Source organism: Cupriavidus sp. 05T42, from assembly GCF_056396345.1.
On sequence record NZ_JBFTLH010000006.1, the window covers coordinates 229,139 to 286,809 of the forward strand.

50 protein-coding genes and 1 tRNA gene (2 of these 51 running past the window's edge) are annotated in these 57,671 nt (G+C 65.0%); 41 read left to right on the top strand and 10 right to left on the bottom strand.

From position 1 onward, the window contains the following. The 3 genes in view from AC1EJR_RS10700 to AC1EJR_RS10710 are tightly spaced (at most 6 nt apart) and all read left to right on the top strand, a layout consistent with a single transcriptional unit that may run on beyond the window. Positions 1-348, top strand: partial view of a peptidoglycan DD-metalloendopeptidase family protein gene (locus AC1EJR_RS10700; RefSeq protein WP_477147040.1) — the end only. The gene continues 534 nt to the left of window position 1, outside the view; the window shows 348 of its 882 coding nt (coding positions 535-882); its start codon lies off the left edge, out of view; the stop codon is at positions 346-348. Between the two features lie 6 nt (positions 349-354). Continuing rightward, on the top strand, positions 355-1,530 hold the full coding sequence (rpoS, locus tag AC1EJR_RS10705) for an RNA polymerase sigma factor RpoS (RefSeq protein WP_092289708.1): 1,176 nt from the start codon (positions 355-357) through the stop codon (positions 1,528-1,530). After that, entirely contained in the window at positions 1,527-2,369 is an 843-nt protein-coding gene (locus tag AC1EJR_RS10710) for a 3'-5' exonuclease (protein ID WP_092289706.1), read from the top strand. The genes rpoS and AC1EJR_RS10710 overlap by 4 nt, the downstream gene beginning before the upstream one ends. Here AC1EJR_RS10710 and AC1EJR_RS10715 read toward each other — a convergent pair. After that, positions 2,366-3,220 carry an endonuclease/exonuclease/phosphatase family protein gene (locus AC1EJR_RS10715; protein ID WP_477147041.1) on the bottom strand — a complete coding sequence of 285 codons (855 nt, stop codon included), beginning with the start codon at positions 3,218-3,220 and terminating at the stop codon, positions 2,366-2,368. The genes AC1EJR_RS10710 and AC1EJR_RS10715 overlap by 4 nt on opposite strands. Positions 3,221-3,388: 168 nt before the next feature. Between AC1EJR_RS10715 and rlmD the strand changes: the two genes are divergently transcribed. Continuing rightward, on the top strand, positions 3,389-4,717 hold the full coding sequence (gene rlmD, locus AC1EJR_RS10720; RefSeq protein ID WP_092290831.1) for a 23S rRNA (uracil(1939)-C(5))-methyltransferase RlmD: 1,329 nt from the start codon (positions 3,389-3,391) through the stop codon (positions 4,715-4,717). Between the two features lie 84 nt (positions 4,718-4,801). On the opposite strand, the gene AC1EJR_RS10725 is transcribed toward rlmD, so the two are convergent. Beyond that, a complete protein-coding gene (locus tag AC1EJR_RS10725) occupies positions 4,802-5,503 on the bottom strand; it encodes a Bax inhibitor-1/YccA family protein (RefSeq protein WP_477113324.1) in 702 nt (233 codons plus the stop codon). Between the two features lie 340 nt (positions 5,504-5,843). Here AC1EJR_RS10725 and ndk point away from each other — a divergent pair, with 340 nt between their 5' ends. The 16 genes from ndk (at position 5,844) to AC1EJR_RS10805 (ending at position 23,438) form a co-directional block, all read left to right on the top strand. Continuing rightward, complete coding sequence (gene ndk, locus AC1EJR_RS10730) at positions 5,844-6,269, top strand: nucleoside-diphosphate kinase (protein ID WP_477147042.1); 426 nt, start codon at positions 5,844-5,846, stop codon at positions 6,267-6,269. 49 nt (positions 6,270-6,318) lie between these two features. Then, entirely contained in the window at positions 6,319-7,473 is a 1,155-nt protein-coding gene (rlmN, locus tag AC1EJR_RS10735) for a dual-specificity RNA methyltransferase RlmN (protein WP_477147043.1), read from the top strand. Further along, entirely contained in the window at positions 7,470-8,249 is a 780-nt protein-coding gene (pilW, locus tag AC1EJR_RS10740) for a type IV pilus biogenesis/stability protein PilW (RefSeq protein WP_477113326.1), read from the top strand. Before rlmN ends, pilW begins: the two co-directional genes overlap by 4 nt. Beyond that, complete coding sequence (locus AC1EJR_RS10745) at positions 8,242-9,348, top strand: helix-turn-helix domain-containing protein (RefSeq protein ID WP_441593548.1); 1,107 nt, start codon at positions 8,242-8,244, stop codon at positions 9,346-9,348. Before pilW ends, AC1EJR_RS10745 begins: the two co-directional genes overlap by 8 nt. A 45-nt stretch (positions 9,349-9,393) precedes the next feature. After that, positions 9,394-10,686, top strand: a complete 1,293-nt coding sequence (gene ispG, locus AC1EJR_RS10750; RefSeq protein WP_092289692.1) for a flavodoxin-dependent (E)-4-hydroxy-3-methylbut-2-enyl-diphosphate synthase — start codon at positions 9,394-9,396, stop codon at positions 10,684-10,686. 51 nt (positions 10,687-10,737) lie between these two features. Continuing rightward, on the top strand, positions 10,738-12,099 hold the full coding sequence (gene hisS, locus AC1EJR_RS10755) for a histidine--tRNA ligase (RefSeq protein ID WP_477147044.1): 1,362 nt from the start codon (positions 10,738-10,740) through the stop codon (positions 12,097-12,099). A 92-nt stretch (positions 12,100-12,191) separates the two neighbouring features. Further along, positions 12,192-12,824: a YfgM family protein gene (locus AC1EJR_RS10760; RefSeq protein ID WP_092289688.1), complete on the top strand. Its 633-nt coding sequence runs from the start codon at positions 12,192-12,194 to the stop codon at positions 12,822-12,824. Between the two features lie 35 nt (positions 12,825-12,859). Continuing rightward, the gene (gene bamB, locus AC1EJR_RS10765; RefSeq protein WP_092289686.1) at positions 12,860-14,047 is read left to right on the top strand and encodes an outer membrane protein assembly factor BamB; all 1,188 of its coding nucleotides are present in this window, start codon (positions 12,860-12,862) and stop codon (positions 14,045-14,047) included. A gap of 244 nt (positions 14,048-14,291) precedes the next feature. Further along, positions 14,292-15,635: a ribosome biogenesis GTPase Der gene (gene der / locus AC1EJR_RS10770; RefSeq protein ID WP_092289684.1), complete on the top strand. Its 1,344-nt coding sequence runs from the start codon at positions 14,292-14,294 to the stop codon at positions 15,633-15,635. A 210-nt stretch (positions 15,636-15,845) separates the two neighbouring features. Further along, positions 15,846-16,085: an RNA chaperone Hfq gene (gene hfq, locus AC1EJR_RS10775; RefSeq protein WP_092289682.1), complete on the top strand. Its 240-nt coding sequence runs from the start codon at positions 15,846-15,848 to the stop codon at positions 16,083-16,085. Between the two features lie 164 nt (positions 16,086-16,249). Beyond that, the gene (gene hflX / locus AC1EJR_RS10780; protein WP_092289680.1) at positions 16,250-17,509 is read left to right on the top strand and encodes a GTPase HflX; all 1,260 of its coding nucleotides are present in this window, start codon (positions 16,250-16,252) and stop codon (positions 17,507-17,509) included. Positions 17,510-17,627: 118 nt separating this feature from the next. Beyond that, the gene (gene hflK / locus AC1EJR_RS10785; protein ID WP_477147045.1) at positions 17,628-18,971 is read left to right on the top strand and encodes an FtsH protease activity modulator HflK; all 1,344 of its coding nucleotides are present in this window, start codon (positions 17,628-17,630) and stop codon (positions 18,969-18,971) included. An 11-nt stretch (positions 18,972-18,982) separates the two neighbouring features. Next, the gene (gene hflC, locus AC1EJR_RS10790; RefSeq protein ID WP_092289677.1) at positions 18,983-19,882 is read left to right on the top strand and encodes a protease modulator HflC; all 900 of its coding nucleotides are present in this window, start codon (positions 18,983-18,985) and stop codon (positions 19,880-19,882) included. A gap of 164 nt (positions 19,883-20,046) precedes the next feature. Continuing rightward, entirely contained in the window at positions 20,047-21,198 is a 1,152-nt protein-coding gene (locus AC1EJR_RS10795; RefSeq protein ID WP_477113328.1) for an ATP phosphoribosyltransferase regulatory subunit, read from the top strand. A 177-nt stretch (positions 21,199-21,375) separates the two neighbouring features. Beyond that, the gene (locus AC1EJR_RS10800) at positions 21,376-22,719 is read left to right on the top strand and encodes an adenylosuccinate synthase (protein ID WP_477147046.1); all 1,344 of its coding nucleotides are present in this window, start codon (positions 21,376-21,378) and stop codon (positions 22,717-22,719) included. Between the two features lie 149 nt (positions 22,720-22,868). Then, a complete protein-coding gene (locus AC1EJR_RS10805; protein WP_092289671.1) occupies positions 22,869-23,438 on the top strand; it encodes a phosphoribosyltransferase in 570 nt (189 codons plus the stop codon). Between the two features lie 59 nt (positions 23,439-23,497). Here AC1EJR_RS10805 and AC1EJR_RS10810 read toward each other — a convergent pair whose 3' ends face one another. From AC1EJR_RS10810 to AC1EJR_RS10820, 3 genes are all read right to left on the bottom strand, one after another. Further along, positions 23,498-24,109: an NAD(P)-dependent oxidoreductase gene (locus tag AC1EJR_RS10810; protein WP_092289669.1), complete on the bottom strand. Its 612-nt coding sequence runs from the start codon at positions 24,107-24,109 to the stop codon at positions 23,498-23,500. Positions 24,110-24,171: 62 nt separating this feature from the next. Then, positions 24,172-24,609: an Rrf2 family transcriptional regulator gene (locus AC1EJR_RS10815; RefSeq protein ID WP_092289667.1), complete on the bottom strand. Its 438-nt coding sequence runs from the start codon at positions 24,607-24,609 to the stop codon at positions 24,172-24,174. 306 nt (positions 24,610-24,915) lie between these two features. Then, positions 24,916-25,002 (bottom strand) — tRNA-Leu (locus AC1EJR_RS10820). Positions 25,003-25,071: 69 nt separating this feature from the next. On the opposite strand from AC1EJR_RS10820, the gene rnr reads away from it, so the two are divergent. From rnr to AC1EJR_RS10835, 3 genes are read left to right on the top strand one after another with little or no spacing between them, the layout of a single operon-like run. After that, the gene (rnr, locus tag AC1EJR_RS10825) at positions 25,072-27,678 is read left to right on the top strand and encodes a ribonuclease R (RefSeq protein ID WP_092289665.1); all 2,607 of its coding nucleotides are present in this window, start codon (positions 25,072-25,074) and stop codon (positions 27,676-27,678) included. Positions 27,679-27,720: 42 nt separating this feature from the next. Further along, the gene (gene rlmB / locus AC1EJR_RS10830) at positions 27,721-28,464 is read left to right on the top strand and encodes a 23S rRNA (guanosine(2251)-2'-O)-methyltransferase RlmB (protein WP_092289663.1); all 744 of its coding nucleotides are present in this window, start codon (positions 27,721-27,723) and stop codon (positions 28,462-28,464) included. Positions 28,465-28,480: 16 nt separating this feature from the next. Then, a complete protein-coding gene (locus AC1EJR_RS10835; RefSeq protein WP_441593551.1) occupies positions 28,481-29,209 on the top strand; it encodes an SIR2 family NAD-dependent protein deacylase in 729 nt (242 codons plus the stop codon). 4 nt (positions 29,210-29,213) lie between these two features. Here AC1EJR_RS10835 and tal read toward each other — a convergent pair whose 3' ends face one another. Then, a complete protein-coding gene (gene tal / locus AC1EJR_RS10840) occupies positions 29,214-30,170 on the bottom strand; it encodes a transaldolase (RefSeq protein ID WP_477113329.1) in 957 nt (318 codons plus the stop codon). Positions 30,171-30,316: 146 nt separating this feature from the next. Here tal and rpiA point away from each other — a divergent pair, with 146 nt between their 5' ends. Next, the gene (rpiA, locus tag AC1EJR_RS10845; RefSeq protein ID WP_092289661.1) at positions 30,317-31,003 is read left to right on the top strand and encodes a ribose-5-phosphate isomerase RpiA; all 687 of its coding nucleotides are present in this window, start codon (positions 30,317-30,319) and stop codon (positions 31,001-31,003) included. Between the two features lie 90 nt (positions 31,004-31,093). Here the strand turns inward: rpiA and AC1EJR_RS10850 are convergent, their stop codons facing one another. Together AC1EJR_RS10850 and argA are read right to left on the bottom strand one after the other, a co-directional pair. Continuing rightward, the gene (locus AC1EJR_RS10850; protein WP_092289659.1) at positions 31,094-31,366 is read right to left on the bottom strand and encodes an oxidative damage protection protein; all 273 of its coding nucleotides are present in this window, start codon (positions 31,364-31,366) and stop codon (positions 31,094-31,096) included. Positions 31,367-31,493: 127 nt separating this feature from the next. Beyond that, the gene (gene argA / locus AC1EJR_RS10855; RefSeq protein WP_092289657.1) at positions 31,494-32,963 is read right to left on the bottom strand and encodes an amino-acid N-acetyltransferase; all 1,470 of its coding nucleotides are present in this window, start codon (positions 32,961-32,963) and stop codon (positions 31,494-31,496) included. Positions 32,964-32,986: 23 nt separating this feature from the next. Between argA and hrpA the strand changes: the two genes are divergently transcribed. The 7 genes from hrpA to AC1EJR_RS10890 all read left to right on the top strand — a co-directional run bounded on the left by hrpA (position 32,987) and on the right by AC1EJR_RS10890 (position 42,646). Continuing rightward, positions 32,987-37,000, top strand: a complete 4,014-nt coding sequence (gene hrpA, locus AC1EJR_RS10860) for an ATP-dependent RNA helicase HrpA (protein WP_477147047.1) — start codon at positions 32,987-32,989, stop codon at positions 36,998-37,000. Positions 37,001-37,127: 127 nt separating this feature from the next. Further along, positions 37,128-38,114: a YVTN family beta-propeller repeat protein gene (locus AC1EJR_RS10865; protein WP_092289653.1), complete on the top strand. Its 987-nt coding sequence runs from the start codon at positions 37,128-37,130 to the stop codon at positions 38,112-38,114. A gap of 13 nt (positions 38,115-38,127) precedes the next feature. Then, positions 38,128-38,943 carry a polysaccharide deacetylase family protein gene (locus tag AC1EJR_RS10870; protein WP_092289651.1) on the top strand — a complete coding sequence of 272 codons (816 nt, stop codon included), beginning with the start codon at positions 38,128-38,130 and terminating at the stop codon, positions 38,941-38,943. Then, on the top strand, positions 38,943-39,935 hold the full coding sequence (locus AC1EJR_RS10875; RefSeq protein WP_092289649.1) for a sterol desaturase family protein: 993 nt from the start codon (positions 38,943-38,945) through the stop codon (positions 39,933-39,935). The genes AC1EJR_RS10870 and AC1EJR_RS10875 overlap by 1 nt, the downstream gene beginning before the upstream one ends. Before the next feature lie 73 nt (positions 39,936-40,008). After that, the gene (locus AC1EJR_RS10880; protein ID WP_477147048.1) at positions 40,009-40,884 is read left to right on the top strand and encodes an EI24 domain-containing protein; all 876 of its coding nucleotides are present in this window, start codon (positions 40,009-40,011) and stop codon (positions 40,882-40,884) included. A gap of 12 nt (positions 40,885-40,896) precedes the next feature. After that, positions 40,897-41,697, top strand: a complete 801-nt coding sequence (locus AC1EJR_RS10885) for a competence/damage-inducible protein A (protein ID WP_477113331.1) — start codon at positions 40,897-40,899, stop codon at positions 41,695-41,697. 121 nt (positions 41,698-41,818) lie between these two features. After that, positions 41,819-42,646: an EI24 domain-containing protein gene (locus AC1EJR_RS10890; RefSeq protein ID WP_477147049.1), complete on the top strand. Its 828-nt coding sequence runs from the start codon at positions 41,819-41,821 to the stop codon at positions 42,644-42,646. A gap of 13 nt (positions 42,647-42,659) precedes the next feature. On the opposite strand, the gene AC1EJR_RS10895 is transcribed toward AC1EJR_RS10890, so the two are convergent. After that, positions 42,660-43,124 (bottom strand): rhodanese-like domain-containing protein, encoded by a 465-nt coding sequence (locus AC1EJR_RS10895; RefSeq protein ID WP_092289641.1) that lies wholly within the window; start codon positions 43,122-43,124, stop codon positions 42,660-42,662. Between the two features lie 513 nt (positions 43,125-43,637). Between AC1EJR_RS10895 and AC1EJR_RS10900 the strand changes: the two genes are divergently transcribed. The 4 genes from AC1EJR_RS10900 (at position 43,638) to ntrC (ending at position 48,619) form a co-directional block, all read left to right on the top strand. Next, the gene (locus AC1EJR_RS10900) at positions 43,638-45,053 is read left to right on the top strand and encodes a 3-hydroxylaminophenol mutase (protein WP_477147050.1); all 1,416 of its coding nucleotides are present in this window, start codon (positions 43,638-43,640) and stop codon (positions 45,051-45,053) included. A 202-nt stretch (positions 45,054-45,255) separates the two neighbouring features. Continuing rightward, positions 45,256-45,783: a DUF4124 domain-containing protein gene (locus tag AC1EJR_RS10905; protein ID WP_092290825.1), complete on the top strand. Its 528-nt coding sequence runs from the start codon at positions 45,256-45,258 to the stop codon at positions 45,781-45,783. A 10-nt stretch (positions 45,784-45,793) separates the two neighbouring features. Then, positions 45,794-46,933 (top strand): nitrogen regulation protein NR(II), encoded by a 1,140-nt coding sequence (glnL, locus tag AC1EJR_RS10910; protein WP_477147051.1) that lies wholly within the window; start codon positions 45,794-45,796, stop codon positions 46,931-46,933. Positions 46,934-47,044: 111 nt separating this feature from the next. Then, positions 47,045-48,619, top strand: a complete 1,575-nt coding sequence (gene ntrC, locus AC1EJR_RS10915) for a nitrogen regulation protein NR(I) (protein ID WP_092289638.1) — start codon at positions 47,045-47,047, stop codon at positions 48,617-48,619. Between the two features lie 63 nt (positions 48,620-48,682). Here ntrC and AC1EJR_RS10920 read toward each other — a convergent pair whose 3' ends face one another. Further along, positions 48,683-49,480: an HAD-IIB family hydrolase gene (locus AC1EJR_RS10920; protein WP_092290821.1), complete on the bottom strand. Its 798-nt coding sequence runs from the start codon at positions 49,478-49,480 to the stop codon at positions 48,683-48,685. Positions 49,481-49,717: 237 nt separating this feature from the next. On the opposite strand from AC1EJR_RS10920, the gene ugpB reads away from it, so the two are divergent. From ugpB to AC1EJR_RS10950, 6 genes are all read left to right on the top strand, one after another. Next, positions 49,718-51,028, top strand: coding sequence for a sn-glycerol-3-phosphate ABC transporter substrate-binding protein UgpB (gene ugpB, locus AC1EJR_RS10925; protein WP_092289636.1), 1,311 nt, complete (start codon positions 49,718-49,720; stop codon positions 51,026-51,028). A gap of 116 nt (positions 51,029-51,144) precedes the next feature. Beyond that, positions 51,145-52,026, top strand: a complete 882-nt coding sequence (ugpA, locus tag AC1EJR_RS10930) for a sn-glycerol-3-phosphate ABC transporter permease UgpA (protein WP_092289634.1) — start codon at positions 51,145-51,147, stop codon at positions 52,024-52,026. A gap of 18 nt (positions 52,027-52,044) precedes the next feature. After that, complete coding sequence (gene ugpE / locus AC1EJR_RS10935) at positions 52,045-52,893, top strand: sn-glycerol-3-phosphate ABC transporter permease UgpE (RefSeq protein ID WP_092289632.1); 849 nt, start codon at positions 52,045-52,047, stop codon at positions 52,891-52,893. 27 nt (positions 52,894-52,920) lie between these two features. Further along, positions 52,921-54,042, top strand: coding sequence for a sn-glycerol-3-phosphate import ATP-binding protein UgpC (locus AC1EJR_RS10940; RefSeq protein WP_092289630.1), 1,122 nt, complete (start codon positions 52,921-52,923; stop codon positions 54,040-54,042). Continuing rightward, positions 54,039-54,812, top strand: a complete 774-nt coding sequence (gene ugpQ / locus AC1EJR_RS10945) for a glycerophosphodiester phosphodiesterase (RefSeq protein WP_092289628.1) — start codon at positions 54,039-54,041, stop codon at positions 54,810-54,812. Before AC1EJR_RS10940 ends, ugpQ begins: the two co-directional genes overlap by 4 nt. A 301-nt stretch (positions 54,813-55,113) precedes the next feature. Further along, positions 55,114-57,671: the 5' portion of a 2-oxoglutarate dehydrogenase E1 component gene (locus tag AC1EJR_RS10950; RefSeq protein ID WP_092289626.1), read on the top strand. 295 nt of this gene lie beyond the right edge of the window; 2,558 of the gene's 2,853 nt are visible here — the first part of the coding sequence; it begins with the start codon at positions 55,114-55,116; its stop codon lies off the right edge, out of view.

Below are 57,671 nucleotides of genomic sequence, written 5' to 3' on the forward strand. Positions count from 1 at the left end.
TGGCCCGCCAGCGGTCAGCTGATCGGAAAATTTGATGACAAAGGTAACAAAGGCATTGATATCGCTGGTAAAAAAGGCGATGCCGTGCTGGCTGCCGACGAGGGTAGGGTGATTCACGTAGGCCCCTTGCGCGGCTACGGGAATCTTGTCATCATCAAACACAACGACACGTATCTCACCGCCTACGGTCATAACGACAAGGTGCTGGTGGCAGAGCAGTCAATGGTCCGCAAGGGCCAGAAGATTGCCGAAATGGGTAACAGTGATACTGACAGGGTCAAGCTGCACTTTGAGGTTCGCAAGAACGGAAAACCGGTCGATCCGATGCGGTATCTGCCGCCACAGTGAGGTTTCATGCCACGCCAGAAAACTGTCTCATCCGGAGTTGTCAGCAGGACCCGTCGTCCCAAGCAGCCGGAAGGAAAGGCTGGTGTGGCGAAATCTGCCGACGTGGTGGACGCCGAGGGCTTCGGCGACGATCCTGCTGCCGAAATGGTCCCGGCTACCGACGAGCCCATCACGCCCGTTTCGCGTGCCGGCCTGCGTGACACCGATCTCGCCACCGACCTGCGCGTAGACGTCGTCGCCGCCGACGACGGCGACGACGATGAAGCCGAGGACGAGGAAGAGGAAGAAGAAGCCGCCGAGGCCGCGCCCGAGCACGACGACTTCAAGACCGTGCTCCACACGGAACTCGCCGCCGACACCGTCCAGCATTACCTGAACCGCATCAGCATCAAGCCGTTGCTGTCCGCGCCGGAGGAACTCCATTTCTCCACGCTGGCCAAGGGCGGGGATTTCTCCGCGCGGCAGGTGATGATCGAGCGAAACCTGCGCCTCGTGGTCAGCATCGCCAAGGGCTACCTGAACCGTGGCGTGCCGCTGCTCGATTTGATCGAGGAAGGCAATCTCGGCTTGATGCACGCCATCGAGAAGTTCGATCCGACCCGTGGTTTCCGCTTTTCCACCTATGCCACGTGGTGGATCCGCCAGAGCATCGAGCGCGCGATCATGAATCAGGCCCGCACGGTGCGGTTGCCGGTGCACGTGATTCGCGAACTCAATCAAGTACTGCGTGCCAAGCGTCATCTTGAAAAAGGTGGCACCGATGGCCGCGACGCCAGCCTCGAGGACATTGCTCATCTCCTCGGAAAGACGCCTGACGAGGTGCAGGACGTGCTGGCACTCAATGAACATACCACCTCGCTCGATACGCCGTTCGATCTCGACCCAGGCTCCAGCCTGCTCGATTTCCTTTCCGACGAGCACAACGCCGCGCCCGACCAGGAAGTGGCCCACCGCGAGTTGGAAAACCTGATGAAGCTTTGGCTGGCCCGCCTGTCGGAGAAGCATCGCTATGTGGTGGAGCGCCGCTTCGGCCTGAACCACATCGAGCCGGCTACGCTCGAGGAGCTGGCCGAGGAAATGGGTCTGACGCGCGAGCGCGTGCGCCAGATCCAGCAGGAAGCGCTGGTCAAGCTCAAGCGGCATTTCGCTTCGCAAGGTGTCAGGAAGGACGCCGTTTTATGACCCCTGTGCTGGTATTCGACATCGAGACGATTCCCGATGTCGCCGGCCTGCGCCGTTTGCATGACCATCCCGCATCKATGAGCGACGCCGAAGTCGCCGAGCATGCGTTTGCCGCCCGCCGGGACAAGACCGGCTCCGACTTCATGCCGCACCACCTGCAGCGCGTGGCTGCCATCTCCTGCGTGCTGCGTCGCACGCAGCGCGATGGGTCCGCCGTGTTCCATGTCGGCTCGCTCGGCACGCTCGAGGATGGTGAGGCCACGCTGATCCAGAAGTTCTACGAACTGATCGCGCGCTACAGCCCGCAACTGGTGTCGTGGAATGGCGGTGGCTTCGACCTGCCCGTGCTCCACTATCGTGGGCTGATCAACGGGGTCGCTGCGCCGCGTTACTGGGAAATGGGTGAGGGCCGCGACGACGACAGCCGCGAGTTCAAGTGGAACAACTACATCAGCCGCTATCACATGCGGCATCTGGACCTGATGGACCTGCTGGCGATGTACCAGCCACGGGCCAGTGCGCCGCTCGACGACCTGGCCAAGCTATGCGGCTTCCCCGGCAAGATGGGGATGGACGGCAGCAAGGTCTGGGAGGCCTACCAGCAAGGCCAGCTCGCCGCAATTCGCGATTATTGCGAGACTGACGTCGTCAACACCTACCTGATGTACTGCCGCTTCCAGTTGATGCGCGGCGGGCTGACGCCGCGCGAGTTCGACATGGAAGTGTCGCTGGTTCAGGAGTCGCTGGCCGAGCTGCCGGGCGAGCAGTGGATGCAGTACCTGCGCGCCTTCCAGCTCAAGCCGATGAGCCCCGAGGACGACGAAGAGCCCGAAATCTAGGCGTCCAGTGTCAGATGGATGGGCTGGTGGTCCGATGCATCGGTCTCGCCGTTGACCTCGCAACGTTGCACTTCGGCGAGCAAATTCTCCGTCACGAACACGAAATCACACGCGAAGGGCGGCTCCGGCCATTGCTTCTTGTCATAGAGGGCGCAGGTCGGCGCGTGGGGCTCGCCCGGGTGGGTGTGGATCCACGCGTCTTGCCAGTTCGGCGTGGCATCGGGGTAGCGCTCGAGCATGGTCCGGTAGGCCACATCCTCCGGCTTGGCGTTGAAGTCGCCGCACAGGATCGCTTCAACGGGCCGTGGCTCCGGCGTGAACGGGCCGGGCCGTGATTCCGATTTGCTGGGCCGCCGCGCGTGATCGCACGCCTCCTTATGCCAGTCGCGCAGGGCGGTAGCCTGGGCCTCGCGTTGGAGCTTCGAATAGAACTCCAGGTGCGTGGAGATCACACGCAGACGCCTGGCGCCAATCTGCACTGTGACCTCCAGCGCCACGCGTGGCATCGACGCCACTTCCGGATCAGCCGGCCAGGGTAATGCATGGCGGAAGACCTCCCGCACCGCGAGCCGAGTCGCGACCACGTTGCCGAACTGGCGATGGCTGCCATCGTTCCCGGTGCGGTCGACGCCCGGCGCGAAGATGACGCGGTAGCCGGGAAGCAGGGCGGTCAGCTCGGCCACCTGATCGCCGCTCGGGTTGCCGGCCATGTCCGTGAAACCCCGCGTGACCTCCTGCAGGCAGATCACGTCGGCGTCGGCCATGCCGCGCATGGTGTCGACGATCCGCGCGAGGTCGACCTTGCCGTCTGCCCCGCGCCCCCATTGGATATTCCACGTAATCAGTTCCATCGCCGTCCTCTATTGCGGCTGCCGTTTGGCGCCGTGACTGGAATACAATCGCGCTTTCGCAAAACAATACGTCAGGTCCCACTGGTGTCTCAAGCCGTGTCTTCACCCGCCCAGCCGGCGACGCAGTCTAGTGTCGCTTCCGCCACAACTCCGGGGTCTCCCGACCCGATCGTCAAGATCGAAAGCCTTGACATGGAGGCGCGCGGCGTCGGCCGCCTGGTCAATGAAGACGGCACGCCGGGCAAGGTGATCTTCGTCGAAGGTGCGCTGCCGGGCGAGACGGTCAGCTATCGCAGTTTCCGCCGCAAGCGGAGCTACGAGCAGGCCCATCTGGTGGAGGTGAAGCAGGCGTCTGTGATGCGCGTGGAGCCGGGGTGCCAGCATTTCGGCGTGTGCGGCGGTTGCTCGATGCAGCACCTGGACGCGCGCGCCCAGTTGGCCATCAAGCAGCGCGTGCTGGAGGACAATCTCTGGCATCTGTCGAAGGTGCGGCCGGACGTCGTATTTCGTCCAATTGCCGGCCCAGACTGGGGCTATCGCTACCGTGCGCGACTGACCGTCCGCTATGTGGCGAAGAGGGGCGGGGCGCTGGTGGGCTTCCACGAGCGCAAGAGCAGTTACGTGGCCGACATGACGCGCTGCGAGATCCTGCCGCCGCATGTGTCCGCCTTGCTGGTGCCGCTGCGCGAGCTGGTCGCGGCGTTGTCGATCCGCGACCGCATGCCCCAGATCGAACTCGCGGTGGGCCAGGAAGTGACGGCGCTGGTGCTGCGCATCCTTGAGCCGCTGACCGATGCCGATAAGGACCTGCTGCGCGCCTTCGCCGACCGCCACAGCGTGCAGTTCTGGCTCCAGCCGAAGGGCCCGGACACGGTCTATCCGTTCTATCCGGCCGATCAGGAACTGGCGTACACGCTGCCCGAGTTCGGCATCCGCATGCCGTTCAAGCCGACCGATTTCACGCAGGTCAATCATCAGATCAACCGTGTGCTGATTGGCCGCGCGCTGCGCCTGCTGGACGCCCAGCCCACGGACCGGCTGCTCGACCTGTTCTGCGGTATCGGCAATTTCACGCTGCCGCTGGCCACGCAGGGCGCATCGGTGATGGGCATCGAGGGCAGCGAGGTGCTAACCACGCGCGCGCTGGCCAATGCCGAGTACAACGGGCTGGCTGGCAAGACGTCGTTCGCCTCCCGCAACCTGTTCGAGGTGACGGCCCAGGATATCGCCGCGCTGGGCCGCTTCGACCGCTGGCTCGTCGATCCGCCCCGCGAGGGTGCGCTGGCGGTCTGCAAGGCGCTGGGTGATCTCAACCAGGCCGGCAGCGACGTGCTGCCGCAGCGCATCGTCTACGTGTCTTGCAACCCGGCCACGCTGGCGCGCGACGCGGGTATGCTGGTGCGCGAAGCCGGCTATCGGCTGGCCGGCGCCGGTGTGGTCAACATGTTCCCGCACACGTCCCACGTGGAGTCGATCGCGGTCTTCGAGCGGGACTGACCGGCGGCGATGCTCATCGCGCAGGCATGAAAAAACCGGCCCGAAGGCCGGTTTTTCGTTTGCAACAACGTTGCGGGTCGTGCGTCAGTCGCGGCTGCCGCCGAAGATGCCGAGCAGCGCCAGCAGGTTCGCGAACACGTTGTAGACGTCGAGGTAGATCGCGAGCGTGGCGGTGATGTAGTTCGTCTCGCCGCCGTTCACGATGCGCTGCACGTCAAACAGGATGTACGCGGAGAAGATGCCKATCGCGATCACGGACACGGTGATCATCAGCGCGGGCATCTGCAGCCAGATGTTGGCCACGCTGGCCAGGATCAGCAAGATCACGCCGACGAACAGGAACTTGCTCATGCCGGAGAAATCGCGCTTGCTGACCGTGGCGACGGACGCCATCGTGGCAAACACGGCCGCCGTGCCGCCGAACGCGTACATGATCAGCGCCGGGCCGTTCGAGAACGACAGCGTCGCGCTGATCAGTCGCGACAGCATCAGGCCCATGAAGAACGTGAACGCCAGCAGCAGGACCACGCCCATGCTGCTGTCCTTGGTCTTCTCGATGCCGTACATGAAGCCGAACGCGACCGCGAAGAAGATCAGGATCGAGAGGCCGGGGCTGCCCGCCATCAGGGTGAAGCCGGAGGCCACGCCGATCCACGCGCCGAGCACGGTCGGGATCATCGAGAGGGCCAGCAGCCAGTAGGTGTTGCGTAGGACCCGATTGCGGACGACGACATCGGTCGCGCCCGCGTTGTTGCCGAAACCGTAGGTGTTCAGCTTGTTGTTCATGGTGACTCCTGTCATCAATGTTCGGTGAGGCGCCGGGTGAGACCCGGGCGGCACAGCGTCAATGTGGCATTGCGTAGGCGGTTTTGCAAGGGCCTTTGTCTTAACAATAACGCATTGGCCTGGTTGTTTTCCGATTTCGCAAACATTGGACGAGACTTTGGGCCTTCCGTTCCCCGGCTGCGCACCCAAAAAGTGTATTTTACGCTACTTATTGCGCCGCAACATCGTGCGCCAGGGCTCACAACGGGGCGAACGGGTCACGCGCTCGAATCCGTCTTGGTCTCGTGCTAGAATTGCACGTTTAATCCATTTGTAACCCCTTCATTTTTCGGAGTTTTTCATGGCGATCGAACGCACCCTGTCGATTATCAAGCCGGATGCCGTGGCCAAGAACGTTATCGGCCAGATCTACGCCCGTTTCGAGGCCGCTGGCCTGAAGATCATTGCTGCCAAGATGGTTCACCTGTCGCGCGGTGAAGCCGAGCAGTTCTACGCCGTGCACAAGGCACGCCCTTTCTTCAAGGACCTGGTGGACTTCATGGTTTCCGGCCCGGTGATGATCCAGGCCCTGGAAGGCGAAGGCGCCATTGCCAAGAATCGCGACCTGATGGGCGCCACGGACCCGAAGAAGGCTGAAAAGGGCACGATCCGCGCCGATTTCGCCGACAGCATCGACGCCAACGCCGTGCACGGCTCGGACKCCGCGGAAACGGCAGCTCAGGAAGTGGCTTTCTTCTTCCCGGGTATGAACGTTTACGGCCGCTGATTGTCCCTGACATCACGACCTGTACTGAAGTAAAGCTGGAATTGCCGTCATGAACCCTCTCGTCAACCTGCTCGATCTCGACGCGGACGCGCTCACCGCCTATTGCGGCGAGCTCGGCGAGAAGCCGTTCCGTGCCCGGCAATTGCAGCGCTGGATCCACCAGTTCGGTGCCAGCCAGTTCGACGCCATGTCGGATCTCGCCAAGTCGCTGCGCGAAAAGCTCGCCACGCGCGCCGAGATCCGCTCGCCGGCCATCATCACCGACAACGTGTCGACCGATGGCACGCGCAAATGGCTGCTCGACGTGGGCGCTGGCAACGCGGTGGAGACGGTGTACATCCCCGAGGACACGCGCGGCACGCTGTGTGTGTCCTCGCAGGCTGGATGCGCCGTCAACTGCCGGTTCTGTTCGACCGGCAAGCAGGGTTTCTCGCGCAATCTGTCGACTGGCGAGATCATCGGCCAGCTGTGGATGGCCGAGTTCGCCATGCGTGCCCAGCTGGGCCGCGGCCCCAAGGACGAGCGCGTCATCTCCAATGTGGTGATGATGGGCATGGGCGAGCCGCTGCTCAACTACGACGCCGTGGTGCCGGCCATGCGCCTGATGCTCGACGACCACGCGTACGGCCTGTMGCGCCGCCGCGTCACGCTGTCCACCTCCGGCGTGGTGCCGATGATGGACCGCCTGTCGAAAGACCTGCCGGTGGCGCTGGCGGTGTCGCTGCATGCGTCGAACGACCCGCTGCGGGACATGCTGGTCCCGCTCAACAAGAAGTACCCGCTGGCCGAACTGATGGCGGCATGCCGCCGCTACCTCGAGTTCGCGCCGCGCGATTTCATCACCTTCGAATACTGCATGCTCGATGGCGTCAACGACGGCGTCGAGCACGCGCGGGAACTGCTGAAGCTTGTGGCCGACGTGCCGTGCAAGTTCAACCTGATCCCGTTCAACCCGTTCCCGGAATCTGGCCTGAAGCGCTCGAACAACGAGCAGATCCGCCGCTTCGCCCAGGTGCTGATGGACGCGGGCATCGTTACCACGATCCGAAAGACCCGCGGCGACGATATCGACGCCGCCTGTGGCCAACTGGCCGGGGAGGTCATGGATCGGACCCGTCTGGCCGAGCGCGGCAAGTTCGGCAAGATCACGCCACTGGTGCCGGTGGTTGCCGCCGGTCAATCTCGGGAGGCCCGTCCTGCATGACCCGTCTGATTGTCGCAGCCCTGTCAGGGCTGATGATGTTGTCCGCCTGCACGTTGCCGCCTCCGCCTTCGCAGGACATCAAGACCGCCTCCGACCAGACCGCAGCGAGCCGCCGCGCCGCCATCCGGCTGCAACTGGCTACGCAATATCTTGACGCGCGCCAGTATCCGGTGGCGTTGGACGAGGTGAAGCAGGCCATCGCGATCGATCCGGCCTCCGTGGACGCCTACCATGTGCGCGCCCTGATCTACATGGGCATGAACGAGAACGCGCTGGCGGAGGATAGCTTCCGCACGGCGCTCTCGATGCGTGCCAACGATCCGGACGTGCTCAACAACTACGGCTGGTTTCTCTGCCTGACCAACCGTTTTTCCGAGGGCAAGGCCACGCTCCAGCGCGCGGTGCAGGCGCCGTCCGCCAACGGCCCGGTCAAGCCGCTGACCAACCTCGGCGCTTGCGAGCTGCGCAACGGCGACATGGTGGCGGCGGAAAAGAACCTCCAGACCGCGTATGGCTATGATCGCAGCGATCCGTCGGTCAATACGAACCTGGCGCTGCTGAACTACAAGCGCGGCGACTTCGCACAAGCACAGGAATATGCCGGCAAGGTCAACAACAGCCGGTTTGTCAGCGCGCAATCCCTCTGGCTGGGAGCGCGTATTGCACGCCGTCAGGGCGACACAGCGACACAGAATTCGCTGCTGTCGCAACTCCGCAACCGGTTTCCCGACTCGCGCGAGCTGACGGCCTACGAGAGAGGAGCTTGGGATGAGTGAACAAGAGCGCGCCTTGGAAGCTGCGACGACGGGTCACGTCGGCAGTGGCGCGACAGACTCCGACCGCGAGGCCGTGGCCCGCGAGATCGGGGCGCAACTGAAAGAAGCACGCCAGACGCAGCGTCTGTCGCTGGAGGACGTGAGCGCGCGGCTCAAGGTGGCGTCGGCCAAGCTGGCGGCCATCGAGTCCGGCAACGTGGCGAGCCTGCCTGACGTAACGTTCGCCAAGGGCGTGATGCGGGCCTACGCGCGCACGCTCCATATCGATATCGACGCGCTGCTGGGCCAGTATCACGCCCAGGCGCAGACCGCGCCGGTGCAGGAAATCACGCGCCGCCGCGAAGGTGCGATCAACCAGACGTTCGACGACCGCAAGCGCTTCGGCTCGAAGAGTTCGAGCGGGGCGGGCGGCCGCTGGGTGTGGCTGTTCTTCGTGCTCGTGGTGCTGGGCGCCGGCGGCTATTTCGGCTTCGACCACGCCCGTGCATGGTGGGAATCGCGTGAGCAAGCCGCCGCGGAAGCGCCGGCCGCCGCCGTTGTCACGGAAGACCCCACCACGGCGCAGAGCCATGGCGACGGTACGGTGACCGCAGCGCTGCCGCCGGTCATGGCGGGTAACGATTCCCCGGCGCCGTCGGAGGCACCGCCCACGACCGTGGCCGGCCTGCCGCTGGCAACGGGTGGCGCATTGGGCACTTCGGATGCCGTTTCGGCGGCACCTGCCGCGCCGTCGGCACCCGCCGCGCCGTCGGCACCCGCTGCAACGAAGCCCGCTCCGGCCGCCACGGCGACGCCCGTGACGGAAACGACCAAGCCTGTCCCGGCGACGCCTGCGGCCACGGCCACCACGGCTGCGGACGGCACGATCCAGATCCGCTTCTCGGCGGACACCTGGTACGAGGTGCGTGACCGCACCGGCAAGATTATCCTGGGCGGCACCGCCAAGGCCGGCGATACCGCTGCCGGCAGCGGCGCGGGTGGCCCGTACAAGATGATCCTGGGTAATGTGAAGGGTGTGGAATCKATCACGCGCAATGGCGCGCCCGTCGATTTCCAGTCAGCCAACCGAAATAATGTGGCGCGCCTGACGCTGCAGTGATGCAGTCGGGTGGCGCATCAAGCGATGCAACAAGGTGGTAACGCTATGAACGAGAAGGCTTCCCAGCCGGTCCTGCCGGGTTCGTTGCCGCGCCGGCAATCGCGCCAGGCGCGTGTAGTGTGGGGCGACAATATCGTCACCGTGGGTGGTGGCGCACCGGTCCGTGTGCAGTCGATGACGAACACGGATACGGTTGATGCCATCGGTACCGCGATCCAGGTCAAGGAACTGGCGCGCGCCGGGTCCGAGATCGTCCGCATCACGGTGAACACGCCCGAGGCCGCCGCCGCCGTGCCGGCCATCCGCGAACAGTTGGACCGCATGGGTGTGGACGTGCCGCTGGTCGGCGACTTCCACTACAACGGCCATACGCTGCTGCACGATTATCCCGAGTGCGCACAGGCGTTGTCGAAGTACCGGATCAACCCCGGCAACGTCGGCAAGGGCGCCAAGCGCGACCGGCAGTTCGCCGAGATGATCGAGCTGGCGTGCCGCTACGAGAAGCCGGTGCGCATCGGCGTGAACTGGGGCAGCCTGGATCAGGACCTGCTCGCCCGCATCATGGACGAGAACGCCGCCCGTGCCGTGCCCTGGGGCGCGCAGAGCGTGATGGTCGAGGCGCTGATCACGTCGGCGATCGAGTCCGCGCAGAAGGCCGAGGAAATCGGCCTGCCGGGTAGCCAGATCATCCTGTCGTGCAAGGTCTCGCAGGTGCAGGAGCTGATCGCGGTGTACCGCGAGCTGGCCCGCCGCTGCGAGTACGCGCTGCACCTGGGCCTGACCGAAGCCGGCATGGGCAGCAAGGGCATCGTGGCCTCGACGGCCGCGCTGTCGGTGCTGATGCAGGAAGGCATTGGTGACACCATCCGCATTTCGCTGACCCCGGAACCGGGCGCGGCGCGCGAGAAGGAAGTCTACGTGGCGCAGGAAATCCTGCAGACCATGGGGCTGCGCAATTTCACGCCGATGGTGATTGCCTGCCCGGGCTGCGGTCGCACCACGAGCACCACGTTCCAGGAACTCGCGTCCAGCATCCAGTCGTATCTGCGCGAGCAGATGCCGACGTGGAAGACCGCGTATCCGGGCGTCGAGGAAATGGATGTGGCCGTGATGGGCTGCATCGTGAACGGCCCCGGCGAGAGCAAGCATGCCAATATCGGCATCTCGCTGCCGGGCTCGGGCGAGTCGCCGGCGGCGCCGGTGTTCGTCGATGGCGTCAAGGTGAAGACGCTGCGCGGCGAACGCATTGCCGAGGAATTCCAGGCGATCGTGGACGAGTACGTGCGCACGCACTACGGTCCCGGCGCCACGCAGCAAGTACAAGAATCGGTGGCCTGAACCCGGCTGCATCGCAGCGAGGCAGGCAACACCGCAGGTAACGAAACGGATATGAGCGAAGAGAAGACGAAGGCCGCCAAGGCACTGCAGGGCGTGAAGGGCATGAACGACATGCTGCCCGCCGACGCCCCGCTGTGGGAAATGTTCGAGAATGCCGCACGCAGCATGCTGCGTGCCTACGGCTACCAGCAGATCCGCACGCCGATCGTCGAGCATACGCAGCTGTTCGTCCGTGGCATTGGCGAGGTGACGGACATCGTCGAGAAGGAGATGTATTCCTTCACCGATGCGCTGAACGGCGAGCACCTGACGCTGCGCCCGGAAGGCACGGCGGCGGCGGTGCGCGCGACCATCGAGCACAACCTGCTCTATGACGGCCCGAAGCGCCTCTGGTACACCGGTCCGATGTTCCGCCATGAGCGTCCGCAGCGCGGCCGCTATCGCCAGTTCCACCAGCTTGGCGCCGAGGCACTTGGCTTTGCCGGCCCCGACGTGGACGCCGAGATCATCCTCATGTGCCAGCGCCTGTGGGACGACCTGGGCCTGGTCAACGTGCGGCTGGAACTCAATTCGCTGGGTCAGGCGCATGAGCGCGCGGCCCACCGTGAGGAACTGATCAAGTACCTCGAGGGCTTCCAGGACATCCTCGACGAGGACAGCAAGCGCCGCCTCTACACGAATCCGCTGCGCGTGCTGGACACGAAGAATCCGGCGCTCCAGGAAATGGCCGCCAACGCGCCCAAGCTGATCGACTTCCTGGGCGAGGAGTCGCTGGCCCACTTCGAGGGCGTGCAGCGCCTGCTGCTGGCCAACAATATTCCGTTCAAGATCAATCCGCGCCTCGTGCGCGGGCTCGATTACTACAACCTGACCGTGTTCGAGTGGATCACGGACAAGCTCGGCGCGCAGGGCACCATTGCCGGCGGCGGTCGCTACGATCCGCTGATCCAGCAGATGGGCGGCAAGCCCGCACCGGCCTGCGGCTGGGCGATGGGCATCGAGCGGATCATCGAACTGATGCGCGAAGAGAAGCTCGCGCCGGAAGCGCCAGGTTGCGATGTCTATCTGGTCCACCAGGGTGAGGCGGCCGGCCAGCAGGCCATGATCGTCGCCGAGCGGTTGCGCGACGCCGGCCTGGACGTGGTGGTGCATGCCACGCCGGATGGCAAGAGCGGCAGCTTCAAGTCGCAGATKAAGCGCGCCGACGCAAGTGGCGCATCCTTTGCCGTTATTATTGGCGACGACGAAGTGGCKGCCGGCGTGATGCAGGTCAAGCAGCTGCGTGGCGGCAGCGCTGGTGACGGCGGCCCGCAGGCAAGCGTTGCGGCCGAAGCGGTGGTGGACCACATCATCGACGCGATGATCAACGCGACAGAGTCTGACACCGCGGACGACGCGGAAGACGAACAATAAGCGAATTCAGCGGTATCCAGCCTGGCCGATCCCGGGGGACGGCCGGACTTATCAACCTTTGCGGGTAACTGCCGCGACATGGCTTGCGAGACATGGCTTACGATCTAGAAGAACAGGAACAGCTTGAGAGCCTGAAGGCCTGGTGGAACCAGTACGGCAACATCATCACGTGGATCGTGATTGCCGCGCTGCTCGGTTTCGCGGCCTGGAGTGGCTGGAACTACTGGCAGCGCGTGCAGGCGCGCGATGCCGCGCTGCTGTACGAGCAGGTCACCAAGGCTGCCGAGGCCCGCGACGCGGACCGCGTGAAGCGCGCCGCCACCGACCTCGAGGACAAGTTCGGCCGTACGGCCTATGGTCCGATGAGCGCGCTCGTGGCGGCCAAGGTGCTGTACGATGCGGGCGATCTGGCCGGCGCCAAGACGCAGCTGCAGTGGGCCGTGGATCATGGTGGCGACGAGTACGCGCCGCTGGCGCGCGTGCGTCTGGCCGGCGTGCTGCTCGACGAGAAGGCGTACGACCAGGGCCTCGCGCTGCTGAAGGACACGCCGCCCGCCCAGTTCGAGGCACTGTTCGCTGACCGCCGGGGCGACCTGCTGGCCGCGCAGGACAAGCGCGACGACGCTCGCACTGCTTACCGCCAAGCGCTGGAGAAGCTGAGCGCCGATGAAGGTGGTATGCGCCAGATCATCCAGTTCAAGCTCGACGCGCTGGGCACGGCCTGAGCGGCACATCGAATAATCCTTAGGATCGTATCCCTATGACGTCATTGCTCCGCGCCGCCGCCATCCGTTCGCTGTCTCCCGTGGTGTCTCGCCGTGTCGCCCGCGTGGTAGTCGCCGGCGCCTGCGTGAGCGCGCTGGCCGGCTGCTCGCTGTTCGGCAAGGAAAACAAGCATCCGCCCACCGAGCTGAAGCCGATTTCGGCCACGCTGTCCGTCAAGCAGGCCTGGAAGGCCGACGTGGGCAAGAGCGGCCCGTACGTGATGGCCCCGGTGGCGGCTGGTAATAATGTATACGTGTCGTCCAAGGGCGGCACCGTGCTGGCGCTGGAAGGCAATTCGGGGCGTACGCTCTGGAAGGCCAAGACCGACCTCGACCTGACCTCGGGCCCCGGCTCGGACGGCTCGGTGACGGCTGTGGCCGGCGAGAAGGGCGCGATCTACGCCTTCGACACCAGCGGGAAGCAGATCTGGAAGAAGCAGGTCAACGGCGAGGTGCTGTCGGCGCCGCTGGTCGGCAACGGCCTCGTGGTCGTGCGCACGACCGATACGCGTGTGATCGGCCTCGACGCCCAGACCGGCGACCGCCGCTGGATCTACCAGCGCTCGCAGACCCCGCTGAACCTGCGCGCCGCCATGGGCATGGTCTATGCTGGCGACGGCATCGTCATGGGCTTCCCGGGTGGCAAGCTCGGCGTGCTGGCACCCGGCAACGGCGTGCTGCGCTGGGAAAGCACGGTGTCGTATCCGAAGGGCGTGTCCGAGATCGAACGGCTCAACGACGTGACCGGCGTACCGGCCGTCAATGGCCGCCAGGTGTGCGCCACGACCTTCCAGGGCCGTGTGTCGTGCCTGGAACTGGCCAACGGCCAGCCGCAGTGGGGCAAGGATTTCTCCTCGCCGACCGGGCTGGCCCAGGATGAAACGTCACTGTTCGCCAGCGACGAAACCTCGACCCTCTTCGCGTTCGACCGTTCCAACGGCAACGAGCGCTGGAAGAACGACCAGCTCCGCTATCGCAGCCTGGGTGCGCCGATCGCGCTCGGCCGCTCGGTGGTGGTGGGCGATTTCGAGGGCTTTGTCCACTTCCTGTCCCGTGAAGACGGGCAGATCGTGGCCCGCATGAAGACCGACGGCAGCGCCGTCAGCGCAGCGCCGGTCGTGGCCGGCCAGACGCTGGTCGTACAGACCCGCGACGGTGATATCTTCGGTTTCGTACCGAACTGATCGCCAGCGCACGCAAGCCTGGCCGTGCCCCTGTCGCACGACCGGCGCCAATCCGGTAGCATGATCCCTGGTCGTGCCAGCAACTGCGGAAGGTGGCGATTCGCCCCGGTTCCGCGCCCGACAGGAAGCCCCATTTCAGGGAATACGGCCAGCCGCGCGGTAATCCGTGCGATGGTTGTCGGATCAACATGACTCCGGAGTTGCCGGGGGACGGCATATGCCGCCCCCMGTTTCCGTTTATTGCATGAAACCAGTTATCGCACTCGTCGGACGCCCGAATGTGGGCAAGTCGACGCTATTCAATCGCATGACCCGCTCCCGGGACGCCCTTGTGGCCGACCTGCCGGGTCTCACGCGGGACCGCCACTACGGCGAAGGCCGCATCGGCGAGCGTCCGTTCATCGTTATCGACACGGGTGGTTTCGAACCCGTGGCCAAGGACGGCATCGTGGCCGAGATGGCCAAGCAGACGCGCCAGGCCGTGGTCGAGGCCGACGTGGTCATCTTCCTGGTCGACGGCCGCCTGGGCCTGGCGCCGCAGGACCGTGTGATCGCCGACTACCTGCGCAAGACCGGTCGTCGCATCATGCTGGCCGTGAACAAGGCCGAGGGCATGAAGTACACCTCGGTAGCCGCGGACTTCTACGAACTCGGCATGGGCGACCCCTATGCGATTTCGTCCACGCACGGCGACGGCGTGAGCGAACTCGTGGACGAGGCGCTGGAGATGGCCGTGCAGGAGCGTCCGGAGCTCGCCGAGCAGACGGATGAGAGCCATCGCGGCGTGAAGATCGCGATCGTGGGGCGCCCGAACGTGGGCAAGTCCACGATGGTCAACACGCTGATCGGCGAGGAGCGCGTGATCGCGTTCGACATGCCGGGCACCACGCGTGACGCGATCTATGTGGAATTCGAGCGGGGCGGCAAGCCGTACACGCTGATCGACACGGCTGGCCTGCGCAAGCGCGGCAAGGTGTTCGAGGCGATCGAGAAGTTCTCGGTGGTCAAGACGCTGCAGTCGATTGCCGACGCCAACGTGGTCGTCCTGCTACTCGACGCCCAGCAGGACATTTCCGAGCAGGACGCGCACATCGCCGGCTTCATCGTCGAATCCGGCCGGGCGCTGGTGGTGGGCGTGAACAAGTGGGACGGACTGGACGGCCACGCGCGTGACCGCATCAAGCACGACCTGGAGCGCAAGCTGCAATTCCTGAGCTTCGCGAATTTCCACTTCGTATCCGCGCGCGAACGCACCGGCATCGGCGCGCTGCTGCGCTCCGTGGATGAGGCGTACGCCGCCGCGATGGTCAAGCTGCCCACGCCGCAGCTGACCCGTGTGCTGGCCGAAGCGGTGGAGTTCCAGCAGCCCAGGCGGGTGGGCGCGTCGCGCCCCAAGCTGCGCTACGCGCACCAGGGCGGCTCGAATCCGCCGATCATCGTGGTGCACGGCAACGCGCTGCAAGGTGTGGCCGAGACCTATCGTCGCTATCTGGAAAACCGMTTCCGGACAGCGTTCAAACTCAAGGGCACACCGCTGCGCATCGAATTTCGTACGAACAAAAACCCGTACGCCGACTCGAAGGAATGAGGCGCAATGGTGCCTTTCTTCGCGGCCAAGTTTCGTTTGCGTTCGTTTGGAACTGAGGCTAAATTCACGGTAGCAGGGGAAGCCCTGCACGTTGATGCCAGCCTGGTACCGTTTTGATCTTTTTTCTGGCGCGGTTTTGCGCCAACTGACTTGAACCGGGGACTTTTGTCCCCATCATCCATCACTAAATCTATAATTTTGGAGTGTGCCATGAGCAACAAAGGGCAATTGCTACAAGACCCGTTCCTGAACGCGCTGCGCAAAGAGCACGTGCCGGTTTCCATCTACCTCGTCAATGGCATCAAGCTGCAAGGCAACATCGAATCGTTCGACCAGTACGTCGTCCTGCTGCGTAACACCGTGACGCAGATGGTCTATAAGCATGCGATTTCCACCGTCGTGCCTGCGCGCGCGGTCAACTTCCGCGTGGATGACTCCCCCGAGGGCTGATACTTCCTCTCTCGCTGCCGGCCGCATTGCGATGCGGCCGCAGCACCGTGCCTTCCCTCTTCAGTACCGTCCCACGCGGATGGTGCCATCCGCCGCGGCACGTTGCCGCAGCCGGCCATTGTATTAACAACCGTTTCTCCTTCAGGCGCTTCGCGTCCTCCCGCTTGCAACCCAGAGCTACCTCCAATACCGATCCGTCTCGCGCCATCCTGGTGGGCGTGGATTTCGGCAAGCATGATTTCCAGGAAAGCCTGTCCGAACTGGCGCTGCTGACCTCCACGGCCGGCTCGCTGCCGGTGCATACGCTGACGGGCAAGCGCTCGCGTCCCGACCCCGCGCTGTTCATCGGCTCCGGCAAGGCGGAGGAACTCAAGGAAGCGGCCGACGCGCTCGACGCCGACATCGTCGTGTTCAACCACGCGCTCAGTCCCGCCCAGCAGCGGAATCTGGAGCGATTCCTGAACCGGCATGTCATCGACCGTACTGGCCTGATCCTCGACATCTTCGGCCAGCGTGCGCAAAGCCACGTCGGCAAGGTGCAGGTGGAGCTCGCCCAGGTCCAGTACCAGGCGTCGCGCCTGGTTCGCGCATGGAGCCACCTGGAGCGGCAGAAGGGCGGTATCGGCATGCGCGGCGGCCCCGGCGAGCGCCAGATCGAACTGGACCGCCGGATGCTCGATGAGCGCGCCAAGCGGCTCAAAGCCGACCTGTCGCGGCTCCAGCGCCAGCACCATACGCAGCGCCGTGCCCGCGCGCGTAACGACACACTCAGCATCTCGCTGGTGGGTTATACCAACGCGGGCAAGTCCACGCTGTTCAACGCGCTGACCAAGGCGCGCGCCTATGCCGCCGACCAGCTGTTCGCCACGCTCGATACGACGTCGCGCCGTCTGTTCCTGGAGGGCCTGGGTAATGTCGTGCTGTCGGATACGGTCGGGTTCATCCGCGACCTGCCGACGCAGTTGGTGGCGGCGTTCCGCGCCACGCTGGACGAGACCGTGCACGCCGACCTGCTGCTCCACGTGGTGGATGCMTCCAGCCCGGTGCGGCATGAGCAGATCGAGCAGGTCAACCGCGTGCTGGCCGAGATCAACGCGTCGGATATCCCGCAGATCGTCGTGATGAACAAGATCGACGCCGCGCCCGAACTGCTTGAGCAGGGCCCGCGCGTGGAGCGCGACGAGGATGGCGTGCCGAAGCGCGTGTTCCTGTCCGCCCGCGAGGGCGTGGGGCTCGACGTGCTGCGCGAGGCCATCGTCGATGTGGCGCGCTGGCTGGCGGAGCAACCCGATGCGCCGGCGCCGTACGACCCGCGCCTGGCCGAGGTGCCGGGGCTGGCCGACGACGCCATGTTCGAACCGGACGGCCGGGAGGGCCCAGATGCCCCAGATGACCCCGATTCGGACCCTCCGCGCGCGAATTAAGCAGGCAATCTCATTGTTGTTCAGCGAGATTCGCCACCCGATTGGGGATTTTGAGCAAAAGTGATCAAGATGACTGCTAGAATCCCCCTGTTCCAAACTTCCCGGACCCGTGCACTTCATGCCCCTGTTCCAACGGAATCCTGACTCGCGCTCTGTGCCAGGCAGCCAAGCCCTGCATCCTGCAGGCTGGTCGCGCCTGCGCGCCATCTTCTCGCTGAACGATCCCCGCTGGGGCCGTAACGGTCAGGACGATGAAGACAAGGACAAGGATAAGAATCGCCAGCAGAACCAGCGGCCGCAGGACGGCCCGCCCGACCTCGACGAACTGTGGCGCGACTTCAACCGCCGCCTGAACGGCCTGCTGGGCCGCAAGGACAACGGCGGGGGTGGCCCGAACTTCGGCAACGGCCCCCGTACGCCGGGCAAGGGTTCGAACATCGGCATGGGCATCATCGTGGCGGCCGTGGTCGGTATCTGGCTGGCCAGCGGCTTCTTCATGGTGCAGGAAGGCCAGACCGCCGTGATCCTGCAGTTCGGCAAGTTCAAGTACACGACCGGCCCCGGTATCAACTGGCGCATGCCCTGGCCGGTTCAGTCGGCCGAGGTGGTCAACCTGTCGAACGTGCGCTCGGTGGAAGTGGGCCGTGCCACGTCGATCAAGGACAGCAACCTCAAGGACTCGTCGATGCTMACGCAGGACGAGAACATCATCGACGTCCGTTTCACGGTGCAGTACGACATCCAGGACGCCGGCGAATTCCTGTTTTTCAACAAGACCGACCGCGGTGGCGATGAGGAACTGGTGACGCAGGCCGCCGAGACGTCGGTGCGCGAGATCGTGGGCCGCAACAAGATGGATGCGGTGCTGTACGAGAACCGCGAGGAGATTGCGCAGTCGTTGGCCAAGTCGATCCAGACGATCCTGTCCGCGTACAAGACCGGCATCCGCGTGATCTCGGTCAACGTCCAGAGCGTGCAGCCGCCCGAGCAGGTGCAGGCTGCGTTCGATGACGTGAACAAGGCCAGCCAGGATCGCGAGCGTGCGATCAGCGAAGGCCAGTCGTACGCCAACGACATCCTGCCGCGTGCCAAGGGTACTGCCGCCCGCCTCAAGGAAGAGGCCGAGGGCTACCGCTCCCGCGTGGTGGCGCAGGCCGAGGGTGATGCGGCCCGTTTCCGCTCGGTGCAGACGGAATACGCGAAGGCGCCGCAGGTGACGCGTGATCGCATCTATCTGGAAACCATGCAGCAGATCTACGCCAACACGAACAAGATCCTCATCGACGCCAAGGGCGGCAACAACCTGCTGTACCTGCCGCTGGACAAGCTGATGTCGCAGGTGCAAGGCACCGCCGCCACGCCCRCGCCGACGCCGGGCACGAGCGCACCGCCCGTGCCCGAGGCAGGCACCGACATCCGGTCGCGCGAAGGCATGCGCAACCGCGACCGCGATTCGCGCTGAGGAGACCCGTCATGAACCGACTGATTTCCTTCGCGATTGGACTTTTCATCCTGCTGGCCGTGGTGTCGTCGATGCTGTTCGTGGTCGACCAGCGCCAGTACGCCGTGGTGTTCGCGTTCGGCGAGATCAAGCAGGTGGTGCGCGAGCCCGGCCTGCACTTCAAGCTGCCGCCGCCGCTGCAGAACGTGGTCTTCATGGACCGCCGCCTGCAGACGATCGACGTGGCCGCCAGCGAGCGTTTCCTGACCGCCGAGAAGAAGAGCATGGTGGTGGACTGGTTCGTCAAATGGCGCATCACCGATCCGCGCAAGTTCTTCGTGGCGTTCAACGGCAACGTGCGCGGCGCCCAGGATCGCATGACGCAGCGGATCGACTCCGTGGCGCGCGAGGAGTTTGGCAAGCGCACCGTGGCTGACGTAGTCGCTGGCGAGCGCGAGAAGGTGATGCAGAACATTCGTGCCGGCATGTCCGAGTACGCGCAGTCGGTGGGCGTCGAGATCCTCGATGTGCGCCTGAAGCGCGTGGACCTGCTGCCCGCCATCAGCGAATCGGTCTACCGCCGCATGGAAGCCGAGCGCAAGCGCGTGGCGAACGAGCTGCGTTCCACCGGTGCCGCAGAGGGCGAGAAGATCCGCGCCGATGCCGACCGCCAGCGCGAGGTGCTGCTGGCCGAGGCCTATCGCGACGCCCAGGTGGTCAAGGGTGAGGGCGATGCCAAGGCATCGCAGGTCTATGCCGATGCCTTCGGCAAGGATCCGAGCTTCGCGCAGTTCTGGCGCAGCATGGAGGCCTATCGCAACACGTTCCGCGACAAGCGTGACGTGATGGTGCTGGAGCCCAATTCCGACTTCTTCCGCTATATGCGCTCGTCCGGCGGAAGTCCGGCTGCCGCACCCGCAGGCAAGAAGTAGGGCGGCACGCGCAGACTCGCGTGCGTTCGACAAAACCCCGGCCCGCCCGGGGTTTTGTCCGGCTGGAGGGGCCGCGCCGAAGTGCGCCGCCGTCCGCGCCGGATAGCCAGGCCGGCCGGTCAGACCAGCCGGCCTGAAACCGTTTTTGAGAGAAGAGATTCACCATGTCCGACCACTGGCTCCTGCCCGAAAACATTGCCGACGTCCTGCCGTCGGAAGCGCGCAAGATCGAAGAACTGCGCCGCCGCATGCTGGACCTGTTCCGCACCTATGGCTACGAGCTGGTCATGCCCCCGATGCTCGAGTACCTGGAGTCGCTGCTGACCGGTACCGGGCATGACCTGGACCTGCGCACGCTGAAGCTGGTGGATCAACTGTCGGGCCGCACCATGGGCCTGCGCGCGGACATCACGCCGCAGGTGGCGCGCATCGACGCCCATCTGCTGAATCGTCCCGGCGTGACGCGCCTGTGCTACGCCGGCAACGTGCTGCACGCGCGCCCGGCCGGCTTCCATGCCACGCGCGAGCCGCTGCAGATCGGCGCCGAGATCTACGGCCATGCCGGCCTGGAAGCGGACGTCGAGATCCAGGAACTGATGCTGGCCGCCCTTGATGCCGCCGGCCTGACCAATGTGCGGCTGGACCTCTGCCACGCCGGCATCCTCGAGGCGCTGCTGGACGGCCTGCCGTCGATCCGCAAGATCGAGGACGCGATGTTTGCCGCGCTGGAGACCAAGGACGTGCCCGCACTGCGCGTGCTGACCGAAGGCCTGCCCCAGACCGAGCGCGACGCGCTGCTGGCCCTGCCGACGCTCTACGGCGGCGTCGAGGTGATCGAGCGCGCCCGCGCGACGCTGCCGGCCAGCCCGGCCATCGGCCGCGCACTGGACGAGCTGTCGGCGCTGGCCGCGCAGGTACGCGGCGCCAGCGTGAACATCGACCTTTCCGATTTGCGCGGTTACCACTATCACAGCGGCGTGATGTTCACGGCCTACGTAGCGGGTCTGCCCAATTACGTGGCCCGTGGCGGCCGTTACGACAAGGTCGGCGAGGCCTTCGGCCGCGCGCGCCCGGCTACCGGCTTCTCGCTCGATCTGCGCGAGGTGGCGGCACTGTCGCCGGTGGAAGTCCGCGCGCTGGCAATCTACGCCCCGTGGGACGCCGATCCGGGCCTGCGCACGACCATCGCGTCGCTGCGCGCGACCGGCGAGATCGTGATTCAGTCGCTGCCCGGCCATACTCATGAGCTCGATGAATTCAACTGCGACCGGCAGCTGGTTCGTCAGGGCGATGCCTGGGTGGTGGTACCGCGCTAAGACCCGATTCAGCCGGTTCGCACGACGCGTTCCGGCATTTTCCTCCGCTCTCCATGTGACTTTTTGCGCCTTTTTTCGGCGCAAAATCGCTGTCGCGGTGTCATACGTGCGCCCGAAAATCGGGAACCGTCCGGCAACGAGAGTAGAATACGTTTTTAACCTTCTGACCAATTCAACATGTCCGCATCCGCAGTAGGCCAGGGACGCAATGTCGTCGTGATCGGAACCCAGTGGGGTGACGAAGGCAAAGGGAAAATCGTCGATTGGCTTACCGATCATGCAAAAGGCGTGGTGCGGTTCCAGGGCGGCCACAACGCTGGCCACACGCTCATCATCGGCGGCAAGAAGACCATCCTGCGACTGATCCCGTCGGGAATCATGCGCGAGAGCACCGTCTGCTACATCGGCAACGGCGTTGTGCTGTCGCCCGAGGCACTCTTCCGTGAGATCGAGGAACTCGAGGCCGCCGGCCTCCAGGTGCAGAACCGCCTGCGCATCTCCGAAGCCACCACGCTGATCCTGCCGTACCACGTAGCCATCGACAAGGCCCGCGAAKCGCGCCGTGGTGCCGCCAAGATCGGCACCACCGGTCGTGGCATCGGCCCGGCCTACGAAGACAAGGTTGCCCGCCGCGCGCTGCGCGTGCAGGACCTGTTCGATCCGAAGCACTTCGCCGAGCGCCTGCGCGAGAACGTGGAATTCCACAACTTCATGCTGACCCAGTACCTGGGCGCCGAAGCCGTGGACTACCAGCAGATTCTCGACGAGATGCTGTCGTACGCGCCGCGCCTGAAGCCGATGGTGGCGGACGTGTCGGCCGAGCTGTACGCCGTGAACGAGAGCGGCGGCAACCTGATGTTCGAAGGCGCGCAAGGCACGCTGCTGGACGTGGACCATGGCACGTATCCGTTCGTCACGTCGAGCAACTGCGTGGCTGGTGCGGCTGCAGCGGGCGCGGGCGTCGGCCCGGGCCGTCTGAACTACATCCTCGGCATCACCAAGGCCTACTGCACGCGCGTCGGTGCGGGCCCATTCCCGAGCGAGCTGTATGACAACGACAACCCCGCGCGCCAGGACGCCGTGGGCGTGCGCCTGGCCAACGTCGGCAAGGAATTCGGCTCGGTGACCGGCCGTCCGCGTCGCACCGGCTGGCTCGACGCCGCCGCGCTGAAGCGTTCGGTGCAGATCAACGGCGTTTCGGGCCTGTGCATGACCAAGCTCGACGTGCTGGACGGCCTGGAAACGATCAAGCTGTGCGTGGGCTACGAGCTCGACGGCAAGACCGTCGACATCCTGCCGCGCGGCTCGGATGCCGTGGCCGCCTGCGTGCCGGTGTACGAGGAATTCCCGGGCTGGAACGAGTCGACGTTCGGCGTGAAGCAATGGGACGCGCTGCCCGAGGCGGCCCGCGTGTACCTGAAGCGGATTGAAGAAGTCGTCGGCATTCCGATCGACATGATCTCGACCGGTCCGGACCGCGACGAAACGATCCTGCTGCGCCACCCGTACCAGGTGGCCTGACGTATCGGTATTACCCGTGAGCATGATCGCGGCGCCACGAGTGTCGCGGCCTCACCAAGCCAATCGGCCCGCGGAATGCGGGCCGAAGCTTTATCGGCTTTGTCTATCGGTCATCGACCAGAGACCTGACCTGAGAGAAGAAACAGATCATGAACCTGCCTACCAATGACGAAGAGAACCTGTGGGTCTCTTGGGATGATTACCACCGCCTGGTCGCGCGGCTGGCGCTGAACGTGCACGAGTCGGGCTGGAAGTTCGACAAGATCCTGTGCCTGGCGCGCGGCGGCCTGCGCGTGGGTGACCAGATGTCGCGGATCTTCGACGTGCCGCTGGCCATCCTGGCCACCAGCTCTTACCGCGAGGCGGCGGGCACGCAGCAGGGCGATCTCGACATCGCCCAGTACATCACGATGACGCGCGGCGAGCTGTCCGGCAAGATCCTGCTCGTGGACGACCTCGTAGATTCCGGCGTGACGCTGGAACGTGTGGGCCGCCACCTGAAGGAGCGCTATCCGGCCGTGACCGACGTGCGCTCGGCCGTGCTCTGGTACAAGGCGTGCTCGAAGGTGGAGCCGGATTACCATGTGACGTTCCTGCCGTCGAACCCCTGGATCCACCAGCCGTTCGAGGAATACGACACGCTGCGTCCGCACAACCTGGCGGCCTGGCTMAAGCGCGGCAAGCGCGCCTCGCTGCTGGACGACGACTCGGCGGCCTGAGCCGGCCGAGCCATCGCCATGTCGGCTGCGCTATCCGCGATCCGGACTCAGTATTCGGACTAGTAGCCGACCGTGAACCGCTGGCGCACATGCGCCGGCGCTTCGATCTCGTCGAGCATGGCGATCGCGTAGTCTTCCATCGAGATCGTGCTCTTGCCGGCCGCATCGGCCAGCAGTTCCTCCCCACCGAGCCGGAACTTGCCCGTGCGTTCGCCCGGCAGGAACAGCGCGGACGGGGACAGGAACGTCCACGCCAGCGCGGTTTCGCCGCGCAGCGCATTCAGGAAATCACGGCCTGCGGCGGCCTCGTCCTTGTACTGGGCTGGGAACGTCGGCGTGTCGACCAGTTGCACGCCGGGCGCCACGAACAGGCTGCCTGCGCCACCCACCACCAGCAAGCGCTCGACCCCGGCGGCCTTGACCGCATCGACGATCTGCGGCGCCTTGGCCTGCAGGAATCGCACGGTGCTGATCACGGCGTCGTGGCCCCGCAGGGCGGCGGCGAGAGCTGCGCCGTCGGCCACATCCACGTTGCGCGGCGTCACGCCGGTGCGTGCCGGCAGGCTGCTGGCCTGGCGGGCGAGGGCGGTCACGGTGTGGCCGCGGCGCAGGGCTTCATCGGTGAGGCGGGTGCCCACGTTGCCGGTGGCGCCGATGATGGCGATTTTCATGGGTGTTGCTCCTTCACAGTGGCGATATGAAACCAAGATGGTTACATATCGAGGTAAAAAAATCAGCGCTTGCGGCGCTGCGCGGCGGCGTGTTCGACATCCGCGAGCATGCCGGCAATGGTGATGTCCGCGAGCGTGGCGTCCATKGCAGCTTGCGCCCGGTCTGCCACCTGGCGCAGCGCCCCGGTGATCTCGCGGCCGACCATGCAGGCTGGGTTGGGCGCGCTCTGGTGCAGCGTGATCATCGACGGTGTCTCCACGGCACGAAACACTTCGAGCAGCGTGATGGCCGATGCGGGCCGCGCAAGCGTGGCGCCGCCGGTGCTGCCCATCGTTGTGGCCACGAATCCGGCGTCGGTCAGGGCGCCGATGATGCGCCGGATCAGCGCCGGGTTCGTCCCCACGCTGCCGGCGATCATCGACGACGGCACGGGGCCGTCGCTCTGCGCGAGCAGGGTCAGGGTGTGAACGGCGACGGCAAACCGGCTGCTGGTGCTCATGAACGAAATCTCAATGTGAAACCATCTTAGTTACAGATGGTCGAACTGTCAACGCGGTAAATGGCCATTGTTGCCGTTTGTTTTTCGCGAAGGGTGGCCGAATCGTGCCGGATAATGCCGGAATCGGCACTGAAACTGATACACTCATCGACGGCGCMGTGCCGCCAATGAATTCACAAGCCAGAATGGCGTAGAGGGGAGTGCGGATTTGCAGGTTTCTCGGATCAGCGTCGGCAACGCGAAAATCATAGCGATGCCGCAAAACAAAAAGCCCGCAACTTGCGTTGCGGGCTTCTCGCTGAAACCTGGTGCCCAGGAGAGGACTCGAACCTCCACAGTGTTGCCACCGCTAGGACCTGAACCTAGTGCGTCTACCAATTCCGCCACCTGGGCAGGTGTCGAAACAACCGAAGCCGCCATTATAGCGACCGTAAAACGTTTGTMAAATAGTTTCCAGAAAAATTGAATCAGAACAACTATCCGATCCCTAGCCGGGAAGAAATCCTCGGCGTGCTGAGAACTTCGGGGTCGCCGCAATCGGCAGGCGATATCGCCAAGGCCCTGGCCGTCACGCGCAAGGAGCACGACGGCTTCCAGAAGCGCCTCGCCGCGATGGAGCGCGACGGCCAGATCGAACTGAACCGCAAGGGCCGCTATGAGCTGGCCCACCAACCGAATTTCATCGTCGGCCGTGTGCAGGGGCACCGCGACGGTTTCGGTTTCCTGATTCGCGATGACGGTGAGGACGATGTCTTCCTGCCCGAGCGCGAACTCCAGAAGGCGATGCACAACGACCGCGCGCAAGTGCGCGTGGTGGGCTACGACCGCCGTGGCCGCCCGGAAGGGCAGATCGTCGAGATCGTCGAGCGCGCCAACCGCTATGTGATTGGTCGCCTGCTGTCCGAGAACGGGGTGCTCGTGGTAGCGCCCGAGGACAAGCGCATCGGCCAGGACATTCTGATTCCGCCCAAGCAGCAGGGCAAGGCCCGCGTGGGACAGGTGGTCAGCGTGGAGCTGATCGAGTATCCGGACCGCTACGTGCAGCCCGTGGGCCGCGTGGTGGAAATTCTGGGCGATATCGACGATCCCGGCATGGAAATCGAGATCGCCGTGCGCAAGTACGGCGTGCCGCATGCGTTCTCGCCGGCCGCCGCCAAGGAAGCGCAGGGGCTGCCGGACGAGGTGCGCGAAGCCGACCTCGACCATCGCATCGACCTGCGCGACATCCCGCTGGTCACCATCGATGGCGAAGACGCGCGCGACTTCGACGATGCCGTCTATTGCGAGCCGGTCAAGATCGGCCGCGCCAAGGGCTGGCGCCTGATCGTGGCGATTGCCGACGTGTCGCACTACGTGCGCCCAGGCACGCCGCTGGACGCCGATGCGCTGGACCGCGCCACGTCGGTCTACTTCCCGCGCCGCGTGATTCCGATGCTGCCCGAGAAGCTGTCCAACGGCCTCTGCTCGCTGAACCCGCACGTGGACCGCCTGTGCATGGTCTGCGACGCGGTGATCACGGCCAAGGGCGAACTCAAGGGCTACCAGTTCTACCCGGCGGTGATGCACTCCAAGGCGCGCCTGACCTACAACGAGGTCTGGGCCGTGCTGTCGAACACCAAGGGTCCCGAGGCGCACAAGCGCGGTGACCTCGTGCCGCACATGCAGAACCTGTACGAGCTGTTCCAGGTCCTGCTCAAGGCGCGCCGCGAGCGCGGGGCGATCGACTTCGACACCACCGAGACCTACATCGTCTGCAACGCGCAGGGCAAGATCGAGCAGATCCTGCCGCGCACCCGCAACGACGCGCACCGGCTGATCGAGGAGTGCATGCTGACGGCCAACGTCTGCGCGGCCGACTTCCTCGAGCGCTTCAAGCATCCGGCGCTGTACCGCATCCACGCGGGCCCGAGCGAGGAAAAACTCAAGAATCTGCGAGAGTTCCTGCGCACGTCCGGCCTGTCTCTGGGCGGTGGCGACAAGCCGCAGGCATCGGACTACGCCGAGGTCATGGACAAGATCAAGTCCCGCCCCGACGCGCCGATGCTCCAGACCATGCTGCTGCGCTCGATGCAGCAGGCGGTCTACAGCCCCGACAATATCGGCCACTTCGGCCTCGCGTACGAGGCTTACGCCCACTTCACGAGTCCGATCCGTCGCTATCCCGACCTGCTCGTGCACCGCGCGATCAAGGCCGTGCTGGCGCACACCAAGTACCAACCGGCGTTCGCGCACGGCACCGAGCTGAACACAGCGGTCTCGCCCAAGGCGCGCCGCTTGAACGCGGCCGATGCCGAGAAGAAGGCGCAGAACTCGGCCGCCCGGGCCAAGCGCAACGAAGCCATCTGGGATGAGTTGGGCCTGCACTGCTCGGCAAACGAGCGCCGGGCTGACGAGGCCTCGCGCGATGTGGAGGCCTGGCTGAAGTGCTACTTCATGCGCGACAAGCTCGGCAGCGACTTCGCCGGCACGGTCAGCGCGGTCACCTCCTTCGGCATCTTCGTGCAGCTCGACGAACTCTATGTCGAAGGGCTGGTGCACGTGACCGAACTGGGCAGCGACTACTTCCAGTTCGACGAGGCTCGCAACGAACTGCGCGGCGAGCGCACGGGCATCCGCTATCGGCTGACCGACCGCGTGCGCGTGCAGGTGTCGCGCGTCGACCTGGACGCTCGCAAGATCGACTTCCGCCTGGTGCAGGAGCCGTCGGCCAAGACGCTGCGCGCCCGCACGACGGGACCCGAAGTGCAACCGCGCGTGCCGGCCGCCCATGCGGTGCCCGCGCGCAAGAAGGGCCGTCAGCTGGCGGCGCTGCTTGGCGGCACGTCGAAGCCTGAGGAATCGTTCGACGAGACGCTGGACCGCGTGATCGAGGAGCAGCCGGTGTTCGAGGCCGTGATCACGCCGATGAAGCCGCATGTGGGTCATGCGCCGCATGGCAAGTCCGGCGGCAAGCCGGCCAAGCGCGCGGCCAAGCCCAAGCCCGCGCACCTCGAGCAGCCGCGCAAGCCCACGGCCAAGCGCACCGCCAAGGCGGCGGCCAAGACCGCGCGCCCGGCACGCAAGCGTTAAAACACGCGGCGCCGGGGTGGCCATGGCGGGTACAATCCCGCCATGGCCAAACACAAACTCCTGATCGGCTTTCACGCCGTGAACGCACGCCTTCGCCAAGACGCGAAGAGCGTGTCCGACATCTATATCGAATCCAACCGGCGCGACCGCCGCATGCAGGACTTCATCCGCCTCGCGGAAAGCCTGAACGTGCGCCTGCATCCGGTGGATGCCGACCGCCTGCGCGGCATGGCCGGCACCGATCGCCACCAGGGCGTGGTGGCGCGTGCCGACGACATCTCGCTGGCGCTCAATCTGGACGAACTGCTCGATAGCATCGAAGGCACGCCGCTGCTGCTGGTGCTCGATGGCGTGACCGATCCGCACAACCTCGGCGCCTGCCTGCGCGTGGCCGATGGCGCCGGCGCGCATGCCGTGATCGCCCCGAAGGATCGCAGCGTCGGGCTGAACACCACGGTGGCCAAGGTGGCCAGCGGCGCGGCCGAAACCGTGCCTTACATCACCGTGACCAACCTCGCGCGCACGCTGCGCGAGCTGCAGGAGCGCGGCATCTGGGTGGTCGGCACGGTCGACGGCGCCGAGAAGACGCTGTACGACTTGGACCTCAAGGGCCCGATGGCGATCGTCATGGGCGCCGAAGGCGAGGGCATGCGCCGGTTGACGCGCGAGACCTGCGACGAGCTGGTCGGCATTCCGATGGCGGGCGGCGTGGAAAGCCTGAACGTGTCGGTGGCGAGCGGCGTCTGCCTGTACGAGGCGGTGCGCCAGCGCCGACTGCCRCGCTGACATCGGCATATTGGCGATGATTCTGGACGCGGCATTGCTCGCCCAGGCGCGCGACCGAATCGCGGCGGCGCGCCAGATCTTCGTGCTGACTGGCGCGGGGGTCTCGGCGGAATCGGGCGTGCCGACGTTCCGTGACGCGCTGACGGGCCTCTGGGCCCGCTTCGACCCCGAAGATCTCGCTACAGAGGCCGCATTCCGGCGCCAGCCGGCGCTGGTCTGGCAGTGGTACGAGCACCGCCGCGCGATGGTTTCGGCCACCCAGCCCAACCCCGCGCACTTCGCGCTGGCGCAGCTGGCGGACCAGAAACCGGTCACGCTGGTCACGCAGAATATCGACGGATTGCACCAGCAGGCCGGCAGCCAGCATGTGATCGAGTTGCACGGCAACCTGTTCGCCAACAAATGGCTGGATGGCTGCGGACACTGCGACACGGTGCCGCCGGTGCCGGGCGAACCGCCGCATTGCGCGCTGTGCGGCGCGATGATGCGGCCCGGGGTGGTCTGGTTTGGGGAGGATCTGCCGCGCGTGGCGCGCTATCGCGCCGAGCACGCGGCGGAGACCTGCGATCTGTGCCTGGTGGTCGGCACGTCGGGGCTGGTGTATCCGGCGGCGGCGCTGCCGGGCATGGCCAGGGAGAACGGGGCGTTCGTGATCGTGGTCAATCCGCAGCCGTCGGCGCTGGACGCCACCGCGGACCTCGTGCTGGCGGCGCCAGCAGGGCAGTGCCTGCCGGCGCTGTGGTAAGGGCCTAGGCGGCCAGCTCTCCCACCAGCTTTTCCAGCTTCACCGCGTCGGCCGCGAACAGGCGGATGCCTTCGGCCAGCTTTTCGGTGGCCATCGCGTCCTCGTTCAGTTGCCAGCGGAACGCCGGCTCGTCGGCCACGACGCGCGCCACATTCGCTGCCTGCGCATGCTCTACCGACAGCTTGCGCTTGACCGTGCCGCGCCCAGCCGCCAACTGCTCGAGCAGCTCCGGGCTGATCGTCAGCAGGTCGCAGCCAGCCAGGGCCAGGATCTGGCCGGTGCCGCGGAAGCTCGCGCCCATCACCTCGGTCGCATGGCCGAAACTCTTGTAGTAGTCGTAGATCTGCCGCACCGAGCGCACGCCCGGGTCGTTGTCGCCGGCATTGGCGTCGGCGTCCCACTTGTCACCTGCCTGCTTCTTGTACCAGTCGAGGATACGGCCGACGAACGGGGAGATCAGCTGCGCGCCGGCCTCGGCACAGGCCACGGCCTGCACCAGTGAGAACAGCAGCGTCATATTGCAGCGGATGTTTTCGCGCTGGAGGATCTCGGCTGCCTTGATGCCTTCCCAGGTGGAGGCGATCTTGATCAGCACGCGCTCCCGCGCCACGCCGCGCTGCTCGTACAGCCCGATCAGGTGGCGCGCCTTGTCCACGGTGGCCTGGGTGTCGAACGAGAGCCGTGCATCGACCTCGGTGGACACGCGGCCCGGCACGATGGCCAGGATCTCGCAGCCAAAGGCGATCAGGAGCTGGTCCATCACGGCGTCCAGGCCCGCGTTGCCATGATGGTCGCGCACGGCCTGCTCGAGCAGGGGCCGATATTCGGCCTTCTGCACCGCCTTGAGAATCAGGGACGGATTGGTGGTCGCGTCCTGCGGCGTGTACTGCTTCATCAACTGGAAGTCGCCGGTATCGGCCACTACCGTGGTGAATTGTCTCAGTTGCTCTAGCTCGGTCATGATCTGTTCCATCCGGTTCCGTCAGTTGCCGCCCGCTTGGGAAGTCAGCATTCATTGTAACGGCGCTGGCACGGTTGGAAACAACGCCGTCACACGCCGATCCGCTACACTACGCGTTTCCCCCCAAGCAATCAGGCTGTTTTCACATGACGCAGGATGAACTCAAGGCGCTGGTGGCGCAAGCCGCCGCCGACTACGTGAAGCAGGAAGTGCCCCAGGGCGCCGTACTCGGCGTCGGCACCGGCTCCACCGCCAACCTCTTCATCGACGCCATCGCGGCGTTCAAGGAGCGCTTCTCGGGCGCGGTGTCCAGCTCGGAGGCTTCCACGCGACGCCTGCAGCAGCATGGCATCCAGGTGCTGGACCTGAACGAAGTGGACGAGATTCCCGTCTACGTGGACGGCGCCGACGAGATCGACGCCTCGGGCGCGATGATCAAGGGCGGCGGCGGCGCGCTGACGCGCGAGAAGATCGTGGCCGCCGTGGCCGGCCGCTTCGTCTGCATCGCCGATGGCAGCAAGCTCGTGGACACGCTCGGCGCGTTCCCGCTGCCGGTGGAGGTGATCCCAATGGCACGTGCAGCCGTGGCGCGCAAGCTGGCCGCGCTCGGTGGCCAGCCGCGCCTGCGCATGACCAAGGAAGGCGGCATCTACAAGACCGACAACGGCAACGTGATCCTCGACGTCTCGGCGCTGCGCATCACCCAGCCGAAGGACATCGAACAGCAGATCAACCAGATCCCGGGTGTGGTGACGGTGGGGCTGTTCGCGCTGCGTGGCGCGGACGTGCTGCTGCTGGGCACGGAGCAGGGTGTGCAGCGCACCGATTATTGACCGGAAGCGTGGCCCGGGCGGCCTAACCGGCCGCCCATGAAAAAGGGGTGCTTGATAAAGCACCCCTTTTCGTTTTTCCAGACTGGCGAATCAGTTCGCCGGCGGCACGTAGCCGGCGGCCGCATCGGCGCCTTCGCCGAAGAAGTACTTCTCGGTTTGCTTGAGCAGGTACTGGCGCGCGCGGGTGTCGGCCATGTTCAGACGATTCTCATTGATCAGCATGGTCTGATGCTTGAGCCAGCCGGCCCAGGCTTCCTTCGACACGCTTTGCCAGATCTTCTTGCCGAGTTCGCCCGGCAGCGGCGGGAAGTCGAGGCCTTCGGCTTCCTTGTTCAGCTTGATGCAATGGACCGTGCGGGCCATGTGAAACTCCTTGTTCGTGGCGCTTTTGTGGTGCGAGGGGACGCCGATTCGTGATGCCGGTTCTGGGCGGCTGCGTGGCCGCTATTGTAGCCAAGCCCGGCCAAGGCTGGGCTTGGCCCTGCCGGCGTTACAGTTTCTTCATGAGCACCATCGATTTGCGCTGCCAGTTATAGAGCTTGCGCTTGTCTTCCGGCAGGTCGTCCACGGTGGCGTGGACGAAGCCGCGCTTCAGGAACCAGTGCTCGGTGCGCGTGGTGAGCACGAACAGCCGGTCCAGCCCCAGCGCGCGGGCGCGGCGCTCGATGCGCTTGAGCAGCCGCTCGCCGTCGCCAGTGCCCTGGGCCTCGGACGAGACMGTCAGGCAGGCCATCTCGCCCATGTTCTCGCGCGGGAATTCGTAGAGCGCGGCGCAGCCGAACAGCACGCCATCGTGCTCGATCACCGAGAAATTGCCGATATCCCGCTCGATCAGGTGACGTCCACGTGGCACGAGCGTGCCATCGGCCTCAAGCGGTGCAATCAGTTGCAGGATGCCGCCCACGTCATCGAGCGTGGCTTCCCGCAGGCTTTCCAGGTCGGTGTCGGACACCATGGTGCCTACGCCATCGTGCAGGAAGAGCTCCAGCAGCACCGAGCCGTCGAGCGAATAGGGGATCAAGTGCGCGCGGGGCACGCCGCCCTTGAGCGCCTTGACCAGATGTTCCAGGTAATAGGCCACGTCCGGCGGCAGGTGGTTGTTCTGCAACCGCTCCACGGCCGTGCGCAGCGACATTTCCTTCATCAGCTTGCCCACCGGGTCCGGCACGCCGGGCACTTCGGTGATGTAGATCAGCTTGTCGGCCTTCAGCGCGCTGGCGGTGGCGCTGGCCACGTCTTCCATCGACAGGTTGAACGCCTGCCCGGTGGGCGAAAAGCCCAGCGGCGACAGCAGCACCACCTTGCCGTGCGAGAGCGACATGTGCATCGAGTCGTTGTCGATCTTGCGCACCAGCCCGGTGTGCTGGTAATCGACCCCGTTGACGATGCCCACCGGCCGCGCGGTGATGAAGTTGCCGGAGACCACCGACAGCTGCGCGCCAGCCATCGGCGTGTTCGGCAAGCCCTGGCTGAAGGCGGCCTCGATGTCCAGGCGCAGCTCGCCGGCCGCCTCCTTGGCGCATTCGAGCGCGGCGTTGTCGGTAATGCGCACGCCGTCCGCGTACTGGGATTCCACATGGCGCAATGCCAACTGCTCCTCCACCTGCGGGCGGGAGCCGAAGACCAGCACGATCTGCATGCCCATGGCGTGCAGCAGGGCCACGTCGTTGACGAGCGCGTTGAGCACGCCGGCCTTGACCAGCTCGCCGCTGAAGGCGATCACGAAGGTCTTGCCGCGGAAGGCGTGGATATAAGGCGCGACGGCGCGCAGCCAATCCACGAACTGCTGGTGGTCCGGCCCGCTGGCCTCGGCCAACTCGGCGGCGGCCGTGGCGGACGGGATCGGCGTGGCGGGTTCGGCGACGGGGAGGGGGGCTGCGCTCAGGGCAGCGGGGGCGTCTTCGTCGGGGGCGACAGGGGCCGGAGCAGGCGCCTGCGCATTGGAGGTTCTGGCGTTCATGCCGCGGATTATAATCCCGGCCAATGTCAGCACAACGCCCCGTCAAACCTGTTTCCCGGCCGCCACGCCCGCCCCGTCCATCACGTGAGGCGCGCCCGGCGGGCCAGCCTCCCGAGCAGCGGCCCCAGGAGTCTTCCGAACAGCGGCGCGAGCCGCGGCCGGAGCGCGCGCCGCGCCCGCCGCGCGACGCCCAGACCCCTCGAGAGCCGCGCGAGCCGCGCCAGCCGCGCCCCGTGCGCCCGGTCCGCATGGCTAATCCGCTGCCCGAGATCACCTTTCCCGAAGCGCTGCCGGTTTCCGCGCGCCGGGACGAGATCGCCGCCGCGCTGCAGGCCAACCAGGTGGTGATCGTGTCCGGCGAGACCGGCTCCGGCAAGACCACCCAACTGCCCAAKATCGCGCTGTCGATCGGCCGTGGCCCGGCGCGGGAAGGCAAGGAAGGCGGCGGCCTGATCGGCCACACCCAGCCCAGGCGGATCGCCGCCACGTCCACGGCCAAGCGCATCGCCCAGGAACTGGGCACGCCGCTGGGCCAGAACGTCGGCTATCAGGTGCGGTTCAACGACACGATGTCCGCCGGCGCCTCTGTCAAGCTGATGACGGACGGCATCCTGCTGGCCGAGACGCAGAACGACCCGTTGCTGCGTGCCTACGACACGATCATCATCGATGAGGCGCACGAGCGTAGCCTCAACATCGACTTCCTGATCGGCTACCTGCGCCAGATCCTGCCCAAGCGGCCGGACCTGAAGGTCATCATCACGTCCGCGACGATCGACGCCCAGCGGTTCGCCGAGCACTTCGCCCGTAACGGCAAGCCGGCGCCGGTGATCGAGGTCAGCGGGCGGCTGTATCCCGTGGAAGTGCGATATCGGCCGATCCAGTCCGATGCGCCGCCCGACGCCGCGCCGAAATCCGCCCAGGCCCGCGAGCGCGACCTGTACGACGGCATTGTCGAGGCCGTGGACGAACTGTGCCGGCTCGGCCCCGGCGACGTTCTCGTCTTTCTGCCAGGCGAGCGCGAGATCCGCGAGGCCGCCGAGGCGCTGCGCAAGCACCATCCTCCGCATACCGAGATCCTGCCGCTGTTCGCGCGGCTCTCGGTGCAGGAGCAGGAGCGCGTGTTCAAGCCATCGAACGCGCGGCGGATCGTGCTGGCGACCAACGTGGCCGAGACCTCGCTGACCGTGCCGGGCATCCGCTATGTGGTGGATACGGGGCTTGCGCGCGTCAAGCGCTACTCGTACCGCAACAAGGTGGAGCAGTTGCAGATCGAGGCGATTTCGCAGGCCGCCGCCAACCAGCGCGCGGGCCGGTGCGGCCGGGTAGCCGATGGCGTTTGCATCCGTCTATACGAGGAATCCGATTTCATCGCCCGTACGCGCTTCACCGACCCGGAAATCCTGCGTTCGTCGCTGGCGGCGGTGATTCTGCGCATGAAGGTGCTGCGGCTGACCGACATCGAGTCGTTCCCGTTCATCGAGCCGCCGCTGGGCCGGGCGGTTGCCGATGGCTACCAGCTCCTGCAGGAACTGGGCGCCGTGGACGAGGCCAACCAGCTTACTGGCACTGGCCGTCAACTGGCCAAGCTGCCGCTGGACCCGCGCGTGGCGCGCATGATCCTGGCCGCGCGCGAGCAGCAGTGCCTGCGCGAGGTGCTGATCATCGCCAGCGCGCTGTCCGTGCAGGATCCGCGCGACCGTCCGCAGGAGGCGCAGGAAGCCGCCGACCAGGCCCATCGCAAGTTCATGGACGAAAAGTCCGAGTTCCTGGGGTGGGTCAAGCTGTKGAAGTGGTTCGAGGAGGCAGTGGCCCACAAGAAGACCAACCGGCAGCTGCAGGACCAGTGCCGCGCCAACTTCCTCTCGCACGTGCGGCTGCGCGAGTGGCGAGATGTTCACTCGCAACTTCTGACGACGGTGACCGAGCAGGGCTGGCGCCTGAATGAGACGGAACCGACGTTCGAGCAAGTCCACAAGGCGCTGCTGACCGGGCTGCTCGGGAACGTCGGCCTGAAGCTGGACGAGGCCGACGGGCGCGGGCGCGAGTACCTGGGCGCGCGCGGCATCAAGTTCCACCTGTGGCCGGGCTCGCTGATCGCGCGCAAGGTGGGCCGCTGGATCATCGCCGCTGAACTGGTCGAGACGAGCCGGCTGTTCGCACGCACGCTGGCGCGGATCGAGCCGGAATGGATCGAGCAGGTGGGCAGCCATCTGCTGAAGGTGAGCTGGAGCGACCCGCACTGGGAAAAGAAGGCCGGCCAGGTGCTGGCGATGGAGCGCGGCACGCTGTACGGCCTGCCCATCTACCAGCATCGGCGCGTGCACTACGGGCCGATGAACCCGGCCGAGGCGCGCGAGCTGTTCATCCGCCGCGCGCTGGTGGAGGGCGAATTCGACACGAAATTGCCGTTTTACGCCCACAACCAGCGGCTGCGGCGCGAAATTGAGAATCTGGAGCACAAGTCGCGCCGGCAGGACGTGCTGGTGGACGACGAGCTGATCTACGCCTTCTATGACCGGGCGATCCCGGCGGACACCCATAACCAGACCAGCTTCGAGACGTGGTACCAGGCGGAGAGCGCGAAGGATCGCAAGCTGCTGTACCTGAACCGCGACGAACTGATGCGGCACGAAGCGGCCGGCATCACGACCGACCTGTTCCCGAAGCTGCTGCCGATTGCCGGCGTGGACATGGGGTTGTCGTACCACTTCGAGCCCGGCAGCCACCGCGACGGCGTGACGCTGACCGTGCCGCTGTACGCGCTGAACCAGGTGCGGCCCGAGCGCACCGAATGGCTGGTGCCCGGCATGATCAAGGAGAAGGTGCACCTGCTGCTGAAGTCCTTGCCGCAGAAGCTGCGCCGCCACTGCGTGCCGCTGCCCGAGTACGCGGGCGGGTTTGTCGACCGCCAGCCGTTCGGCGAGGGCGAGTTGATCGACGTGCTGATTGCCGACATCCGCGAGCAGACCGGCACGATGGTGCGCCGCGCAGACTTCAAGCAGGAGACCCTGCCGGCCCACCATGCGATGAACTTAAAGGTCATCGACGAACATGGCCGACAGCTCGAAATGGGGCGGAATCTGGCGCAATTGCGAGCCGAGTTCGGCGGACAGGCGCAGCAGTCGTTCCAGAACATTGCCGCCCGCGACGTGCCCGCGGCCGAGGCCGGCCAGTACGAAAACCTGACGTCCTGGTCGTTCGGCGAACTGCCCGAACTGCTGGAAATCCGCAAGGGCAACCAGACCCTGTTCGGCTATCCGGCCCTTGTGGATCATGGCGACCATTGCGAGGTGGAGGTCTTTGACGACCCGCAGGAGGCGGCACGCATCCACCATACGGGGCTGCGCCGACTGTTCGCGATCCAGCTCCGCGAGCCGGTGAAGTTCATCGAGAAGAACATCCCGAATCTTCAGCAAATGGCGATGCAGTACATGACCCTGGGCACGCAGGAGGAACTGCGCAACCAGATCGTGATGGTCACGCTGGAGCGCGCCTGCATGCAGCCGCCGCTGCCGCGCAACGAGGCCGAGTTCAACGCCCGCAAGGACGAGGGGCGCGCGCGGCTGTCGCTGCTGGCGCAGGAGATGGCGCGGCTGGTGGGCGCGATCCTGGCCGAGTACGCGGGACTTCCGCGCAAGCTGCTCCAGGCCAAGCCGTTCGGCTCCGCCCACCAGGACATGGAGGCGCAACTGGCGCGGCTGATGACAAAGTCGTTCGTGATCGATACGCCATACACGCAGCTCGTGCACTTCCCGCGCTATCTCAAGGGGATGGCGATGCGCGTGGACAAGCTCAAGGGCGACCCCGGCCGCGACAGCCAGCGCACCCAGGAGATGACACCGCTGGTGCAACAGTGGCAGCGCGCCGAGAAACAGCTCCGCACGCAGGGCAGGGGGGCCGAAGATGCCCGATTGGACGAATTCCGATGGATGCTTGAGGAGCTGCGCATCGCGCTGTTCGCGCAGGAGCTGCGCACGCCGGTGCCGATGTCGGTCAAGCGGTTGCAGAAGGTGTGGGAGTCCATGCAGCGCTGACGCGGAGTTCGTGTGGAAAACCACGATTTGTGTCGGAATGCCCGGCGAAAGATAAATTCGCGCAAACGGTCAGCGTAACCCCCGGCTCAAACGTTAGAATGCCCGATTCCTCATGGTTGACGGTCTTATGCTCTCGTTGCGTCGTGTTGTGTCTAGCGTGGTGTCGGTCGGCGCGCTGGCATTGGCAGTGGTGTCCGCCCCCGCGCAAGCGGAGGTTGTGACGATCCTTAATTCGGGTGATGCAACCGTCACCCTGATCGACAAGGACACGCAGAAGGTGCTGGAAACCTTCCCCGTCGGCAAGGAACCGCACCACCTGATTGCCACGCCTGACGACAAGTCGCTGATCGTGGCCAACGCGGTCGGCAACGACCTGGTGTTCCTGGATCCGGTGACCGGCAAGGTGCAGCAGCGCGTACCGAACATCGACGATCCGTACCAGATCGGCTTCTCGCCGGACCAGAAATGGTTCGTGACGACGGGCAACCGGCTCGACCGCGTGGACGTCTACCGCTGGGACGGCCACCAGCTCAAGATCGCCAAGCAATTCCCGCTGCCCAAGACGCCCAGCCATATCGCGTTCACGGCGGACAGCAAGATCGCCTTCATCACCCTGCAGGACAGCGATCAGATCGCCGCGATCGACCTCAATTCGCTGACCGTGCTCTGGACCATGGACGCCGGCTCGGCGCCGGCCGGKATCTGGGTGACGCCGGACCAGAAATACCTGCTGGTGGGCATGACCGGCGCCGACTATGTGGCCGTGATCGACTGGCGCACGCGCACCGTGGTCAAGCAGATCCAGACCGGCAAGGGCGCGCACAATTTCCGCGCGGTGGGCGACAAGCGTCATCTGTTCCTGACCAACCGCGTCTCGGGGTCCATCAGCATCATTGACCAGCAGACGCTGTCCAAAGTTGGCGATATCACCGGCCTGCTGCCGGGGCCTGACGACATGGAGTTGACCGCCGATGGCAAGACACTCTGGGTGACGTTCCGCTGGGCGCGTTCGGTGGGGCTGATCGACGTGGCGAGCCGCAAGCTGGTCAAGACCATCCGCGTGGGCAAGTCGCCACACGGTATCTACTTCCGCACGCGGGCGCCGCTCTACTGAGGCAGGGTTCGACATGGCTCGGCTGCTGATTCGTATTCTTGCCATGCTGGCCGCGATGCTGGCGCTGGCCGGTGCTGCCTCGGCGGCGGACGCCGCCGCCAGTTGCCGTGCCGGTACGCTGTACCTGACCTTCGACACCGGCAGCATGAGCCAGGCGGAACTGATCGCCCGCACGCTGCGCCGGCATCATATCCGCGCCACGTTCTTCCTGGCCAGCGAGCCGACCGTCAATCATGACAACTCGCTGGACCCGACCTGGGCCCCTTACTGGAAAGCGTTGGCCGCCGATGGGCACGTGTTCGGTTCCCATACGTTCGATCACGTCTACCTGCGCGGGGTGCACGGGGACAAGGTGACGATGCGTCCGCAGTTTGGCGCGCAGGGCGGCAAGGACGTCGCGATGACTGCCGACGCCTTCTGCACGGAACTGCGCCGCAGCGCCCAGGCATTCCGGTCGATGACTGGCCAGCCGATGGCGCCGATCTGGCGCGCGCCGGGCGGCCGCACCGCCCCGCAGACGCTGGCCTGGGCCGAGCAATGCGGCTTCAAGCACGTGGGCTGGGCGCCGGCCGGCTTCCTCGGCGACGAACTGTCTTCCGAGAAATTTCCGAACCGGGCTTTGCTGGACCGCGCGCTGCGCGACCTCCGGGATGGCGATATTACGATGGCGCACCTCGGCATCTGGTCGCGCAAGGACCCCTGGGCACCGGGCGTGCTCGAACCGCTGCTGACCGGCCTCGAACAGAAGGGCTTCTGCTTCGCCACGCTGCGCGAGCATCCCCGCTACAAGGATTGGTTCCAGCAGCACGGGGCGGAGGGCCGGCGGTAATGTGGGACGCGTTCACGAACTGGATCAGCCTCTGGGTAGGCCAGGTGGAAGCCACGGTATTCCAGGGCGTGGTGCTGCCGGTGGTCTACCACCTCGGCTTCGGCGGCTATGCCGAGGACGCCTTCACAGGCACCGAATGGTTGCTAGTGGGTGTGGTGCAGATCGCAGTGATGGTGCTGATCCTCGGCCCGTTGGAGAAATTGCGACCCGTGGAGCCGGTGACGGACCGCGCCGCCGTGCGCACGGACATGCTCTATACGATGATCCATCGCCTGGGCCTGTTCCGGCTCGCGATGTTCTTCGTGCTGGCGCCGCTGATGGATGGCCTCGAAGGCCATCTGCGCCTGCTGGGCTGGCAGCGGATCAACGTGGAGGACTGGTGGCCCGGCGTGACGTCGATCCCGCTGGTCAGCTTCTTCGTCTACCTGCTGCTGTTCGATCTGCTCGACTATTGGTATCACCGGTTTTCGCATACCTATCGCTGGTGGTGGAGCCTGCACGCCACGCACCACAGCCAGCGCCAGATGACGCTCTGGAGCGACAATCGCAACCATCTTCTGGACGATATGCTACGTGACGCAGTTTTTGCGACCGTGGCGCTGGCGGTTGGCGTGGAGCCGTCGCAGTACGTGCTGCTGGTGGCGCTTTCGCAACTGCTGCAAAGCCTCCAGCACGCCAACCTGCGACTGCATTTCGGCTGGCTCGGGGAGCGGCTGCTGGTTTCGCCGCGCTTCCATCGCACGCACCACGCGGTGGGGCTCGGCCACGAGCAGCAGGCGGCGGGCAAGCCGGTGCGGCTTGGCGGCTGCAACTACGGCGTGATCTTTCCGTGGTGGGACATGTTGTTCCGCACCGCCCGGTTCGTCGAGGCCTACCATCCGACGGGCATCCGGGACCAGCTTCCGCCGCCCACCGGCCACGGCCGCGACTACGGCGCGGGATTCCTGTCCCAGCAGTGGCTGGGCCTGAAGCGGCTGCTACGGCTCCGCTGACCGGGAATGTCGTCGGCGTGGGATCTTTTCGGCCTGTGCTAGGCTCTGAAGGTTTTCCCGACCGCTTTCCTGCATGAACGATATCTTTCGCTCGTTTGGCCGTGCCCTGATCAGCCAGCTGCATCCGCGCATGCTGATGCTGACGCTGGTGCCATTCGTCCTCGCCACCGTGCTATGGGGCGGCCTGATCTGGTGGGGCTGGGACCCGATCATGGGCGGCGCTCGCGCCATCCTCGAGGGCTCCGTTTTCACGAGCTGGATCTACTCCGCGCTGGACTGGCTCGGTCTGCAGTCGCTGCGCACCGTGGTGGCGCCGCTGTTCGTGCTGACGCTGGCTGTGCCGCTGGTGATCGCGTCGATGCTGATCTTCATCAGCCTGTTCTCGGTGCCGGCCGTGGTGAAGCACCTGGACCGCAGCTATCCGGGGCTGGTCAAGGCGCGCGGCGGCAGCGTCGCCGGCAGCGTGTTCCAGGCGCTMAGCAACACCGTGGTGTTCCTGTTGCTGGTGCTCGTGACGATGCCGTTATGGTTGATTCCGCCGTTCTTCGCGCTGATTCCGCCCGTGCTGTGGGGCTGGCTCACCTACCGCGTGATGACCTACGACGCCCTGGCCGAACACGCCACGGCCGAGGAGCGCAAGACGCTGATGAAGCGCCATCGCACCTCGCTGCTGATKATCGGCGTGGCCGTGGGCCTGCTTGGCTCCGCGCCGACCTTGCTGTGGGTCTGGTCGGCTGTCATCATCTTCCTGTTTCCGGTGGTGCTGGCCGGCACGCTGTGGCTGTACGTGCTGATCTTTATCTTCTCGGCGCTCTGGTTCGGCCATTTCTGCCTCCGGGCATTGGCTGAATTGCGCGCCGAGCGCGACGCCGCGGCACCCCCGCCGCCGCCCGCCACCGACGTGATCGACCTGGCGCCGGGCGACGTGCGCCGCATTGAACAATCTTGAGCGAGGAACACCATGGGTTTCGGTTTGATTGTCATCGGCGATGAGATCCTGTCCGGGCGGCGCGAGGACAAGCACATGCGCCGGACCATCGAACTGCTGGGCGCACGCGGCCTGGCGCTGGACTGGGCCGAGTACGTGGGCGACGAGCGCGAGCGCATCACCGCCACGCTGCGCCGCACGCTGGCCGGGCCGGACGTGGTCTTTTGCACGGGCGGCATCGGCGCCACGCCGGACGACCACACGCGTCAGTGCGCGGCCGCCGCGCTGGGCGTGGAGCTGGCGCTGCACCCCGAGGCGCGCGAGCAGATTGCGCTACGCATCGCCGAGACCGCCAATGGCGACCCGGTCAAGGCTGACCTGAACCTGCCTGATAACCAGCATCGCTTCAAGATGGGCGAGTTTCCAGTCGGAGCGCGCATCATCCCCAACAGTTACAACCGCATTCCGGGCTTCTCGGTGGCCGACCACCATTTCATGCCGGGCTTTCCGGTCATGGCATGGCCGATGATGGAATGGGTGCTCGACCACTATTACACCCACCTGTTCCACCTGGAGGTAGCGCAGTCGCGCGCCTTCTATGTGTTCGAGGCGCCCGAGTCGACCCTGACACCGCTGATGGAGCAGGTGGAGGCCGCATTCGCCGGCATCCGCGTATTCAGCCTGCCATCCGTGGGCGACGTGAGCCGGGGCGACCGCTTCGCGCGGCGCCATATCGATCTTGGGGTGAAGGGACCGGCGGAACAGGTCCTGCCAGCCTATGCGATGCTGATCGAAGGCGTCCGCACCATGGGGTACGAGATCGTCGAGCAGTAGGTGAGGGTGGGGGGCTGTGCCAATCCTGTGCCAACCTTGACACAGGTCGAAAAAGCGCGCGCCGACGCGTGATAGCTTGATGGGCTTTGTTCAGCCTGCGCTGCCTCGTCAGCGCTCACACATGAAACCAGTTCTCCGGGCGTTCGGCCGCGCGTTGCTGTGCGTTCTGCATCCGCGCATGCTGATACATGCCATCTTGCCGCTCATCCTGATCCCGATGTTCTGGGCCGGCATCCTTTGGTGGGCATGGGATCCTGTCACCCAGGCATTCAATAGGTTTCTCGACGCTACCCAGATGTTTGCCTGGCTGAGTGGGACTTCCCCTTGGAGTTGGCTGGCCGGGTTGGGGCCGTACGTGGCGCCGGTGCTTGTCGTGATGGCGCTGTGCCCGTTGATTGTTGTGTCGATGCTGATCTATATCAGCGTATTCTTCGAGTCGACAGTGGCTGGACACGTGGCGCGCGGCTATCCGGGACTTCGCCGTGCCCAGGGCGGTTCGCTAATGGGCGGCCTGCGGGAGTTGATCGTGAGCACTGGGGTGTTCCTGGTGCTCACCATGCTGACGCTGCCGTTGGCGTACCTGCCGGTGATTGGTTTTGTCACACCGTCACTGCTGTCCGGCTKGCTGATGTACCGTGTGATGACCTAYGACGCGCTGGAAGATCACGCCACGGTGGAAGAGCGCAAAACGCTGATGAAGCGCCATCGCACATCGTTGATGGGAATCGGCGTGCTCAGCGGCTTTCTCGGCTGGCTGGCCAACCTCGTCTGGGTCTGGGCAATCGTAATGGTTGTACTGCTACCCCTGGCGCTGTTGTGCGTCATGTGGGTCTATATGATGATTTTGATCTTTGCGGTGCCCTGGTACGGCCACTTTTGCCTACAGGCGCTGGCCGACCTGCGCGCGGAGCGGGCAACCCCGCTCCCACACGCCATGGACGGGCGTTAGCTGATGGCTCCCCTTACGCCCCGTGCCACGGCAGGTTGCGCTTGCACCAGCCTTCCACGGTCTTGCGGTGGTATTCCTCGTCGCGGGGGCCTTCGAAGCCTTCCAGCACATCCATGGCACAGGTGTAGCCGGCCTCAGTGGCCAGACGGGCCGCGTGCTTCGAGCGCGCAGCGCTACGGCACAGGAACAGCACCGGCGCATCGGTCGGCACGCGGGCCTTGAGTTCCTCGACGAAATTCGGGTTCTGCTTGCCGCCGGGATAGCTGTTCCATTCCACATGGGCGAATTGCTCGTCCGGCAGGTTCACGCCACCTACCCAATCCAGTTCTGCCTGCGTGCGCACGTCCACGAGCACGGCCTTCGGGTCGGCCTGCAGCAGGTCATAGGCTTGCTGTGGGTCCAGCGCGCCGAAGTACGCAAGCTGGTTCTGTTGCTGGCGCGCGTGCGCCGCCTGGAGGAGGTCGTCTCGGGTGGTCATCTTMTGTGACGGAGTCAATAAGAGAAGCGGGAGTAAAGCGGGGTTCGCTGTGCCGGGGCAACAGCGTGACCCGGGATCGGGCACGGCGCTGGGATGTCGCCGCGTTCGGCGCTATTCTAGCGTGCAGCCACGGCCATCCCCCGAAAATCCGCCTGCGCGGCGCATGCCCATCTTCGGTGMGTATTCTGGTGCATAGGCACTAAAATAGTGCTTTTCCTTGAATCGCGCACCGAGATGGTGTTTGATGAAGTCGCCGCGGAGCGGTGCGCAAGTGGATCGTTCGCCGCGTCGGCATGTTCAGCTTGGGTTGTATGCAATCCGCGGCCCCCGCCACGGTGCGGCGTGACCGATCACTGCACATTTTTCGGGATGGCGAGGGCAAATGAGGGCGTCGGTTGGCATGCTTTCTGCTAACATTCCTCGTCCCTTTTGGGGCGGTTCCCGCGAGGGTTTTCCGGGGCCGGACCCAACAATGGCTTTCCCAGACTCAGCCCGAATTTCCAGGAGATAGGCATGGCCCACAGCGTTGCAGATGTGATGAAGCTCGTGAAGGAAAACGACGTCAAATTCGTCGATTTCCGTTTCACGGATACCAAAGGCAAGGAGCAACACGTGTCTGTGCCCGTGTCGCACTTCGACGACGACAAGTTCGAGAGCGGCCACGCCTTCGACGGTTCCTCGATCGCCGGCTGGAAGGGTATCGAAGCTTCGGACATGCTGCTGATGCCGGATTCGAACACGGCCCACATCGACCCGTTCTACGAAGAGCCGACGCTGGTGCTGACCTGCGACGTGATCGAGCCGTCGGACGGCAAAGGTTACGACCGCGACCCGCGTTCCATCGCCAAGCGTGCCGAAGCCTACCTGAAGAGCACCGGCCTGGGCGACACCGCCTTCTTCGGTCCGGAACCCGAATTCTTCATTTTCGACGGCGTGACCTGGAACGTCGACATGCAGGGTTGCTCGGTGAAGATTCACTCCGAGGAAGCCCCGTGGTCGTCGGGCAAGGAATTCGAGCACGGCAACAGCGGTCATCGTCCGGGCAAGAAGGGCGGCTACTTCCCGGTTGCCCCGATCGACACGTTCCAGGACATCCGTTCGGAAATGTGCCTGATCCTCGAATCGCTCGGCATTCCCGTTGAAGTCCACCACCACGAAGTGGCTGGCCAGGGCCAGAACGAAATCGGCACGCGTTTCAGCACGCTGGTGCAACGCGCCGACTGGACCCAGCTCCAGAAGTACGTGATCCAGAACGTGGCGCACACCTACGGCAAGACGGCAACGTTCATGCCGAAGCCGGTGGTTGGCGACAACGGCTCGGGCATGCACGTGCACCAGTCCGTGTGGAAGGACGGTCAGAACCTGTTCGCAGGCAACGGCTACGCCGGCCTGTCGGAATTCGCGCTGTACTACATTGGCGGCATCATCAAGCACGCCCGTGCCCTGAACGCGCTGACCAACCCGGGCACGAACTCGTACAAGCGTCTGGTGCCGGGCTTCGAAGCCCCGGTGAAGCTGGCCTACTCGGCCCGCAACCGTTCGGCCTCGATCCGCATTCCGTACGTGGCGAACCCGAAGGGCCGCCGCATCGAAACGCGCTTCCCGGATCCGCTGATGAACCCGTACCTGGGCTTCTCGGCGCTGCTGATGGCCGGCCTGGACGGCGTGATGAACAAGATCCACCCGGGCGAAGCTGCCGACAAGAACCTGTACGACCTGCCGCCGGAAGAGGATGCAAAGATCCCGACCGTCTGCTCGAGCCTCGACCAGGCCCTGGAATATCTCGACAACGACCGTGAGTTCCTGACCCGCGGCKGTGTGTTCTCCAACTCCATGCTCGATGCCTACATCGAACTGAAGATGGAAGAAGTCACGCGTTTCCGCATGACGACGCACCCGATCGAGTTCGAGATGTACTACTCGCTGTAATCGCGTCCGGTTGCCAGGTTGTCACCGGGCAACAGTTGCACCAGGAAGGGGCGGCTTCGGCTGTCCCTTTTTGTTTTGCGAGCGGGTTGATCGCTAGAATGGGGCTCCTTCCCTAACCTTCATGCCGATGTTCATGAACGCGATGTCAAATAAGGTCACGCGCAGCCGCCAAGGCGGACTGTCGCACCAGGGTTCATACCGGATGACGCACCAGATCCGGGTGGGTTTCCCCATTCTGGTGATGGCCATGGCGCTGGGGCTCGGCGCCTGGAGCCGGCCCGCGCCGGCGCAGTCGTCGGATGTCTATATGTGCAAGGGCCCCAACGGCGTGCCCGAGTACCGCAACGGCAATCCGGGCGGCAGCAAGGACTGCAAGAAGCTGAACCTGCCTGACGTGATCACGGTGCCGGGTTCGCGCACTGCCAGCTCGGGCGGTGGCAAGGCGGCGGCGCCTTCGGCGTCCCCGGCGGCTTTCCCGCGCGTGGACAGCGCCACCCAGAAGAACCGCGACAGCGAGCGCCGCGCGGTGCTGGAGCAGGAACTCCAGAGCGAAGAAGCCAAGCTGGCCGGGCTGCGCGCCGAGTACAACAATGGCGAGCCCGAGCGCCAGGGCAACGAGCGCAACTATCAGAAATATCTCGATCGCACGGCACGCCTGCGCGACGACGTCGCACGTAGCGAAGCTAACGCCGCCTCCTTGCGCCGTGAGCTATCGAACCTTAAGGAATAGTGAAATGGCCATGGGTCGCCTGATTCGCGGAGTGTCGCGCAAAGTCACCGGAGCAGACCGCAAGGCGGAAGCCGAGGTCCTGCCGTTGGGCGACGCGGCGTTCCACCCCGGCCTGGACGTGGTGGCCAACCCTGTGCTGCTGGTGCGCCAGCCCGGGCTGCAGGTGGTCTACGCGAATCCGGCCGCCGAGGCCAGCTTCGCGCTGTCCCGCCGGGCGATGGTGGAACTGACGCTGCCGGACTTGTTCGGCCAGATCGACGAGCTGGACAGCATGATCGAGACGGTGATCGCGCGGCAGATCGATGTGCGGCGCYAGGATCTCGTGCTGCGCCCGCCGCTGCAGGAGCCGATGCATGCCCATGTCGTAATCGGGGCGATCGAAGGCCATGCCAATACGGTCCTGGTTGAGATCCTTCTGAACGAGCAGAAGGTACGCAGCGACCGCGAGGAGCGCATCCTCGACCTGACGTCGGCCAACAAGGAACTGATCCGCAACCTGGCCCACGAGATCAAGAATCCGCTCGGGGGCATCCGTGGCGCGGCCCAGTTGCTTGAGTTCGAGCTGCCCGAACGGTCCTTGCGCGAGTACACCCAAGTCATCATCAAGGAGTCGGACCGCCTGCAGACGCTGGTGGACCGGCTGCTGGAGCCGCACCGGCACCCGCACATCGTCTCGGACCTCAATATCCACGAGGTGCTGGAGCGCGTGCGCTCGGTGGTGCTGGCCGAATTCCCGAACGGGCTGGAGATTGTGCGCGACTACGACGCGAGCCTGCCCGACCTGCGCGGCGACATGGAGCAACTGATCCAGGCCGTGCTGAACATCGTGCACAACGCTGCCCAGGCGTTGCACGAGCGCATCGCGCGCGGCGATGCGCAGATCGTATTGCGGACGCGGGTGGCACGGCAGGTGACGATTGCCAAGCGCTTGTTCAAGCTGGCATTGGACTTGCATGTCATCGATAACGGCCCGGGCATCCCCGAGGACATCCGCGAACGCATCTTCTATCCATTGGTATCGGGCAGGGACGGCGGCAGCGGACTCGGTCTCACACTCGCTCAAACCTTCGTGCAGCAGCACGAGGGCTTGATCGAATGCGAGAGCCGGCCGGGCTGTACCGACTTCCGTATCCTGCTGCCGCTGCACTGACCTCCCGCGCCTCTGACCGGCCCGGATGTGCGAGCGGCGCGGGACCTGCCTGAGTGGGACGATGGCGGGACAACGGGAGACCACATGACACCGAGCAGACAAGCGACGCACATGAAGCCGATCTGGATAGTCGACGACGATCAATCAATCCGCTGGGTCCTCGAGAAGGCCCTTGCCCGTGAAAGCCTGCTCTCTCGCAGTTTTACCAATGTTCGCGACGTGCTCGCGGCGCTGGAGGATGACGAGCCGCAGGTCCTGATTTCCGATATCCGCATGCCTGGCGGCTCGGGCCTGGACCTGCTGCAGGCCATAAAGGCGCGGCACCCGGGCCTGCCGGTCATCGTCATGACCGCGTATTCCGACCTGGACAGCGCCGTGGCGGCGTTCCAGGGCGGCGCCTTCGAATACCTGGCCAAGCCGTTCGATGTCGACAAGGCCGTCGAGCTGATCCGGCGCGCGCTCGAAGAGAGCCTGCGCGAGGAGGAAATGGACGATCGGCTAGTCGACGCGCCTGAGATCCTGGGTCAGGCACCGGCGATGCAGGACGTGTTCCGCGCCATCGGCCGCCTGTCGCAGTCGAACGTGACGGTGATGATTACCGGCGAGTCCGGCACCGGCAAGGAACTCGTCGCACGGGCGCTGCACAAGCACAGCCCGCGCGCCAACGGGCCATTTATCGCGCTCAACACGGCGGCGATTCCGAAGGATCTGCTCGAATCCGAACTGTTCGGACATGAGCGCGGCGCGTTCACGGGTGCGCAGACGATGCGGCGTGGCCGCTTCGAGCAGGCCGAGGGCGGCACGCTGTTCCTCGATGAAATCGGCGATATGCCATTCGATCTGCAAACGCGGCTGTTGCGCGTGCTGTCGGACGGCAACTTCTATCGCGTGGGTGGCCACAACCCGTTGCGCGCCAATGTGCGCGTGATTGCGGCCACGCACCAGAACCTCGAGACGCGCGTGAAAGAGGGGCTGTTCCGCGAGGACTTGTTCCACCGCCTGAACGTGATTCGTCTGCGGCTGCCGCCGCTGCGCGAGCGGCCCGAGGACATCACGCTGCTGGCGCGCCACTTCCTGCAGAAGAGCGCCAAGGAGCTTGGCGTGGAACCCAAGCGCATGTCCGACGAGGCGCTGGCCTACGTCAGCACGCTGCCGTTCCCGGGCAACGTGAGACAGCTTGAGAATCTGTGTAACTGGCTGACCGTGATGGCGCCGGCGCAGACCATCGAAGTCAAGGATATGCCACGCGAGATGATCGGCACGCCCCAGTCGGAAAGCACCGGTTCGCCGATGCGCGCGCCGGGCAGCGAGTCGCGCATGACAGGTGGCGACTACGATGCGATCGAGACATCCGACTACGGCATGAACACCGCGGCAGGCGAGGGTGACACGATGGTCGCCACGCGCCCACCGATGACCGCCGCGGCGCCAGGCATGGCGTCCGCACCGGCCTTCGCGGGCAATGCGGTGTCGGCAAGCTGGGAGTCGCTGCTGGCCGGCGAGGCCAAGTCGATGCTGGAAGCGGGCCAGCCCGAGGTGATGGATGTGCTGACGCGGCGCTTCGAAAAAGCTGTGCTCGAAGCCGCGCTGGGCGTCACGCGCGGGCGCCGCGTGGAAGCCGCCACCCGGCTTGGGATTGGACGCAATACGATTACCCGCAAGCTGCAGGAGCTGGGATTCGATTGATGTCCAGGGGTTGAGACGATTCTCTGCTCTCCCGCTGCGGGGGAGCAGAGAACAAGAATCGTCTCAGCCGTTGCTACGTACCGCCAGCAGTCGCTCCGCCATCTCGGCGAAGCCTTCACCGCCGGCCGCCTCCGTGACGTAGGCGGGCGCCACCGGCAACTGATCCAGAATCTCCCGCACGTTCGCCACGCCCACCGACAACGGGAAGTGGCCGAACATCGCCGCGTCATTGGCCGAGTCGCCGATGAACAGCCATTCGTCGCGCGCGGCGTCGATGTCATCCCCCAGCAACTCCTGCACGCAAAGCCGGCTCATCGACAGCTTGTCATGGTCGCCGAACCAGCCGTTAACGTGGATCGAGCTGACCGTCGCCGTCATGCCGGCCTCGCGCATCATCGCGGCAATGCGGTCCACCGCCGGCTGGGGCAGGGGTGCCACGTCCTCGGCATGGTCGATGGCAAGGTCGGCCGCATGCCATGCCTGGTCCGATGCCAGCGCGCAGCCAGGCACCTCGCGCACGATCCGCTCGCCCAGCGCGTGGATCTTCTCAAGATTCCCGGCGCGCGTCGGCGCATCGTCGAGGAAGCGTGTGATCAGCTTGTTGTCGCGCAAATGTGAGAAGAAGGCGCCATTTTCGCCGATGATGGCATCTACCGGCCAGAGTCTGACGAGGATCTCCGCCCAGGCGATGCAGCGTCCTGTGACGGGTACGACATGCAGCCCAGCCCGGGCCAGCCGGTCCAGTGCGAGATAGGTGGGGGCAGGCAGCCGGCCATCGGTCGTCAGGGTGCCGTCGATGTCGGTCAGGATGCCGCGCACGCGCCGGAGGGCGGCGTCCGGCAAGGTGGCGAAGGGTTTCATCGTGCTCATGGGCGAGGATTGTACGCAAACGTCCGCCGGTGCGGCGCGCCCGGTTGTGTGACATCAATGTGTCGTCAAAATGCAGCAATATTCTCACCGCAAGGCGGGTTTGCCCGGTTTGCGGCGAGGTGCGACGGGCGTAACATCCCGCTGTCACAAAAAATGCATACAGTCGGGCGCTTTTTCTTGTTTCTTGCCCGATTTGCCCGACTGATAACAGCCTCAGGAGAGAAGTCCATGTCCTTTCCACGCACCGCCCTAAAATTCGCTGCCGTCGCCGCCCTGGCCATGGCCGGCACCGCCCACGCCGCGGTCGAGATCCAGTGGTGGCACGCCATGCAGGGCGCGCTGAACGACAAGGTCAACGAGATCGCCAACAAGTTCAACGCGAGCCAGACCGACTACAAGATCGTGCCTGTTAACAAGGGCAACTACGACGAAACCATGGCGGCCGGCATTGCCGCCTTCCGCGCGGGCGGCGCTCCGGCGATCCTGCAGGTGTTCGAAGTGGGCACGGCCACGATGATGAGTGCCAAAGGCGCGATCAAGCCGGTCTCCACGGTGATGAAGGATGCGGGCGAGAAGTTCGACCAGAAGGCCTACATCCCCGCCGTGGCCGGTTACTACACCTCGTCGAAGGGCGAGATGCTGTCGTTCCCGTTCAACAGCTCGACCACCGTCTTCTATTACAACAAGGACGCCTTCAAGAAGGCGGGCCTCTCCGAGCCKCCCAAGACCTGGCCCGAAGTGATGCAATATTCGGCCAAGCTGAAGGCATCGGGCACGAACTGCGCCTATACCACCGACTGGCAGGGCTGGGTGCACCTGGAAAGCTTCTCGGCCTGGCATAACACGCTGTTCGCGACCAAGAACAACGGCTTCGGCGGCACCGACGCCCGCCTGGTCTTCAACAGCCCGCTGCACGTGAAGCACATCACCAATCTCCAGGAGATGGTGAAGAAGGGCTACTTCAGCTACGGCGGCCGCAAGGCAGAGTCGCAAGCCAAGTTCTTCAACGGCGAGTGCGCGATGTTCACGGGCTCGTCGGCATCGCTGGCCAACATTCGCAAGAACGCCAAGTTCCAGTTCGGCGTGTCGCAGTTGCCGTACTACCCGGACGTGCAGGGCGCCCCGCAGAACACGATCATCGGCGGCGCGTCGCTGTGGGTGATGGGTGGCAAGAAGGCCGAGGAATACAAGGGCGTAGCCAAGTTCTTCACGTTCCTGTCGCAGCCTGAGATCCAGTCGGACTGGCACCAGGCCACCGGCTACCTGCCGGTGACGATGGCCGCCTACGATCTGACCAGGAAATCGGGTTACTACGACAAGAACCCGGGCGCCGATGTGTCCGTGCAGCAAATGGTCGTGAAGACCACGGACAAGTCGCGCGGTGTGCGCCTGGGCAACCTGGTGCAGATCCGTACCGTGGTGGACGAGGAACTGGAAGCCGTCTGGGCCGGCAAGAAGGAGCCGAAGGCTGCGCTGGACACGGCGGTGGCGCGCGGCAACGACCTGCTGGAGCGCTTCCAGAAGACTGCGAAAGAGTAAGTCAGGGGCGTCGCGCGGCCTGGCCGGTATGACCGGTCCGGGCTGAGGGCGCCAGACGTGCGGCAAGTGGGCGGCGGCGAAACCGTCGCCCGCTTGCGTTATGAAAAGGTTTGACGATGGAAAAACGCGTCGTTTTCCGGTCGCCGTGGCTGCCGTATCTGCTGGTGTTGCCGCAGATCGCCATCACGATGATCTTCTTTTTCTGGCCGGCCGGCCAGGCGCTGTGGCAGTCGCTGCTCCAGCAGGATGCCTTCGGCATCAATCTCGAATTCGTAGGGCTCGACAACTTCAGGACGCTGTGGGCAGACCCGCAGTATGTGGAGTCGTTCGAGGTCACGGCCATCTTCGCCATTGGTGTGACGGTGGTCGGCCTGTCGGTGGCGCTGCTGCTTGCCTACTTCGCCGACCGCGTGGTGCGCGTGGCCACGGGCTACAAGACCCTGCTGATCTGGCCGTATGCCGTGGCCCCGGCCGTGGCGGGCGTGCTCTGGATGTTCATGTTCAACCCGACGCTGGGCGTGGTGTCGTACGCGCTGCGCAAGGGCGGCGTGGACTGGAACTTCCTGCTCAATGGCAATCAGGCGCTGACGCTGGTGGTGCTGGCCGCCGCGTGGAAGCAGATCAGCTACAACTTCCTGTTCTTCCTGGCCGGGTTGCAGAGCATTCCACGCTCGCTKATCGAGGCGGCCGCCATCGATGGCGCCGGACCGTGGCGGCGCTTCTGGTCCATCATATTTCCGCTACTTTCGCCGACCACGTTCTTCCTGCTGGTCATCAACGTGGTCTACGCATTCTTCGATACCTTCGCCATCATCGATGCCGTGACGCATGGCGGCCCGTTCAATTCGACGAACACGCTTGTGTACAAGGTGTTCCACGACGGCTTCCGCGGCATGGACATCGGCGGCTCGGCCGCGCAGTCCGTGGTGCTGATGGTGATCGTGATTGCGCTGACCGTGGTGCAGTTCCGGTTCGTGGAACGCAAGGTCCAGTACTGACACGAAAGGCGCTCAAAAATGGTAGAACGTCGTCCAATTCTTGATGTCATCACCCACGTGGTGCTGATCCTCGGCATCATCGTCGTGGCGTTTCCGGTGTACCTGACCTTCGTGGCGTCCACGCTGACGGCCGAACAGGTGCTCGATTCGCCCATGACGCTGATCCCCGGCAGCCACATGGTTGAGAACTTTCGCACCGTGCTGTTCAAGGGCGTGGGGGAGGCCGCCTCGCCGGTCGCCACCATGATGAAGAACAGCCTGATCATGGCGCTGGGCATCGCGCTCGGGAAGATCGCGATCTCGATCATCTCGGCCTTCGCCATCGTTTATTTCCGATTTCCGCTGCGCAAGACCTTCTTCTGGCTCATCTTCATCACGCTGATGCTGCCTGTGGAAGTGCGGATCCTGCCGACCTACAAGGTGGTGTCGGACCTCGGCCTGCTGGACAGCTACTTCGGCCTGACCATTCCGATCATCGCATCGGCCACGGCCACGTTCCTGTTCCGCCAGTTCTTCCTGACCATTCCCGATGAACTGGCCGAGGCCGCGCGCATCGATGGCGCCGGTCCGCTGCGCTTCTTCTGGGACGTGGTGCTGCCGCTCTCGCGCACCAGCATCGCGGCGCTGTTCGTAATCCAGTTCATCTATGGCTGGAATCAGTACCTGTGGCCGCTGCTGATTACTACGCAAAAATCGATGACGCCGGTGGTGGTTGGCGTGACGCAGATGATTTCGCGCTCGGGCGATGCCGCGACGGACTGGAATCTCGTGATGGCCACTGTGATGCTGGCGATGATCCCGCCTGCCGTGGTGGTGGTGCTGATGCAGAGGTGGTTCGTCAAGGGCCTGGTCGAAACAGAAAAGTAAGCGAAACAAGCGGATTACGAGAAAGCCATGGCAAAACTGTCACTTCGCAACGTTCAGAAAACCTACGCCGGCGGCACGCAGGTCGTGCACGGCATCGACATGGAAATCGCCGACGGCGAGTTCATCGTCATCGTCGGCCCCTCGGGCTGCGGCAAGTCCACGCTGCTGCGCATGGTCGCCGGGCTGGAAACCGTTACCGGCGGCGAGATCCATATTGGCGACAAGGTAGTCAACGACTTCGAGCCGGCCGAGCGCGACATCGCGATGGTGTTCCAGAACTACGCGCTCTACCCGCACATGACCGTGTACGACAACATGGCCTACGGCCTGCGGATTCGCGGCATGTCCAAGGCCGAGATCGACCAGCGCGTGAAGCACGCGGCGGGCATCCTGGAGCTGGGCGCGCTGCTCGAACGCAAGCCGCGCGCGCTCTCGGGCGGTCAGCGCCAGCGCGTGGCGATGGGGCGCGCCATCGTGCGCGAGCCGGCCGTGTTCCTGTTCGACGAGCCGCTGTCCAACCTCGATGCCAAGCTGCGCGTGCAGATGCGGCTCGAGCTGAAGGACCTGCATCGCCGCCTGGGCACCACCAGCCTGTACGTCACCCATGATCAGGTCGAGGCCATGACGCTGGCCGACCGCATGATGGTGCTGAACGGAGGCCGGGTGGAGCAGATCGGTACGCCGCTCGAGGTCTACTCGCGTCCGGCCAGCACCTTCGTGGCCGGCTTTATCGGCTCGCCGCCGATGAACCTCGTGCCCGTGGTGCGTACCAACGCCGCCCAGGGCGAGGCGCAGATGCGCGTGGTGCCGAAGGCGAATGGTGCCGGCGAAGGGCAGGGTGCGCCGGCCACGCTCGGCCATCTGCCGATGGGCCTGCACCTGCCCGAGCAGGCGTTGATGGGGCTGCGCCCCGAGCATATCGAGCCGTGCGCGGCCCACGACGCCATCGCGCATGTCGATGTGCGCGTGGTCGAGGCGCTCGGCGCCGATTCATTCGCCTATGGTTCGCTGGGCGGCCAGTTGATCGTGGTCCGGCTGGACAGCCACATGCCAGTGCGTGCCGGTGACCGTCTGCCGATCACGGCTTCGGCTGATCATCTGCACTTCTTCGACGCGACGTCGGGCAAGCGTATCGAGGCACTGGCATGAGTGCGTCAATCGTCACGTTTCCTGTGGTCGATGCAGCCAACTGGCCGTATCCGCGCCATATCGCGCACCGGGGTGCCGGCAAGCTCGCACCCGAGAACACGCTGGCCGCGTTCCGGCATGGGGCGTCGTTCGGCTACCGGATGTTCGAGTTCGACGTGAAGTTGTCGGCCGACGGCAAGCCGGTGCTGATGCACGATGCCACGCTGGACCGCACCACGTCCGGCAAGGGCCGCGTCGACGCTATGACGCTGGGCGAACTGGCCGCGCTGGACGCCGGAAGCTGGCATAGCCCGGCCTATGCCGGCGAACCGGTGCCGACCCTGGCGACGATCGCCCGCTACACGCGCGCCAATGGCTTCCACGTCAATATCGAGATCAAGCCGGTGCCTGGCACGGAATGGCGGACCGGCGCAGCAGTGGCGATTGATGCGCTTTCGCTCTGGCAGGGCGCCGACGTGCCGCCGCTGCTTTCGTCGTTTTCCGAGGAGGCGCTCGACGCCGCCCGCCAGGTGGCGCCCGGCCTGCCGCGCGCGCTACTGCTCGACAAGCTGCCCGCCGACTGGCCCGAACGCCTGCGCCGGCTGGGCTGCGTAGCCTTGGACGCCAACCATCGCGAGCTGGACGCGGCCGTCATCGCCCGCGCCCATGCGGACGGTTTTCAAGTGTTGTGCTACACGGTGAACGACGCGTCCCGGGCCGCCGAGCTATTGTCTTGGGGGCTGGACGGACTGATCACGGACGCGGTCGATCGGATCGAGCCGGCCGCCTGATGGCGTAGCACCGATGTGTGGCGGCAACGGTCATGATTTTGCATCACGAAAAGTCCCCACTGTCGTTGGGCAAACGTGCTATGCTTTTGCGAGTGAAGACTAAGGTCCTTCCCCGCACAACTTGCCCTTTCGGGCTGTCGGTGAGACCCCAGACAGACGGCACCTTCGCGGTGCCGTTCGTTCAAGGTAGCGCTGTCTGGCTCCCAAGAGTTGTTTGCAATCCGCTAACCGGTCAAGCCGTGTCGCGGAAGGTTGATGAACCCGCTTAACTCCGGCATTCCCGGAGAATAGTGAGCGCCCCATGATGCAGCAGTATCAGAGCAATTCGTACCTCTTCGGCGGCAACGCCCCCTATGTGGAAGAGCTGTACGAGGCCTATCTCCAGAATCCCAGCTCGGTTCCCGACAACTGGCGCGCGTATTTCGACGCGATGCAGAATGTCCCGGCTGTGGATGGGTCCAACTCCCGCGATATCCCCCACGCACCGATCGTTGCCTCGTTCGCCGAGCGCGCCAAGCAGGGCCCCATCAAGACCATCGTTGCCTCGGCCGATTCCGACATGGGCCGCAAGCGCGTTGCTGCGACCCAGCTGATCGCTGCCTACCGCAACATCGGTACCCACTGGGCCGACCTCGATCCGCTGAAGCGCCAGGAGCGTCCGCCCCTGCCTGATCTGGATCCGGCGTTCTACGGTTTCTCCGAGGCCGACCTCGACATCGTCTTCAATGCCAGCAACACGTATTTCGGCAAGGAATCGATGAGCCTGCGCGAGTTGCTCAACAACCTCCGTGAGACCTACTGCGGCACCATCGGCGCCGAGTTCATGTACGTGAGCGACCAGGCGCAGAAGCGCTGGTGGCAGGAGCGCCTGGAAACCACGCGTTCCAAGCCCGTGTTCACGCTGGAAAAGAAGAAGCACATCCTGGACCGCCTGACCGCGTCCGAGGGCCTTGAGCGCTTCCTCCACACGAAGTACGTCGGCCAGAAGCGCTTCTCGCTCGAAGGCGGCGAGAGCTTTATCGCCGCGATGGACGAGCTGATCCAGCACTCCGGTTCGAAGGGTGTGCAGGAAATCGTGATCGGCATGGCCCACCGTGGCCGTCTGAACGTGCTGGTCAATACGCTGGGCAAGATGCCGGCCGACCTGTTCGCCGAATTCGAAGGCAAGCACGTCGATGACCTGCCCGCCGGCGACGTCAAGTACCACAAGGGCTTCTCGAGCGATGTCTCGACCGAAGGCGGCCCGGTTCACCTGTCGCTCGCGTTCAACCCGTCGCACCTGGAAATCGTCAACCCGGTGGTCGAGGGTTCGTCGAAGGCCCGCCAGGAACGCCGTGGCGAAGCCGGCCACAAGGAAGTGCTGCCGGTGCAGGTGCACGGCGACGCCGCCTTCGCTGGCCAGGGCGTGGTCATGGAGACGCTGAACCTGGCGCAGACCCGCGGCTACGGCACGGGCGGCACCATGCACATCGTCATCAACAACCAGATCGGCTTCACGACGTCTGACCCGCGCGACGCGCGTTCCACGCTGTACTGCACGGACGTGGTCAAGATGATCGAGGCTCCGGTGCTGCACGTGAACGGCGACGATCCCGAAGCCGTGGTGTACGCCATGCAACTGGCCACCGACTTCCGCATGGAATTCAAGAAGGATGTCGTGGTTGACATCATCTGCTTCCGGAAGCTGGGCCACAACGAGCAGGACACGCCGGCTGTAACGCAGCCGCTGATGTACAAGAAGATCTCGCAACACCCGGGCACGCGCAAGCTGTACGCCGACAAGCTGGCCGCGCAGAACCTGGTGCCCGCCGACTTTGGCGACCAGCTGGTCAAGGAATACCGTGCCGCGATGGACGCGGGCAAGCACACGGTGGACCCGGTCCTGTCGAACTTCAAGAACAAGTTCGCCGTGGACTGGATGCCGTTCCTGAACCGCAAGTGGACCGACGCAGCCGACACCGCCGTGCCGGTGACCGAGCTGAAGCGCCTGGCCGAGCGGATCACGACCATCCCCGAGCACCTGAAGCTGCACCCGCTGGTGGAAAAGGTCATCAAGGACCGCGCCAACATGGGCCGTGGCGACCAGCCTCTGGACTGGGGCATGGGCGAGCACCTGGCGTTCGCATCGCTGGTGGCCTCGGGCTACCCGGTGCGTATCACCGGCCAGGATGCTGGCCGTGGCACCTTCACGCACCGTCACTCGGTACTGCACGACCAGGGTCGCGAGCGCTGGGATGCCGGCAGCTACGTGCCGCTGCAGAACGTGTCCGAGAATCAGGCCCCGTTCACCGTGATCGACTCGGTGCTGTCCGAAGAAGCCGTGCTCGGCTTCGAATACGGCTACTCGACTGCGGAACCGAATGCGCTGGTGATCTGGGAAGCCCAGTTCGGCGACTTCGTGAATGGCGCCCAGGTGGTGATCGACCAGTTCATCTCGTCGGGTGAAGTGAAGTGGGGCCGCGCCTCGGGCCTGACGATGATGCTGCCGCACGGCTATGAGGGCCAGGGTCCGGAACACAGCTCGGCCCGTATCGAGCGTTTCCTGCAGCTCTGCGCAGACCACAACATTCAGGTTGTGCAGCCGACCACGCCGGCACAGATCTTCCACCTGCTGCGTCGCCAGATGATCCGGCTGTTCCGCAAGCCGCTGGTGATCATGACGCCGAAGTCGCTGCTGCGTAACAAGGATGCGGTGTCGCCGCTGTCCGACCTGGCCAAGGGTCACTTCGAGACGGTCATCCCCGATCACGAAGAACTGAACGCCAGCAAGGTCAAGCGCGTGATCATGTGCTCGGGCAAGGTCTACTACGACCTGGTCAACACCCGCAAGGAGCGTGGTGCCACCGACACGGCGATCAT

Excerpts from the sequence above, each read along its gene's own strand:
- AC1EJR_RS10940 (WP_092289630.1), top strand. The coding sequence starts at position 52,921 with ATGGCAAAACTGTCACTTCGCAACGTTCAGAAAACCTACGCCGGCGGC.
- pilW (WP_477113326.1), top strand. The coding sequence starts at position 7,470 with ATGACCCGTCTGATTGTCGCAGCCCTGTCAGGGCTGATGATGTTGTCC.
- AC1EJR_RS10920 (WP_092290821.1), bottom strand. The coding sequence starts at position 49,480 with ATGAAACCCTTCGCCACCTTGCCGGACGCCGCCCTCCGGCGCGTGCGC.
- ispG (WP_092289692.1), top strand. The coding sequence starts at position 9,394 with ATGAACGAGAAGGCTTCCCAGCCGGTCCTGCCGGGTTCGTTGCCGCGC.
- AC1EJR_RS10760 (WP_092289688.1), top strand. The coding sequence starts at position 12,192 with ATGGCTTACGATCTAGAAGAACAGGAACAGCTTGAGAGCCTGAAGGCC.
- bamB (WP_092289686.1), top strand. The coding sequence starts at position 12,860 with ATGACGTCATTGCTCCGCGCCGCCGCCATCCGTTCGCTGTCTCCCGTG.
- ntrC (WP_092289638.1), top strand. The coding sequence starts at position 47,045 with ATGAAGCCGATCTGGATAGTCGACGACGATCAATCAATCCGCTGGGTC.
- tal (WP_477113329.1), bottom strand. The coding sequence starts at position 30,170 with ATGACCGAGCTAGAGCAACTGAGACAATTCACCACGGTAGTGGCCGAT.
- rpoS (WP_092289708.1), top strand. The coding sequence starts at position 355 with ATGCCACGCCAGAAAACTGTCTCATCCGGAGTTGTCAGCAGGACCCGT.
- AC1EJR_RS10870 (WP_092289651.1), top strand. The coding sequence starts at position 38,128 with ATGGCTCGGCTGCTGATTCGTATTCTTGCCATGCTGGCCGCGATGCTG.
- AC1EJR_RS10875 (WP_092289649.1), top strand. The coding sequence starts at position 38,943 with ATGTGGGACGCGTTCACGAACTGGATCAGCCTCTGGGTAGGCCAGGTG.
- rpiA (WP_092289661.1), top strand. The coding sequence starts at position 30,317 with ATGACGCAGGATGAACTCAAGGCGCTGGTGGCGCAAGCCGCCGCCGAC.
- AC1EJR_RS10795 (WP_477113328.1), top strand. The coding sequence starts at position 20,047 with ATGTCCGACCACTGGCTCCTGCCCGAAAACATTGCCGACGTCCTGCCG.
- AC1EJR_RS10885 (WP_477113331.1), top strand. The coding sequence starts at position 40,897 with ATGGGTTTCGGTTTGATTGTCATCGGCGATGAGATCCTGTCCGGGCGG.
- AC1EJR_RS10715 (WP_477147041.1), bottom strand. The coding sequence starts at position 3,220 with ATGGAACTGATTACGTGGAATATCCAATGGGGGCGCGGGGCAGACGGC.
- hflC (WP_092289677.1), top strand. The coding sequence starts at position 18,983 with ATGAACCGACTGATTTCCTTCGCGATTGGACTTTTCATCCTGCTGGCC.
- ugpQ (WP_092289628.1), top strand. The coding sequence starts at position 54,039 with ATGAGTGCGTCAATCGTCACGTTTCCTGTGGTCGATGCAGCCAACTGG.
- AC1EJR_RS10810 (WP_092289669.1), bottom strand. The coding sequence starts at position 24,109 with ATGAAAATCGCCATCATCGGCGCCACCGGCAACGTGGGCACCCGCCTC.
- AC1EJR_RS10905 (WP_092290825.1), top strand. The coding sequence starts at position 45,256 with ATGACGCACCAGATCCGGGTGGGTTTCCCCATTCTGGTGATGGCCATG.
- hfq (WP_092289682.1), top strand. The coding sequence starts at position 15,846 with ATGAGCAACAAAGGGCAATTGCTACAAGACCCGTTCCTGAACGCGCTG.
- ugpE (WP_092289632.1), top strand. The coding sequence starts at position 52,045 with ATGGTAGAACGTCGTCCAATTCTTGATGTCATCACCCACGTGGTGCTG.
- AC1EJR_RS10835 (WP_441593551.1), top strand. The coding sequence starts at position 28,481 with ATGATTCTGGACGCGGCATTGCTCGCCCAGGCGCGCGACCGAATCGCG.
- AC1EJR_RS10850 (WP_092289659.1), bottom strand. The coding sequence starts at position 31,366 with ATGGCCCGCACGGTCCATTGCATCAAGCTGAACAAGGAAGCCGAAGGC.
- AC1EJR_RS10895 (WP_092289641.1), bottom strand. The coding sequence starts at position 43,124 with ATGACCACCCGAGACGACCTCCTCCAGGCGGCGCACGCGCGCCAGCAA.